At 47.4% G+C, this 57,671-nt stretch carries 53 protein-coding genes and 1 pseudogene (2 of these 54 running past the window's edge); 6 read left to right on the top strand and 48 right to left on the bottom strand.

The window, feature by feature from the left end:
- The 3 genes from EL268_RS07535 to EL268_RS07525 form a co-directional block, all read right to left on the bottom strand.
- A protein-coding gene (locus EL268_RS07535) for an RHS repeat domain-containing protein (protein WP_106655586.1) crosses the window boundary here: on the bottom strand, positions 1-528 show its 5' portion. Its footprint begins 4,968 nt before the window's first position; only the first 528 of its 5,496 coding nucleotides appear in the window; its start codon is at positions 526-528; its stop codon lies beyond the left edge, outside the window.
- A 21-nt stretch (positions 529-549) separates the two neighbouring features.
- Complete coding sequence (locus EL268_RS07530) at positions 550-2,457, bottom strand: hypothetical protein (RefSeq protein WP_106655585.1); 1,908 nt, start codon at positions 2,455-2,457, stop codon at positions 550-552.
- A gap of 1,041 nt (positions 2,458-3,498) precedes the next feature.
- Positions 3,499-4,092, bottom strand: a complete 594-nt coding sequence (locus EL268_RS07525) for a hypothetical protein (protein WP_106655584.1) — start codon at positions 4,090-4,092, stop codon at positions 3,499-3,501.
- Positions 4,093-4,119: 27 nt separating this feature from the next.
- Here EL268_RS07525 and EL268_RS07520 point away from each other — a divergent pair, with 27 nt between their 5' ends.
- Positions 4,120-4,656: a hypothetical protein gene (locus tag EL268_RS07520; RefSeq protein WP_106655583.1), complete on the top strand. Its 537-nt coding sequence runs from the start codon at positions 4,120-4,122 to the stop codon at positions 4,654-4,656.
- A 36-nt stretch (positions 4,657-4,692) separates the two neighbouring features.
- Here EL268_RS07520 and EL268_RS07515 read toward each other — a convergent pair whose 3' ends face one another.
- The 6 genes from EL268_RS07515 to EL268_RS07490 form a co-directional block, all read right to left on the bottom strand.
- The gene (locus tag EL268_RS07515; protein WP_106655582.1) at positions 4,693-5,202 is read right to left on the bottom strand and encodes a GNAT family N-acetyltransferase; all 510 of its coding nucleotides are present in this window, start codon (positions 5,200-5,202) and stop codon (positions 4,693-4,695) included.
- 42 nt (positions 5,203-5,244) lie between these two features.
- On the bottom strand, positions 5,245-6,102 hold the full coding sequence (locus EL268_RS07510; RefSeq protein ID WP_106655581.1) for a hypothetical protein: 858 nt from the start codon (positions 6,100-6,102) through the stop codon (positions 5,245-5,247).
- Positions 6,099-6,467, bottom strand: a complete 369-nt coding sequence (locus EL268_RS07505) for a GNAT family N-acetyltransferase (RefSeq protein ID WP_106655580.1) — start codon at positions 6,465-6,467, stop codon at positions 6,099-6,101. The genes EL268_RS07510 and EL268_RS07505 overlap by 4 nt, the downstream gene beginning before the upstream one ends.
- The gene (locus EL268_RS07500; RefSeq protein WP_106655579.1) at positions 6,455-6,703 is read right to left on the bottom strand and encodes a hypothetical protein; all 249 of its coding nucleotides are present in this window, start codon (positions 6,701-6,703) and stop codon (positions 6,455-6,457) included. Before EL268_RS07500 ends, EL268_RS07505 begins: the two co-directional genes overlap by 13 nt.
- A gap of 194 nt (positions 6,704-6,897) precedes the next feature.
- Entirely contained in the window at positions 6,898-7,986 is a 1,089-nt protein-coding gene (locus tag EL268_RS07495; RefSeq protein ID WP_126435405.1) for a DUF1835 domain-containing protein, read from the bottom strand.
- A 469-nt stretch (positions 7,987-8,455) separates the two neighbouring features.
- A complete protein-coding gene (locus EL268_RS07490) occupies positions 8,456-9,235 on the bottom strand; it encodes a hypothetical protein (protein WP_106655577.1) in 780 nt (259 codons plus the stop codon).
- A 343-nt stretch (positions 9,236-9,578) separates the two neighbouring features.
- On the opposite strand from EL268_RS07490, the gene EL268_RS07480 reads away from it, so the two are divergent.
- Positions 9,579-10,463: a hypothetical protein gene (locus EL268_RS07480; RefSeq protein WP_106655576.1), complete on the top strand. Its 885-nt coding sequence runs from the start codon at positions 9,579-9,581 to the stop codon at positions 10,461-10,463.
- The gene (locus EL268_RS07475) at positions 10,414-10,695 is read left to right on the top strand and encodes a hypothetical protein (RefSeq protein WP_126435403.1); all 282 of its coding nucleotides are present in this window, start codon (positions 10,414-10,416) and stop codon (positions 10,693-10,695) included. The genes EL268_RS07480 and EL268_RS07475 overlap by 50 nt, the downstream gene beginning before the upstream one ends.
- A gap of 47 nt (positions 10,696-10,742) precedes the next feature.
- Here the strand turns inward: EL268_RS07475 and EL268_RS07470 are convergent.
- From EL268_RS07470 to EL268_RS07405, 14 genes and pseudogenes are all read right to left on the bottom strand, one after another.
- Positions 10,743-10,934 (bottom strand): annotated as a pseudogene (locus tag EL268_RS07470) (IS66 family transposase); the annotation flags it as partial.
- A gap of 176 nt (positions 10,935-11,110) precedes the next feature.
- Positions 11,111-11,713 carry a DUF5710 domain-containing protein gene (locus EL268_RS07465; RefSeq protein ID WP_106655575.1) on the bottom strand — a complete coding sequence of 201 codons (603 nt, stop codon included), beginning with the start codon at positions 11,711-11,713 and terminating at the stop codon, positions 11,111-11,113.
- 281 nt (positions 11,714-11,994) lie between these two features.
- Positions 11,995-12,312, bottom strand: coding sequence for a hypothetical protein (locus EL268_RS07460; RefSeq protein WP_106655574.1), 318 nt, complete (start codon positions 12,310-12,312; stop codon positions 11,995-11,997).
- A gap of 47 nt (positions 12,313-12,359) precedes the next feature.
- Complete coding sequence (locus tag EL268_RS07455; RefSeq protein ID WP_106655573.1) at positions 12,360-13,148, bottom strand: DeoR/GlpR family DNA-binding transcription regulator; 789 nt, start codon at positions 13,146-13,148, stop codon at positions 12,360-12,362.
- 25 nt (positions 13,149-13,173) lie between these two features.
- Positions 13,174-14,337 (bottom strand): saccharopine dehydrogenase family protein, encoded by a 1,164-nt coding sequence (locus EL268_RS07450; RefSeq protein ID WP_106655572.1) that lies wholly within the window; start codon positions 14,335-14,337, stop codon positions 13,174-13,176.
- Between the two features lie 19 nt (positions 14,338-14,356).
- Positions 14,357-15,475, bottom strand: a complete 1,119-nt coding sequence (gene phnW, locus EL268_RS07445) for a 2-aminoethylphosphonate--pyruvate transaminase (protein ID WP_106655571.1) — start codon at positions 15,473-15,475, stop codon at positions 14,357-14,359.
- Positions 15,472-16,266, bottom strand: a complete 795-nt coding sequence (gene phnX / locus EL268_RS07440) for a phosphonoacetaldehyde hydrolase (RefSeq protein WP_106655570.1) — start codon at positions 16,264-16,266, stop codon at positions 15,472-15,474. Before phnX ends, phnW begins: the two co-directional genes overlap by 4 nt.
- A gap of 2 nt (positions 16,267-16,268) precedes the next feature.
- Complete coding sequence (locus EL268_RS07435; RefSeq protein WP_106655569.1) at positions 16,269-17,978, bottom strand: putative 2-aminoethylphosphonate ABC transporter permease subunit; 1,710 nt, start codon at positions 17,976-17,978, stop codon at positions 16,269-16,271.
- Positions 17,979-17,983: 5 nt separating this feature from the next.
- The gene (locus EL268_RS07430) at positions 17,984-19,033 is read right to left on the bottom strand and encodes a putative 2-aminoethylphosphonate ABC transporter ATP-binding protein (RefSeq protein WP_106655568.1); all 1,050 of its coding nucleotides are present in this window, start codon (positions 19,031-19,033) and stop codon (positions 17,984-17,986) included.
- A 17-nt stretch (positions 19,034-19,050) separates the two neighbouring features.
- A complete protein-coding gene (locus tag EL268_RS07425) occupies positions 19,051-20,127 on the bottom strand; it encodes a putative 2-aminoethylphosphonate ABC transporter substrate-binding protein (protein WP_106655567.1) in 1,077 nt (358 codons plus the stop codon).
- A gap of 207 nt (positions 20,128-20,334) precedes the next feature.
- Entirely contained in the window at positions 20,335-21,027 is a 693-nt protein-coding gene (locus tag EL268_RS07420) for an aspartate/glutamate racemase family protein (protein ID WP_106655566.1), read from the bottom strand.
- Between the two features lie 6 nt (positions 21,028-21,033).
- The gene (locus EL268_RS07415) at positions 21,034-21,921 is read right to left on the bottom strand and encodes a sugar nucleotide-binding protein (protein ID WP_106655565.1); all 888 of its coding nucleotides are present in this window, start codon (positions 21,919-21,921) and stop codon (positions 21,034-21,036) included.
- Positions 21,922-22,135: 214 nt separating this feature from the next.
- A complete protein-coding gene (locus tag EL268_RS07410) occupies positions 22,136-22,645 on the bottom strand; it encodes a hypothetical protein (RefSeq protein WP_106655564.1) in 510 nt (169 codons plus the stop codon).
- Between the two features lie 99 nt (positions 22,646-22,744).
- Entirely contained in the window at positions 22,745-23,407 is a 663-nt protein-coding gene (locus tag EL268_RS07405) for a nitroreductase family protein (RefSeq protein ID WP_106655563.1), read from the bottom strand.
- A gap of 195 nt (positions 23,408-23,602) precedes the next feature.
- Here EL268_RS07405 and EL268_RS07400 point away from each other — a divergent pair, with 195 nt between their 5' ends.
- Positions 23,603-24,193: a TetR/AcrR family transcriptional regulator gene (locus tag EL268_RS07400; RefSeq protein WP_106655562.1), complete on the top strand. Its 591-nt coding sequence runs from the start codon at positions 23,603-23,605 to the stop codon at positions 24,191-24,193.
- Positions 24,194-24,444: 251 nt separating this feature from the next.
- On the opposite strand, the gene EL268_RS07395 is transcribed toward EL268_RS07400, so the two are convergent.
- From EL268_RS07395 to EL268_RS07345, 11 genes are all read right to left on the bottom strand, one after another.
- Complete coding sequence (locus EL268_RS07395; RefSeq protein ID WP_106655561.1) at positions 24,445-25,305, bottom strand: MBL fold metallo-hydrolase; 861 nt, start codon at positions 25,303-25,305, stop codon at positions 24,445-24,447.
- A gap of 572 nt (positions 25,306-25,877) precedes the next feature.
- Entirely contained in the window at positions 25,878-26,363 is a 486-nt protein-coding gene (locus tag EL268_RS07390; protein ID WP_106655560.1) for a hypothetical protein, read from the bottom strand.
- A gap of 288 nt (positions 26,364-26,651) precedes the next feature.
- Entirely contained in the window at positions 26,652-27,218 is a 567-nt protein-coding gene (locus EL268_RS07385; protein WP_106655559.1) for an SLOG family protein, read from the bottom strand.
- A 142-nt stretch (positions 27,219-27,360) separates the two neighbouring features.
- Positions 27,361-28,812: a YcdB/YcdC domain-containing protein gene (locus EL268_RS07380; RefSeq protein ID WP_106655558.1), complete on the bottom strand. Its 1,452-nt coding sequence runs from the start codon at positions 28,810-28,812 to the stop codon at positions 27,361-27,363.
- Positions 28,813-29,021: 209 nt separating this feature from the next.
- Positions 29,022-29,474: a nucleoside deaminase gene (locus tag EL268_RS07375; protein WP_106655557.1), complete on the bottom strand. Its 453-nt coding sequence runs from the start codon at positions 29,472-29,474 to the stop codon at positions 29,022-29,024.
- Positions 29,475-29,501: 27 nt separating this feature from the next.
- A complete protein-coding gene (gene arcC / locus EL268_RS07370) occupies positions 29,502-30,452 on the bottom strand; it encodes a carbamate kinase (protein ID WP_106655556.1) in 951 nt (316 codons plus the stop codon).
- An 18-nt stretch (positions 30,453-30,470) separates the two neighbouring features.
- Positions 30,471-31,952 (bottom strand): cytosine permease, encoded by a 1,482-nt coding sequence (locus EL268_RS07365; RefSeq protein WP_106655615.1) that lies wholly within the window; start codon positions 31,950-31,952, stop codon positions 30,471-30,473.
- 81 nt (positions 31,953-32,033) lie between these two features.
- A complete protein-coding gene (locus tag EL268_RS07360; protein WP_106655555.1) occupies positions 32,034-33,458 on the bottom strand; it encodes a YlbE family protein in 1,425 nt (474 codons plus the stop codon).
- Positions 33,459-33,460: 2 nt separating this feature from the next.
- Positions 33,461-35,005 carry an acyl-CoA synthetase FdrA gene (gene fdrA / locus EL268_RS07355; RefSeq protein WP_106655554.1) on the bottom strand — a complete coding sequence of 515 codons (1,545 nt, stop codon included), beginning with the start codon at positions 35,003-35,005 and terminating at the stop codon, positions 33,461-33,463.
- Positions 34,987-35,898, bottom strand: a complete 912-nt coding sequence (locus EL268_RS07350) for an oxamate carbamoyltransferase subunit AllH family protein (protein WP_106655553.1) — start codon at positions 35,896-35,898, stop codon at positions 34,987-34,989. Before EL268_RS07350 ends, fdrA begins: the two co-directional genes overlap by 19 nt.
- Before the next feature lie 8 nt (positions 35,899-35,906).
- Positions 35,907-36,515 carry an ankyrin repeat domain-containing protein gene (locus tag EL268_RS07345; protein ID WP_106655552.1) on the bottom strand — a complete coding sequence of 203 codons (609 nt, stop codon included), beginning with the start codon at positions 36,513-36,515 and terminating at the stop codon, positions 35,907-35,909.
- A 215-nt stretch (positions 36,516-36,730) separates the two neighbouring features.
- Here EL268_RS07345 and EL268_RS07340 point away from each other — a divergent pair, with 215 nt between their 5' ends.
- A complete protein-coding gene (locus EL268_RS07340) occupies positions 36,731-38,425 on the top strand; it encodes a PucR family transcriptional regulator (RefSeq protein WP_106655551.1) in 1,695 nt (564 codons plus the stop codon).
- 250 nt (positions 38,426-38,675) lie between these two features.
- Here EL268_RS07340 and EL268_RS07330 read toward each other — a convergent pair whose 3' ends face one another.
- The 4 genes from EL268_RS07330 to EL268_RS07315 form a co-directional block, all read right to left on the bottom strand.
- Positions 38,676-39,290, bottom strand: coding sequence for a PH domain-containing protein (locus EL268_RS07330; RefSeq protein WP_007726579.1), 615 nt, complete (start codon positions 39,288-39,290; stop codon positions 38,676-38,678).
- Positions 39,291-39,368: 78 nt separating this feature from the next.
- A complete protein-coding gene (locus EL268_RS07325; RefSeq protein WP_106655549.1) occupies positions 39,369-39,716 on the bottom strand; it encodes a DUF1801 domain-containing protein in 348 nt (115 codons plus the stop codon).
- A gap of 98 nt (positions 39,717-39,814) precedes the next feature.
- A complete protein-coding gene (locus tag EL268_RS07320) occupies positions 39,815-40,372 on the bottom strand; it encodes a nitroreductase family protein (protein ID WP_106655548.1) in 558 nt (185 codons plus the stop codon).
- A gap of 82 nt (positions 40,373-40,454) precedes the next feature.
- Positions 40,455-40,712, bottom strand: coding sequence for a hypothetical protein (locus EL268_RS07315; protein ID WP_106655547.1), 258 nt, complete (start codon positions 40,710-40,712; stop codon positions 40,455-40,457).
- A gap of 69 nt (positions 40,713-40,781) precedes the next feature.
- On the opposite strand from EL268_RS07315, the gene EL268_RS07310 reads away from it, so the two are divergent.
- Complete coding sequence (locus EL268_RS07310; RefSeq protein ID WP_106655546.1) at positions 40,782-41,162, top strand: RidA family protein; 381 nt, start codon at positions 40,782-40,784, stop codon at positions 41,160-41,162.
- Between the two features lie 60 nt (positions 41,163-41,222).
- On the opposite strand, the gene EL268_RS07305 is transcribed toward EL268_RS07310, so the two are convergent.
- From EL268_RS07305 to EL268_RS07260, 10 genes are all read right to left on the bottom strand, one after another.
- Positions 41,223-43,748 carry an SEL1-like repeat protein gene (locus tag EL268_RS07305; protein ID WP_106655545.1) on the bottom strand — a complete coding sequence of 842 codons (2,526 nt, stop codon included), beginning with the start codon at positions 43,746-43,748 and terminating at the stop codon, positions 41,223-41,225.
- A 143-nt stretch (positions 43,749-43,891) separates the two neighbouring features.
- Complete coding sequence (locus tag EL268_RS07300; protein WP_106655544.1) at positions 43,892-44,629, bottom strand: PIG-L deacetylase family protein; 738 nt, start codon at positions 44,627-44,629, stop codon at positions 43,892-43,894.
- Between the two features lie 10 nt (positions 44,630-44,639).
- Positions 44,640-45,656, bottom strand: coding sequence for an N-acetylglucosamine kinase (locus tag EL268_RS07295; protein WP_106655543.1), 1,017 nt, complete (start codon positions 45,654-45,656; stop codon positions 44,640-44,642).
- Positions 45,656-47,164 (bottom strand): argininosuccinate lyase, encoded by a 1,509-nt coding sequence (gene argH, locus EL268_RS07290; protein ID WP_106655542.1) that lies wholly within the window; start codon positions 47,162-47,164, stop codon positions 45,656-45,658. Before argH ends, EL268_RS07295 begins: the two co-directional genes overlap by 1 nt.
- Positions 47,165-47,274: 110 nt before the next feature.
- A complete protein-coding gene (locus tag EL268_RS07285; RefSeq protein WP_106655541.1) occupies positions 47,275-49,806 on the bottom strand; it encodes an NEW3 domain-containing protein in 2,532 nt (843 codons plus the stop codon).
- A 119-nt stretch (positions 49,807-49,925) separates the two neighbouring features.
- Positions 49,926-52,445 (bottom strand): NEW3 domain-containing protein, encoded by a 2,520-nt coding sequence (locus tag EL268_RS07280; RefSeq protein WP_373863422.1) that lies wholly within the window; start codon positions 52,443-52,445, stop codon positions 49,926-49,928.
- Positions 52,446-52,498: 53 nt separating this feature from the next.
- Positions 52,499-54,226 (bottom strand): ABC transporter permease, encoded by a 1,728-nt coding sequence (locus EL268_RS07275; RefSeq protein ID WP_106655539.1) that lies wholly within the window; start codon positions 54,224-54,226, stop codon positions 52,499-52,501.
- 14 nt (positions 54,227-54,240) lie between these two features.
- On the bottom strand, positions 54,241-55,317 hold the full coding sequence (locus EL268_RS07270; RefSeq protein WP_106655538.1) for an ABC transporter ATP-binding protein: 1,077 nt from the start codon (positions 55,315-55,317) through the stop codon (positions 54,241-54,243).
- Between the two features lie 122 nt (positions 55,318-55,439).
- On the bottom strand, positions 55,440-56,564 hold the full coding sequence (locus EL268_RS07265) for an extracellular solute-binding protein (RefSeq protein WP_106655537.1): 1,125 nt from the start codon (positions 56,562-56,564) through the stop codon (positions 55,440-55,442).
- A gap of 24 nt (positions 56,565-56,588) precedes the next feature.
- Positions 56,589-57,671, bottom strand: partial view of an ROK family protein gene (locus EL268_RS07260; RefSeq protein ID WP_106655536.1) — the 3' portion only. 96 nt of this gene lie beyond the right edge of the window; only the last 1,083 of its 1,179 coding nucleotides appear in the window; its start codon lies beyond the right edge, outside the window; it ends in the stop codon at positions 56,589-56,591.

The following is a 57,671-nucleotide window of genomic DNA, read 5'->3' as shown; positions in this document are numbered from 1 at the left end:
TTGTAGAGTAGGTTTAGGCTGATCTTCCGACTTACTTTGTTCAAAAAAGATTTTTATCGCAGGCAAAAGTGCAGAAATCTGCTCGTACTTCGTTTTGGTAAGTTTGCTAATCTTTCCGATGACTATTTCATCTGTCCACTGGTATTTCTCTACTTGCTCGTTGTGTGACAAAAATTTATCAAATTGTGGGTAAAAATAGGAAGCAATCTGGAGCATTTCTCTTGTCGAATTGCGATAAGCTTGCCACACATCGTTTGGGTGAAGGGAATCCCAATTCTCCGCGAGTACTTTCTCCTTGGTGTAGCTTGGTTTGTCATCTGGTTTCTTCTCTTTTTTCTTGGATGCTTCGTCTTTTGCGTTCACATAAGTAGTGAGCCAATTTTTTGTCGTCCCATTTTGATCGGAGGCAGAAGCTGAATCTGTACCATTTGGAGATTCCTCCGTGTTTGCATATGCCATACCGGGCCATAGCAAGGAAGCTGCCAGTATGACATTTATACTTTTTGTTAACCATTGTTTGATTCGCATCGAGCTTTGTCTCCTCTTTCCTTAATAAACCGTTTTCTTGGTGAGATTTCCATTGCCATCATAGATAAACTCAGTCAAGATTTTGTCATTTTGTCTAATTTGGACCAGTTGTCCTTTTGCGTTGTACACATATTCGACTCCGATGTAACGAGCTGTAAGTCGTGCTTGAACAGAGCTATTATTTGCAACCGAGAGGACAACATAATAATCCTGACCTTTTTGTAAGGAAGGAGTTACCTTGGAGAAAGGAGATTCGCTCCCAGCATCAGTGGAGACGACTAAACGTGTTTGTCCATAATCCTCATAAATAGCGAGCTGTGTAGCATTGGTATCAGTAAAAACTTCAAAATTCCCAGAAACAGGAGGAGTAAATTTTACAATTTTTTTACTGTCAGGTTGTAAATTTATATCAATAGGTGTGGAAACCAATAAGGATTCTGTATCCGTGAAATTTATACCGAATGTATTGGTTACTACGTCCTTGTCCGTACCTGTGATCTTTGTATGCGGAATCGTCACATAGACATTTTGAACACTATGTTTCTTTTCATGATTACTTGCATTTCCCGTGAATTGGATGGTGAGCTGAGTTTCGCTGTTACGCGTCACAACTGGCTGTAAACCTTGAGGTAAATGATTTACTGTCACAGCAGATGCTACATCTGTATGAAAAGTGCCATTCGTTAAGTTGATTACTTGTTTCTCCGAAATACTACCATCATTAACTGTTGCTTCGTTGATCGTTGGTGAAGTTACAGCAGCACTTGTGTCTAGAACAACTGTCAGTCTCGTATGTAAAGCCTGGGATTGGTCGTAAGGAGGAACATATAGAAAGTATGTGGTTCCAGCTGTCATGTTTATCTTGATTTCGGAATAAAGAGAACCATCCGAGGCTTCATCATTAAAATCTACAAAGCCTTGCATTTGCTCTTCCTGATACATAAGAAGTAATGTGTCAAATGGCACTCCAAACCCTCCGTATGAACCTGTAAAGAATCGATATGTGCCTGTTACTGGAGCAGTAAAGCGATAGGCTGGTATTTCTCCTACTGGCAGACTAATATCAACCGGTTGAGCAAGAGCAAGTTCTGTTTTTACTTTACTTACATTCACACTGTAGGAATCTGTTTCACTGTAATCTCGATCCATACTAAATACAGCAATGTAATAGATCGTATTTGGTTGAACAGAAAATGTGACCGTCTCTTTTAGACCACGTTCGCTATTCATACTAGACCCAACTACTTTACTTGGATCTTGAAGGACAAGAAGGTCGTAGTTTTTGTCTTTTGGAACACTCAGTGTCACCGTTATTTCTCCAAAGAGGGACCCTGAATCCAAACGATACATATCGGTGTCATTTGCGGAGGAAAGCTTTGAGGTATAAAGATTTCCACTAATAATCGGATAGCTGGTATTTGTTTCGTCATTCGGTTCAAAGGGATCTACGATTGGAGTAGCTGAAGTTAACGGAACAGCAGCAGTGCGTAATGTGGCAGCGTTCGCCTGCTTTATTGGTGGTGTTTTTAGGGGAGAAAGCTCAGGCATAAGTTGTTCCCAGTATGCATTTACTTGTTGCTCCATTTGTTTTTGCAACTCTTGAATCTTGTTTTTTTGCTTTTCCAGATGCTTCTTAATTTTTTCTTGTTGTTTTAGCCGATTCGAATCCTTTGGTGCAGCGTGGAGCTTCGTGTTCTTTTGCGAAAACATGGATATTTGCTTCTCGATCTTTTTCGCTAATTTCTTATCTCCCTTTTTTTCAGCAACAGTCTGGAAGAAAGATAAGGTCTGCTGAAGCCCCAATATTTCTCGATCCATTTGAGATACTTCCGCTATAGGATTTTGTGTCGTTTTTGCTTCAGCCATAGGAAAACATGTGAGCAAAATCAGCATGCCTACAAACGTAAAACTCATCAAACGATTTACCATTTTACTCCACTACTTTCATAGAAATAATTATGAGTGACTCAAGTTACTTGACGGTAAATTTACAACTATTTGTATATCCCTAGGGACATCACCTCGTTATGTATCCTTCATCTATCAAAATCCCAGGTGTCAGTATATCAACTATGAGGTAAAAATGATTGTCAAAAAATATGGTGCTCTTGGTCTGTTTTCCCAACAACCTGTGGTGAAAATTTCAAAAATAAAATAAAAAAAGCCCTAATCTAAATGATTAGAGCTCTATTTGTTTTATTAATGCTGGCTTAACCTACAAGGCATGTATTACAAAGCCGGATGTTATAAATTTTTTTTGAAGTATTTACTTTCATTGGGAGTAAATAAATGGATCAAGTCACGGATACGGGCTACTTTAAATGGTAACAAAGCACCCACACCCACCAATGAAATCATACCCATTCCATTTGGATACCTTTGCTTTAACATCCATGTTGAAATCCCGAAGTAGATACGCTCGGATGGACATTTTACTTTTGGTTGTTCTATTAAGTCTTAATTCTTCTATACCACTTTTATTGACTCTCCTCTCTTTTTCTGAAACTGCACATGCTTTTGTTCGTTATAAAAATTCTACAAACGGAATGTCAACGATGACTAGAGCTGTTATGTCTTCCATCGCCTATCTGACTTGCTGGAATCACATTTTGTCCATTAATGACAACATTAATATTAACTTTAACACTTTCAACTACGTTAACTTTTTTATTAATATTCATGTAAGGTTTTAATCCCGTGTTCATCGCTTTTTTTAAAATCCGTTTAGTTGTACAAATCTTCCTAAATAGAAACTGCGGGAATAAAATAATCCTAGACTGCCACAATTTTATTATAGAGTCCTCGCAAATTTGAGGGTTTAGTAGCATCTATTAATTTTAAACGTTCAACAGTTAGATCATTTAAACGTGAGTGTAGATCCTAGTTATATCATAATTGATGTGCTGATTGCGCTTGCAACTCCTCAAGCCTATCAAATTGTAGCAAAGCTATATCAAAATTTATGAGTGGTTATTCTGGATCCTCAAAGCCTTGGTCAATATGAAAATATCTCTGATCAAGAAAATCTATCACAACTCGATAGTCAAGAACCCAAAATTGCCCTGCTTCAGGATCACCATTAGTCATGATTCCAATCCAACGGCATGTACTTCCTTTCAGGGTAACTTTAAAGACTGGGCTTCCACTCATTCCTGCAAACGACTCAACTTGTTGCACAGTCCCATCCTCACCTACTCCATTCGTATTTGCATCACATATGAAAAAGTCATTAGTATACTCTTTAATTTGAGTAAAGTAAGGAAGTGTAGTTAACCTTATCATTGTTGTTCCTTCTGATTTTATTTCTTCACGATCATAACCATTAAAATTTGTAGCATTTACCACAACTAACTCGTCAATGCTTTGCGTCGGCTCGACATTATCAAACAATTCGATTCGTAAATAATCTTTTTCATTTTGCGTATGAGATAAATCGACAAAGGAAATCTCGAATGCAGCTATATCTATACCCGGATCGAACTGATAATTTCTTAGATTAAATCCTTGAGTATCGCCGTTCGGTTTGAGAACTGGTGCAATTATTTCCTGTAGCGGATCACTCATTTACGAAAGAAAGGAAGAAAATACCTCATGAAGAGATTACTCTCCTTAATATTGGGTTCATGCCTCTTTTTGGCTTCTTGCAGCATAACATCATCGGAGCCTACGCATAATCAATTCCAAATTACTTTGACTGATGTATTCAAACATCAACATACCTCCTCGGTCTATCAGTTTGAACTTATTACGAAAGAACTCTCCAATGTAAAAGACAAAGAGAGGTTGGCATATCTATCAGGAATGATTGATAGCTATTTGATTTCTAATCCCCTTTTCCTCCCATCCATTATCTTTAACAATGGAGAAACAAAACAGATTATTGCCGATGAACAATTACAATCCGAAATCGTAACGTTGTACCAGAATAAAAAAGAATATCTTAAAAAGATACAGTCATTAGTAAATGAGAATAACCTATTGGAGATCCAAGGTAAACAAGATGAACTCAAGAAACTAAGTGAACTTATGGGAAAAATAAATGATGATAGGCTTTTCAGTAACGATAAGCCTAAATTGGATTCATTGAAGAAAGACCTTGAAAATGTGATTAAGGAATTCCCAAACTAAAACTGTCACAAGCGGCTCACCGTGGCCGACGGCTGATCAGCGGCCTCGGCGAGCCGTCGCACTGTCGGGCATGAGCTCAATCGGACGCGTGCCCGGGTACCATACGCCGAACCACTGTTCGGCGCCGTAGTCCTCGAACCGCTCCAACTCGGCGAACCAGTCGAGCGCCGCTGCGCACGCCTCGGTGGCGTACCCGCGTCCCCACGCCTGCGGCAGGAACATGTAGCCGAGCTCGGGCTCCCCGCCCTCTGGACGGATGTGACCCTTACGCTCCGGGCCGCGCCGATCGAGCGTGATCATGCCGATCGTTGTTCCGTTGAGATCGACCACGAAGAAGCCGAAGCGCTGCCCGGGCACCTCGGGCAGCGCTTGCTCGAGCTCGTCACGCGGTCGGGAGCCGCCGACGTAGGTGCCCACCTCTGGTGAGGCGAACAGGTCGATCAGCGCCACACGGTCCCGGGCCTCAGACTGGCGGAGCTCGAGCCGCTCGGTCTTGATTGGGGCAGGTGGCCAGGCGACGGGGTGCACTATAATCTCATCCGACATGTTGTAATCTCCCTTCTCTGTTTAATCCTGTTTGTCCATGTCTTAAAACATATGTAATGGCTTGCACTCTAATTCGTAGCTCTTACTATCGAGTAGGCGTACGAGGGACGGTCTATTTGATGATTTCGAGCTTATCGCCCAGCAGGATTTGCAACTTCGGAAGAACGTCATCTTTGAAAGCTCAGGCCACTTAGCGGACATGTATAGTACCATGCCGTCATGTTCATCTCCATGTTCTTCGGTATAGTCGAGTAAGTAGCAGTAATCTTCGACCCGCGCATTCCGATTCACGATCACGCAGGCAAACATCCAACTTGTTAGCTCGAATGACCGTAGGATTTCTTCTATCGTGTTAACGCGATACCATAATTGGTTTTTCAAATTGACTGGGCGTTCAAACGGGTACAGCCAGGTGGAACTAGTGGTTTCGACCAAACGGTTTTTTACAAAAGTTTGCGTTGCCTCATCACGATCCTCTAGCGTGTAGAACGAATTCATTTCGTGTACAGCGGTGCCAATCTTCCGTAGAAGTTCATCATCCAATTCATCTAATGGGACTTCTCTAAAACGGGCTAACATTTGATCCATCAAGGCCTCATTAGTTCTCAGATCACTCTCAGGCGCATAATGATGAAGCAGTATTTCCTTCACCCTTAGGCAAATAGTCTGATTAGGGTCATAGATCATATCTGCGTGGAAACAGTGCACGGAATCTTCAATTAGATTCTCCCTATGCGGATCGAATTCTCTGTCCCAGTTCGTATATGAGAAAAGAATATCCTGCCACGGTTCGCGAAAAGCCAGAATGACCTCTGCCATTGTATCAAACACGCTTGGACCAAATCCTAATTCGTAACCTTGCTCCAGTCGAAAAGGAGAAGTGTTCATCAGTAACTTCAAATTTTATACTCCCTAATGTAGTCCGCATTTTTCCAAATGATAGTGCCATGTTTAATTTCATGATTTATCTCACAACTAAATCCAAACTTCTTATAAAAATGCTCTAATCGTTCGATATGGTCCCAATCAACTTGGGAAATCCATCCGGTAATGCATTGTACATTCAATTCGTTACCGAGCTGCATAATGGCATTCATCATGATGGATCCATACCCTTTGTTAACCTGATCCTCCTCCATGCGGATGTCCGCAATCCGTAAATGCTTTTGTTCTGAATCAAACTCTAGAAAAATATTAGGATCAGGAACCATAACACCTTTTTTGGAGATCAGCTTCACCCTCAGTTTGATATCTACATCGTCCAAACCGTCACCAAAGAACAATCTATATGCATAACTCTCTCGCCAAATTTATTTTGAGCAATGTGAATTACCTTATGGCCATCTTTTTCAAGTTCAGTTTTTTGCCACTGGACTTCATATTCTACATTGTCTCTTTTCTGCAAAGGGAGAGGTTTATATTTTCTTTTTAAAATGGAGAATAGATCACCAATGTCAAAAAGGGATGCGAGCGTCTTCTCAATTTCTCTATTATTTTTCACTGTTTGCACTCCTCAAACAACAATTCATATTATCAACCTCGTTATAATCCTGAAATTTAGAAAGCAAATGATGATTATTGCATTTTTAAGCACGTGTAGGGGATACCGAAAAATAAATAAGCACAGCAGATTTTAGTAGCTATCCGTTGTGCTTGTTTTAACTAGCGAACCGGTTAGCGGAAGATCCTGATTAATCAACGCATTCTAATTCTGTAATGCCTCATTGATTTTGGTATACCTTTTAACTCTAGTACCCCGCTATATATTAAATGCCTAATCCTATACTCTAAGAAGAAATCACCAATAACCTCATTCATCTGTTTCAATATTTCTCCAATCACCCTTGCAGTCAACAAAAACTCTTTGTTTCCTTGTTCTTGATGTAACTTTTCAATTGTTTCTAGAATTAGTGTATCAAAATGATGTTCTGGTACTCCTTTTATTTCATCATTAATCCATAAACGAAGAACTTCTTTGGATTGTGATAGTGTTTCCCATTCTTTATTAAATTGTTTACGATCCCTATCAGATAACGGTTTGCCCTCAATACTTTTCTCAAATATAAGCTTCAAATTCTTTGCTTCAATTTGACCTGTACTAAAAACATACTGCTCTTCAACTTTAGAAGTTATATATCGTTGATAAAATTTTGTAGAATTAATAATAAATATGTCATTTTTCTTATCCCGCAACAAATAAAGAATAAACCGAAGACCGGTTTGTTCATCTGCATTATTACCACACCAGATATAAATAGGAACATGATCTGATATATCATCTATCTCACGCAATGTATTAGTAAATTTATTCAGATATACATAATCATCTTGCTCGAAGTTGATATTCTCATGTAACCATTCATTGCGCAATTTTTGTCCAATCTTTTCATCTAGATTCCTCAATGGTCCAATGGATAAGAAGTCTGGAAATCCGATCACGATCTTAGGACGTTCTAGCCCAACTCTTAAAGGTCCTGCGGCAAATTCTGGCGAAACGATATGCACCGCACTAACTGTGTTACTCCAATGTTTTTCGCCAGGAAATAATGTTTGAGGGCATTTTTGAATGTGTTTATTTATTTCTTCAACCATAATGTTCATATCATCCTGTGTAATAAAGTATCCTTTACCTACACGTGGTTTGTGTTCTTCGTGATTAAACGAATCAAAATCATCTCCACGATTGATTTCAAACGTTTTCCACTCGCCTTTTTCACTTAAATCGGATACAGTTAGATAGTTTTTGTTCTCAATTTTAAAAACAATAACTACGTTCGGTTCCATAAAAAAATATACATAAGGATGATTAATCTTAGTTTTAATTAGGTTCAGCTCCTTTTTATACACTTCTTATACAATCGCGCCCATTAAGAATCTATTTCCTCGGACATTACCGCAGCATCGCTTTCAATTTCATCTATATTAACCGGTATTCTAATAACGTTAGCCGCTGTCTCTCCCCAAGAAACCCCTAACTGTTTGGCATGAACATTTGGATCGTGCATAGAGTTGTTTTTAAGCAAGAATACATAACTTGAGCTATCTTTCCACAAAGATGTCCAATTGCTTTGCGCTTGCTCATTCCTCTGCCCTTTACAAGGCGATCGTAATAATTTTTAAATAAATTTGGTTTAGTGTTTGGTGGTGCAGAGCATTAGAAGAATCCCCCCACTTCTATTACTCTTTTTGTTTTCTCTACCTTATGCTATCGATAGAAGAGGTCAAAAGAAAAGCCTTCGTACTTTGTTATTCTTTAGCCTTCAGCAATTGATAGCTCAGCCTTTATTTGAATTTTTATTTTTTTCATTAAATCATCTATAGTTTTCTCGTTATTTTGAATTGACATTTCAGTTTTCTTCTTTTGGTCTCCATACCAATTACTAGTTGCTGTTCTCCAAAGAATGGCGTTACCCCAATTATTTATCTGCTTGCCATACAATTTAAACAGTTCACCAAGTAACCATTCAGCATCGTCTGATAAATAAAACCTTGATGATAAGAATATTGAATGGCCCTTTTGATATTCTTGCTTTATTACATCTAATTCATTCTTCTTAATCCAAAACTGAACATCGTTAATAAAGAAAGGGTTTTCTCTCTTCTGAAATAAGTCATCTATTCTGTCATCATCCACATTTCTATTCTTTAAATAGTTTTTGAATTCATTCTCCGGGAGAGTTTTAATAAATTGAACCCCCCATTCTTTCTTCAACTCTTCTATCTTTTGTGAAATAGTTACTGCATATTTATAAATTTCTAGATATATCTCGTGACTTTTTTGACGATTCAAACTGAAATCATGCATCTTTCTCTGAAGATCATACTTGGCAGTCTCAGTTAGTACATTTAATTGTTGTTTATGTGTTTCGAGCTGGTTACTTAGGATATTTTTATGGTCTTCCATTCTGATATTAAAATGCGAATCTATCTTCCTTGTTAGAATATGTTTTAGCAAAAAGCCACCTAAAGTAAACACTGCACTGCTTGACACAAGGGCAGGTAAAACGGCATCCCAACTCCAACCTAATTCCATCTTCCTTCTCCTATCACAGAATGACTGTAACTATGAACACTACTACGTATTTGTCCAAACAATAGTGCCATGCATTATTTCATGGTTTATCTCACAATTAGGGGTAGTACCAGTGTCGCTGGCACACCCACAAATTAACAGAAGATCTTGGAAACTGTTTGATAACCTCCTGATATTCAAACTACGCATCAGTAGTTCCAGCCTTGAATATACCTCAAGTGATTTACGACTTTCATGACCGGGAAGGGGATTGTTCCTTTCCCACAGACCTTTAAAGAGATGTTGGCCATGCACGCTGATTCAGTAGTAAAGACGCCAAAAAATTATGGAGGTGAAGGTGTGTATGACTAAATATAATCAGGATGCTGCGGAGGGTCAGCAGGAGCACATCGAGACGCTGCCGTTGTTCTCCACCACGGACACCGACGGACGGATGACTGTGCTCCGGCCGGGACGTCGCGTCGGACGCGCGGCTCCGCTGCTGCCATGGCTGCTCGCAGCCGCTGCACTGTGGGTGCTGACAGGCTGCGTGCCGTTCGGTGCTCTGCTCGGCCTGGCGCCGACACCGGCGATCAGCATGTTCCTCGGTCATCCGGTCACGGTGGGCGTCGCCGTGGTGCTGTTGTTTGTCGCGATCGGTGCGACCGGCGGATTGTACTCGCGAGCAGTCGAGCAGTTCGGACAGATCAGGGTCGCCGGCCTGTTCGCGTCACTCGCGGTCTCAGGAGGACTCGTCGCAGACGCAGGAGTCCTCCTGCTTTGGACGCTGACAAGCGATCCGTCGCGTCCCTTCGACCTCGAGGCCATCGCAACGTCGCCTACGATCCCGCCAGAGTTCGGCGCCGTCGTCGGAGCCAGCTTCGCCCTCTGGGCCGCCATAACGCTCCTACGGTTGCCCGGGTCGATCGCCCACGCCCGGCGGCGTCAGGCGAACATCGGTCGCCTCCGCGTGGAGGGCTCGTCATTCACCGGGACGCTGACCGCCGTAAGCTTCGCGAACCGCTGGCTCTTCGATCTCCCGATGTTCACGGTCGAGGTAGCTTACATTGTCGACGGTACTCCTCGTGTCGTCTCAGCGCACATGCGCACCAGCGCCGACCGCGTCCCCGTCGTCGGCTCGCGCATGCTCGTGCTGACCGACAATCGCGGAACCACCCACGTGGAGCTGGACTCGTCCAATGGAACGACATTCGAGCCGGACGGGAAGTACGCCGCTCCGGATGGCTGATGCTGCTGCCCTGACCGCTTCGACCGGTGCACTGATCGGGTGCAGCGAGCGTGGCGCAACAATACGTCCGGCACGAACCGACGGCTCTATGATCAGACTCCGTAACGATGACCGACATGCTCGTGCAGTCCGTCGACCGGGAGCAATAGGTGTCGGCACGAATCGGTGTGCTGGAGTTCGGTCGGATGGTGAAAGCCAATCGCTCGGTGTCTCCAGCACGCCGGGTACCTGATATCGGTATTCGACACCTCATCCGCATGGCAAGAGGCCACGATCGACCACGTACTTCTGGCTCATCACATACGCAATCATTGACGGCGACACCAGACTGCCTGGCACAACAGGAGCGGGTATCGGGGCGGTCACGCTCGGCGTAGAAATCGCTTCCTGCTCACTATGGCGGCAATCATGCACATAGCGCACATGCTCCACGACCTTCACTTCCGCCGGGACGACCTTGAGTTCCCGCCTCCCTTATGCTGAGAAAGCTAAGTAGCTATCCTCGTCAGAATGGGCTGATTGTGACACATTATATTATCATTAATATTTACCGTATCATTTTCAAGCTTATTAACTTTATTATTAATATCAATGTAAGGTTTAAATGCTTTAATATCAACGAATGAACGCTATTTCAAATAAAAAAATCAATCAAAGAATGTCCCTATTGAAAATGAAGTAGCATACGCTGAAAAAGGTAGATTGAATTGCTGCATTTTTATTTGGTCCATTTCTTCATCTGACATCGGGAAAAAGGCATTCCCGGGTTCACTATGCAAATAGAAATCACCTTGTTTTGAATTACAATGCTCACAATGGTTTAAGTAGTATGAATGAGAAGCCGTTTTGCTGAAGTTAACAACATATCGAGTGGTAATTCTCTGGATCACATCAAGAACCCTATCAGATAAAACAGTTATATTACTTGGCATAGTAGAGTAATCTTGGCGTACCCAACGTTCTACACTTTCTCCATGTTCTTCTAACAATTCAAAGCCCTCAGGTAAGCAAAATGAAAATACTCTTGTCTTCTTCTGACACTTCCAACACGTTTGAACGGATTCGGCAATTTCAAAGCTATTTGCACGAACATTAAAGCTCTCTACTTTAGTAGGGAACCATTTCTGAAATGGTTCGAGATCTATCTCGTCTGAGATATACCACACTTTTTTCTCAAGATCCCATTTAGCTCCCAGACTCTTTGCATAGTCTTTCTCCGAAAAAGGGACGCGCAAATCGTATCTATTCAAACCAATTCACCACCCAAGCTTTTGATTCTGATATCGAAAACTATGTGTTTAAGGAAAAAATCCCCATAAAGAAGGATAACAGGAAAAAAACAATGTTGTCGATATAAAAAAAGCCTACAAGGAATACCTTGCAGGCTACATGTCTTTGACCCATTTTACACCATCCCACTGATAGAATAACTCATCAGTGGGTGTGTCTTTTAGGTCAATATCCGTTGTTACACGTATCATTTTATCTTGTAAGTATCCCTCTAACGGTTTTATAAACGAAAGTTGTTCTGCTACAGTAGTCGGTTTTCTTCCTCGGTACTGTTTGCAGGTTCGTTTATTTGAAACGGGTCCTTTTGAAGAATAGCTTCAACCTTTTTCTTTCTCGCTTCTAGTTGACGTTTTTTCAGCCAAGGTATCGCCTGCTTTACAGTACACAAATCAAAAAGAGGTTTGGTTTCTTCAACCAACCTCTCTTTCCAACCTCTCGGTACAAATAATCCTTTGGGGAACCTCTTGTTCCTGATCTCAATAGCTTTTCGCAAAAAGATGAGGTATGGGATCACCTTCAAAAGTTTTCCAAACTCCACACTTGCCATTCTGTCAAACAAAAAAACCAGCTCCTCCCTCTTACGGGAATCGCTGGCCCTTCTTACTCCTACTCTTCTGCTACCATCCATACTACGTTTTTTGCTTGGAGTCCTTTATTCCATTCTGCTGGTGCTGCCGTATCGCTGATGATGATGTCGACCTCTCCTAAGTCCGCGATCTTGCACAATGTGCTGACCCCGATCTTGGAGTGATCGGCTAGCACAATGCTTTCATTGGCATTTTCGATGAAACAACGGGCGAGTTCCGTTCGGTCTGGCTCATAGCAGGTCAAGCCTTTATGGAGCAAGATGCCGTCAGCCGCGATAAACGCCTTGTCCACATAAAATTGTTTCATCATCTTCTCTGCATAGGTCCCGCTTACCCGATGATGTTTGGCGCTCACTTTTCCACCCAGGAAATAGATATCTGCCGCAAGCATTCCATTGTTTTGGTACTCGATTAATCGATTCAGCGCCGTGATCGAGCTAGTGAGGATCGTCAAATCTTTTTTCGTCACGAGAAAGCTGATCATTTGCAAAGGCGTTGTCCCTTCATCGATGACAATGGTATCGCTGTCTTGCACCAAGTCCGCCGCCAGCCGCCCAATTCGTTTCTTTTCTTCCGCTCGCAAGACTTCACGGGCAATATGAGAGGGCTCGGAGCGCTCCACTGTCAGCTTTACTGCCCCGCCATAAACGCGCTTCAGCTTTTTCTCCGCTTCCAGCTCTTCCAAATACCTGCGGATCGACTCAGACGATACTTGCAGCTTTTCGACCAGCTCATTGGTCCGCACCTTGCCATTGGAATTGATCAACTGCAAAATGATTTGCTTACGCTCTTCCCCGAACAACGACACGCCGCATGTCCCCCTATACCGTACTTTACGTCAGTTCGATCTTCTCTCCATGGATGTAAATTTGACGTTTTGCCAGCTCGTGAAAAATCACAGCCGGGTCAAATGCTTCTTCTGGTGTTATGACGCCAGTAGCTTTTACGTTTCCTTTTGCGATCTGCTCCGTCGCAATCGCCAGCGGGATTCCTACGTTGCGGGTATAAGCGCGCAGCCCAGCCCAGTCAGGCTCAGAGCCGTCAGATGTCGGATGTGTATGGTACAGGATGTGTCCTACTTTGCGGCCGTCCTTGGTACCTGTTACCTCGACATGAAGCGAATACCCGTATAATTCCGTCTCTTTTCCCTCCCTAGAATTGTAGAGGTATTGGGAGATACAATCAAGGATTCCCACCTTTGTTTCGCCTACCGTGATGGGATCGTTCCGCAAAAAGCCATAATCATAGAGGGCTTTGACCAGCTCCATGTTTTGCTTTGGCCATGTTCCTCGCACCTCGATCAGCTTTACTCCTTTTGGAGACAAAGCCTGTGCGAGCGTTTTTGTCTCTGCATGAGGAATGATGTACTGCACCGTTGTTCCATACGGCTCGGGAAGCTTTATTTCGCGAGGGCGAGCAAATGGCGGGACTTGAATAAATTCCCCATTTTCATAGACGACCCGCCCTGGCAGGTCTGGATCATACTCATAAGTCGTCGTCTCTGTGATCGATTTGGAAAAGGCAATCGGACGAAAAGAGCCGTGGCTGACGCGGACTTCGTCGACTTCATCGAGCTGGTTCGCTGCATACATCGCCATCATTTGGGTCAGCCCAGGCGTCATGCCAAAGCCTGGCAGGCAGGTCTTTCCATGAGCGCGGAAGATCGCATCCGATGCGTTTTCTTCCCCAAAACCGTTCAAATTGATACCATGGCAGCCAGCCTCCGCAATCGCAGCGGTTGACAGTCCGTTTAACGTTATCGTGGTACCGTCCATGACGATGTCGTAACCGCGCATTTTTTGGACCGTATCCGCATGATCGCGCACGTTTACCGGAACAAAATCTACGCGTGGATCGTTCAGCCACTCGACTACCTTGCGACCTTCCTCTTCATTAAAATCGCCGATCGTGATCTGCTCAAAATCCGAATGCATCACGAGATCGAGCACCGCTTCCCGACAAATATTCCCTGCTCCACCCAAGCAAAACACTTTCATCACGGTAGCCTCCTTTTCTTTACTCCAGCCAGAAACGATTGTTTTCCATTGCAGCGATTAATCTCTCGATATCCTCAGGGTAAACCTCTCCGATATTGCCAATCCGAAACGTGTCCGCTTGCGAGATTTTGCCCGGATAAATGACGAAGCCTGCCAGTTTCAAACGTTCATACAGCTGTGCGAAGGTAAATGCCTCGCTTTCGGGATAGTAAAAGGAAGTGATGAAGGGCGATTGCGATTCTTTTGGCAACAGGATGCGAAAACCGACGCGCTCCATGCCTTCTGCGAGCAGCTGCTGATTTCGCTGGTAACGCTCATATCGTTTCTCAACACCGCCCTCTGCCTCAAGCTCTATCAGTGCTTGATAAAACGCGCGAACGACATGAGTGGGAGAAGTATAGCGCCACTTTCCGTTTTGCTCCTCCATTGTCTTCCACTGGCTGTACAAATCGAGGGACAACGTACGGGCAATCCCCTCGCATTTGATGAGCGCAGACCTCTTGGCAATGACAAAGCCGAAACCAGGCACGCCTTGGATGCATTTGTTTGCGCTTGAGATCAGGAAGTCGATCGAGAGCTCTGCTGCATCCAACGGAATGCCACCGAAGCTGCTCATCGCGTCTACGATATAGACTTTTCCGTACTTCTTGGCGACTTCACCGATCTCTTTGATGGGATTGAGCATACCGGTAGTCGTTTCTGAATGCACGACAGCCACATGCGTGATCGTTGCATCCGCCGCTAGTCTCTGCTCCAATACCTCTGCATCGGCTTTTGTCACTTCACCAAAATCAATCACCTCTGTTACGATTCCATGGACTCGTGCCATTTCCACGATCCGATCCCCGTATGCGCCATTCGTCAGGACGAGCAGCTTGCCGTCTGCGGGAATCGCACTACTCACCACCGCTTCGACACAAAAGGTCCCGCTGCCTTGCATCAAAACACTCGTATACTCCTCTACCTGTGAGGTTGCCAATTGGACGAGCTTTTGGCGGATTGCCTGTACCAGTTCATTGTAATCACGATCCCAGGTGCACCAGTCCCGCAGCATTGCTTCGCGTACGGTTGAGGAAGTGGTCAATGGTCCGGGGGTGAGCAGCAAGTACGGATTGTCGGTTGGTCGTGTCTGATTCATGGTCTCTCTCCTTCTGTATGACGCTTCTCGATCTTTTCCAGCACTTCATCCAAACGCCCGATCTCCTCGATAACATAGTGGGCGCCTGCCGCAGTCAATCGCTCCGTTGCGATAGCCAGCCTTTTATCCAGCTCTTCCTGTGGCATGCTTGTCACTTCCTCCAAGGACAGACCGAGCTCGCTTCCGCCCTTCAGGACACCAACGGTCCACATCCCGGCGTTTCTTCCTTCTTTCATATCGCTTGTCGTATCACCGACTTTGACCATCTCGTTCATTGGATATACGTCTAGCAGGATCGCATTTTGATAGCACATCCATGGATATGGACGTCCAGCAGGCACTTCACTCGGGGTGACCAGTGCGTCCGGCTCGTAGCCCTGTTGTTTAGCCGATGCTGCTACAACATTCATCATTTCCCTTGTGTAGCCTGTGGTTGAGCCGATTTTGATACCTTGCTCGCGTAATCGCCCTACCAGCTCAAGCGCCCCAGGAACAGGAGTGGCGTACTCGTGCAGCGTCTCCATCAGCATCGGTTCGAAGTCGGCGTACAATTCGTCCACATCCGCTTCATTCGGAAGTCGACCGTAACGCTCTTGCCATAGCGCTGCTACCCGCTCCATTTTGCACAGCGCCTGGATATGATCGCGCTTGAGCATCCCCATTGGTTCGCGCGCTTCTTCTGCTGTCAGCTCGATTCCCCGTTTTTTGAACACCTGCAAAAACACAGCCAAAGGAGCAAAACAACCGTAATCTACCATTGTTCCTGCCCAATCAAATACTACTGCTTTCATGCTTATGCCACCTGACCTTTCTCTTGGTAGGACCCTGTTGTCCGCTTGCGAAGTTTGGATGCGATCCATTCTGCACCAGCACGTGCGATGATGTTGAGACCGACGATCAATACCGACATCGCTGCTGCCGGAGCCACATCCCCGGCGTCATCCATGTTGACGATGGAGACAGATGCCAGCTTGAAATCTGCTGCGTACAGAAAAACAACCGCTGAGATCGTCACCATCGAGTTGATGAAAAAGTACACCGTCATCTCGACAATCGCCGGCATACAGACGGGAATCGTGACGCGCCACAATAGCTTTGTCTGCGAGATCCCCATGGACTCTGCCGCTTGCTCGAACTCGGGATCGAGCTTTTTCAACGCGCTCGTTGCGGTAATGAAGCCGACTGCAAAAAAATGAATAACGTTCGCCAAAATCAAAATCCAGATCGTCCCGTACATGCCGTGAAATGGATTCGACGGATCGTTGAAGAAGAAAATGTACGCAAGCCCAATGACCATCCCCGGCAATGCCAGCGGTAGAATCGACAGGAAGTATCCAGCTTGGCGAAGCCCCTTCCACACTTGGGATTTTTCAATGGTGTAGGCCGTAATAAACGTGACCGCCGTCCCGATCACTGCCGTCAGCAAGGCGACGAGAATGCTGTTCCACAGCGGTTCTATCCCTTCTCCGGCAACGTTGGAAAAGTCGTAATGATCAAAGCCGAGCGTCAGATTGTACGGCCATACTTTGATGAAAGAAGCCAGCACCACCGCCGCCATGAGAAGCAGCAAAAATCCGCTGACGCTCACACAAAGGATGAAATAAAACAAGTCGCGCAAACGATTTTCCTTGATCCGATACGGTTTGGACTTGGCTGTTACAGCCGCGTGCTGCTTGCGCTCAACAATCCGGTCCACGACGAACGCCACGAGAGCGGGAATGATCAAAAGCAGCCCAACCGTTGCTCCCATCGTCATATTTTGCTGGCCGATGACTTGCTTGTAGACGTCTGTCGCCAGTACGGAAAACTGTCCGCCGACAACCTTTGGTGCTCCGAAGTCAGTAAACGAGAGAGTAAAGCAGACAAAGCAGGCGCTGACGATACCGTATTTCACGCTAGGAATCGTCACGACAAAAAACTTGCGCCAATGGTTCGCCCCGAGCGTATCCGCTGCTTCGTACAATTGATAGTCGGCAAAAGCAAGGGAAACTGCGAGAATCAAATACGCTTGCGGGAAAACATAGACGATCTCTGCCAAAATAATCCCCACTGGGCCGTACAGATCGATGTTCCATTGAAACGGGAGCAACCCGAAGATCCCCGTCGTCACCAGCCCTTGATTCCCAAAAAGGTAGGTCAGGGCGATTCCGTGCATCATCGTGGGCGCAAACAGCGGCAGCAGCGCGATCGCCCGAAAGACTCGTTTTCCACGAATCCCGCTGCGTGTCAAGGCATACGCGAACAGAAAAGCGAGTGTGACTGCAATCAGCGTCGTCATCGCAGAAATGTACAGGGTGTTATTCAGCGACCCTGCCAGTGCTGGGGTGGAAAAGTACGTAACGAAATTGTCCAGGCCGATGAACTGACCGTTCTTGTTATAGAATGCCTTGGAAAACAGCTGGCCAAGTGGCAACAGAACACTCGCTGACAATCCAAGAACGACGAGAGCGATGAGCCACTTTTGCATGGCTTTTCCATCGAAGATCGATGTCATTTCCTTCATGCTGCTCACTCCTGTTCCTCTCTGGTTGGCGCATGCTCAAAGGTCAGCAAATTCTCCAGCGGAAACTCCAGCCACACCTTTTTGCCTCGGGCAATCCCAAGTCTTTGTGCCTCGGCCGCTATCAAATCTATGGTAAGAAGCTCTTTTTTTATCTGACCTTCCTCTTGCCACTCCAGAAAGATTCGGTAAAAAGCACCGCGAAATTCTATCTCGGAAATAGTCGCAGGTATGGCGCATTCGGATTCTTGCTGCAAAATCCGCACATGCTCCGGTCTAATCGCAAGTAAGCGATTTGGATCAGTTGGCGCATTCTCAAAGCGACTGTACGCAAAAAAGTTGATCGCTCCGATAAAGTCAGCAACAAACGGAGTAGCTGGTTTGTTATAGATTTCCTCGGGTGTGCCTACCTGAACGACCTCGCCGTGATCCATTACGACGATCTTGTCTGCCATGGTCAATGCCTCATCTTGGTCATGTGTGACCATCACTGTTGTCATGCCGTACTGCTCATGCAAACGCCGAATCTCCCGGCGCAGCTTTTGTCTTACTTTTGCATCCAATGCGGATAGTGGTTCATCTAAAAGCAAGACATCCGGCGATAGTGCAATCGCTCGCGCCAAGGCAATTCGCTGCTGTTGACCGCCTGAGAGCTGGCTGGGATATTTGGCGGCAGCATGAGACAAATCAACCATGTCTAGCGCCTCTTCTACTTTGGCTGCGATCTCTTTTTTCCCCAGCTTCTTTTCTTGCAGGCCAAAGGCAATGTTTTCGGCAGCCGTCAAATTGGGAAACAATGCGTACGACTGGAACATCATCGCAATGTTTCGTTTCGCTGGTGGCAGGGAAGTAATCTCCCTGCCTCCCAGGATCATCTTGCCTGTCGTCGGCTGTTCCAATCCAGCCAGCATTCTCAGTAATGTCGTTTTACCGCAGCCACTGGGACCGAGCAGACAAACAAATTCATTCTTGTCAATTTCGATGGAAATGTGCTCCAATGCGGCAAACAAACCAAAGCGTTTACTGACCCCTTGAATGGATAGATAGGATTGTGTCATGCTGTTCTCCTCGCTGCTTACTTAGGTTCACTCTTGGTCGCGTATCGTTTTTCCCACTCCGCCAAGATGTTGTCGCGATTTTGTGCGGCTTGATTCAGGTCGAGCTTGATTAATTGCTTGATTGGATCTACTGCGTAGCCTTCCGGGAGTGTCGCGCCTTCTTGCTTGACACTGACGATGGCGAAGTTCTGGTTATAGGCTTTCATGACTTCATCCGAGATCGCCCAGTCCAAGAACAGCTTGGATTCTGGCTTGATCTCACTCTTTTTGATCAAAGCATTCGCCTCTACATCCCAACCCGAGCCTTCTGTTGGAAAGACGACTTCAACGGGTGCGCCTTTTTTCTTCTCGGTAATCGAACGGTAGCCAAAGGAAATGCCGATTGGATATTCACCCGATGCGGCCATTTTCGCTGGCTTCGAACCGGAATGCGTGTAGATCGCCATATTTTCATGCAGCTTTTCGAGGTACGCCCAGCCTTCTTTTTCCCCTTTCAGTTGCATGATTCCGTTGATAGTGAGAAGCCCAGTTCCTGACGACGCCGGATTTGGCATCACGATCAATCCTTTGTACTCCGGCTTGATCAGGTCTTCGTATGAGCGCGGGATGGGCAGATTGCGTTTTTCCAGCTCCTTGGTATTGACCGCGATCGCAGTCTCCCACGCATCGATTCCTACCCAGCTTGCAGGTTCCTTGGAATCCTTGAACTCCGGGGACACTCTCTCGATTCCTTTCGGCGAATACCCTTCGAGCATGCCTTGCTGTTCAAGTACAAGGAGGCTTGTCGCTGCTGTTCCCCATACAACGTCTGCTTGTGGATTGTCTTTTTCCGCCAGCAGCTTTGCTGTGATGATCCCAGTAGAATCGCGGACGATATTGACCTTTACATCTGGATATTTCGCTTTGAAGGATTCCAAATACGTTTTGATCTGGTCGTCCTCCAGCGCCGTATAAACAGTAATCTCTCCTGAGGCGGTTTTACTTTCCGTTGTGGAAGCTTGTGTGTTTGATTGCGATCCTGGTGATTGTCCACATCCTGCTAAAAACGCGATCGATAGAACGGAAGCAAGTAAAGGATAATGCCATTTCTTCATGAGAACCTCTCCTCTTTGCGGAATGTTCATTTCTTGGTTCCTACGAAACCAATCTTACGGGGAAAATGTTAAGCGGATGTGAACCTAGCGTTAATAGATTGTTTTTATGTGTTTTTAGTTGTGTTTTGTTGTTTTTATTTCAATCAAAAAAAAGACTCAGCCATCCCTGCAAACGGGATTAGCCAAGCCTTTGATTTCTTACGTATTCTACTGTAAAGCAGCCTCCACAGCTGCAACTGCATGTATCGCTGTCGTATCAAATACCGGAACGGTGCAATCTTGGGCTGTGATCAACAGACCGATTTCCGTGCAACCGAGGATGACTGCCTCTGCACCTTCCTTGACCAACCGCTCAATGATCGCCTGGTAGGTACGTTTGGATTCCTCGCGAATGATCCCAACGCATAGCTCGTGGTAAATGATCTCATGGACGAGTTTTCGCTCTTGTTCATCCGGCAGCAATACCTCTAATCCATGACCATCACGTAGACGTCCTGTATAGAAATCCTGCTCCATCGTAAATCGCGTCGCAAGCAGTGCCACTCGTTTATGCCCGTGGTTCGTGATCGCTTGCGCTGTCGCATCCGCGATATGAAGAAAAGGCAGGCTGGTCGCTTCCTCGATGGCATACGCCAGCTTGTGCATCGTATTTGTACAAAGAACAATCAGGTCTGCTCCTGCCGCTTCCAGACTTTTCGCCGCATTCGCCATCCGTTCACCTGCTTCTTCCCATCGCCCTTCTCGTTGCATTTCTTCGATCTCGGCAAAATCAACGGAATACAGGATGCTTTTTGCCGAATGCAAACCGCCCAGCCTCTCCTTGACGGTTTCATTGATCAAACGGTAGTAGACCAAGGAGGACTCCCAGCTCATGCCGCCAATTAATCCGATTGTTTTCATTGTTCTCTACTCTCCTTTGTCATTATCGTTGCCATGTGCGTTTCTCCATCCTGCCTGACGAAAACGGGTCTGTAGCAGTTCCCGCGCCTTTTTCGTACGCAACGAAGTATCCAACGGAATCCCTCGTTCTTGCGCTTCCGCTTCCGTTAACAAGGTTTCTTTTACACCTTCAGCAGTCAGCCCTAATGCTAGAGCTATCTTTTTGTAAAAAGAATAATAACTCTCTTTCTCTGCTGGACCGAGATGAAGCGTTCCGAGGTAAGAGCCGTGCAGCAATTCGTGGATGGCACTCCCCACGTCCTCCACATGGACAAAAGTCTTGTACAAATTACCTGACCCGCTTACTTCTCTGCCAGCTGCCAGGTCTGCACACATCGAAGCGACACGTTTATCCCATTGCCCAACCGCATTGCGACCATAGAGAGGGCCCACTCGCACGATGACATGATTGGGATGCCGCTTGCGAATTCGTGCTTCCCCTCGTATTTTGGCATTCGTATAAGCAGCTAACAGATTTCTCTCATCTAATGGCTCGGGCGGATCTTCTTCCCGATAAGAGCCTGTTCCTCTTCCGAAAATACCGTCTGTGGAGATGAAAATCAATTTGCTCTCTTCAGGCAAATGAGAAAGCAGAACTTCCAAGCCTTTCTCTATTAGCTCTCTTTCATCTGTAGCACTCATCAACGCCCAAATGACAACATGCGGTGAAAACTCTTGCAGGATCAGTGAAAAAGAAGGGATATCAGTCACATCGACCCGAAGAAATTGGTGGACAGCTTGTGCAGAAAAGCATGTACCCATCAGATCAATGGCATTATCCCGCAAAAGCTCCTGATAGATTTGACTTCCCAAGTAGCCGCTAGCCCCGAGCAACAATACGCGGCGTTTCTCCATGGCATGTCCCCCTTCCAACGCTTACCATTTCGATTATGATATCTAATATACCACTATCTCCCATCTAGAGCGACGCATAAATAGTCCAATCACCTTCATGAAAAGGAGTTGATTTCATAGGTCTTATTTATAGGAAAACCCCAATGAAGGAGTTACCATATTTTTTCATCTTTCTCTGCACCAACGTGTCAAGAGTTCGCTTCACCTTACGCTATTAAACTAATTTCACATGAAATCGGTTCTTTAATTCTGACCATGTGGCGTTAAGAAATTCAACCTTGTTCGCAAACCCAATATAATGCTCAAAATTTTCTTCAACAAAAGTTGCATAATATTCTTGTTGGAATATCACATTCGAGTATTTATAAAAGTCGTCGCCCTCCTTCACTACCACACATCGAAATAAACTGTCGATATCTATCGCTCTTATAATCTCGTCCTTTGTCTTTACTGAGAACCAAATAATATTTGGTGGTGTATGATTTGGTTGGTCCCAGTGAGGAATTGTCTCTGCCCACGGCAATACCCATTCGGAATTAGTAAACAAACGTCTTTCATTGATGAATTCTTGAATGTCATTATCAACTAATGGCAAATTTCTTTCATAGAAAGAAAAAAGCAATAAGGAGTCTTTTTTAATAAATAGACTAAGCAAGTGAGCAACATCCTTAGTTGACGCACTATGCTTTAATACTCCATATGGTTCTTTCAGATTAATTTGCATATAGTAATCTCCTAATCAAATCTATCCCTCCTGTTTGATCAGCTTTAGCCTATTTTACTATAACTAGAATCAATCGGGCGGTCCCCCTTTTACAGTTTGTTATTCCTTAGGCATTTCGTTAAAAAAAGCTACATCATCGACTGCCAGCCTCACCGTCGGATGACCGGGCTTCGCCGCCTTGCCGATGGCGATCAGTATAATCGGAATGTAGCGTTCTGATACGCGGAAAGCTTCCATGAACTTTTGTTTGTCGTAGCCGCCAATCGGTACCGTGTCGTATCCTTTAGCGCGGGCGACAAGCATGAGTTGCATCGATACTATCCCGCCGTCAGTATAAGCGATTTGGCGGATGGCCTCGGGCGGCATATTCAAATACATGCCGGTATAGTGTTCAACCATCGATTTTGCCGTATCCGCAGGCATGAAGCCTGCATCGACCGCTTGACCGTAAATCTTCTCGGCCATCCGGATGTTCTCAAGGTCTCCAAGAACGGCGACGACAGCCGAAGCTTCGACCACTTGCTGTTGATTGAATGCAATCGGAAGCAGCTTCTGCTTCAGCTCCGGCGTGTCGATAATGAGAAACCGCCACGGCTGCAGGTTAGCCGCTGAAGGAGCCAGCGTGGCTTGCCGCAGTATTTCGGCCAATTCCTCCCGCGAAATTTTGACCTCGGGATTATAACTACGAACCGACCGGCGTTCTTGAATAACATCGAAAAATGGTTGGTGCTCGATCGTTTGCGATGGTTGTGAAATGGACATGGTTCTCTCCTCCTTCTGGTTTGGAAAAGCTGCATGCAGTTTTTCGTTCAAATACAACAATGGTTATTTAAACAACACTTGTTGTATTTGTAGGTTATAATAACAACTGATTGATCCGCAATCATCAATAACCGTAAACCGTTGTATAGACAACACCGTTTCTATAATGTCGTTTTATTGGGGGAGATTTTAACCATGAGAATAAAAAAGAATGAAGCTGATCCTCGTGTGATACGTACACGGCGACTCCTTCAAGACGCTTTTGCTTCATTAATTCAAGAAAAAGACTTTGAATCGATAACCGTTAGAGATATTGCAGAGCGGGCTACTGTTAACAGAGCGACTTTTTATGCGCACTTTGTAGATAAATTCGAACTTCTTGAGGCCAAACTAACGGAATCATTTATGACGATCATAAATCATAGAATAAGCGGTCACGAAGTATTAAATGAAGAAACCATTCAGAGTATTTTTCTGGGTGTATGCGATTTTCACATGAGTCTAAGCACTATGTGCCAAAGAAGCTATAAATCGCTTGGACCTGTATTCGAAATTCAAATAAAGGAAAAAATTCAAGCGACACTTCTTTCCTTTATAGACAAAGACAAGATGCTCTCGAGTCCAAACGCGCAATTCTTAATAAATACAGCTTCTATCATGTTAAGTTGGGGGATGTATGGGGCGGCTTACGCTTGGAACAATGAGGGGCGGCTAATGAGTGCGGAAACATTCGTTAAACAGACAATGCCCTTAGTGATGAACGGAGCCAAAGAACTACTGGGATAGGCTATGTCGCTATTGCTCTATCCTGCCCGTTCAGATGCCATAAAAACCATGAAATTCTTCGTGTTTGTGCGGAGCCGCCTCCACCTGGATTGCCTAAATCGGTTGCGTTTGAAACCGTCAGGCCATTGCACGTATTCGGACATGCAAAAAACCGCAGCTTCACGGTGTCGATCTTCGCCGTGAAGTTGCGGTTGTAGGGGTTTTAGTAGGTAGCTATCACAAAATCATATGTACCAACTCGATGAATCGGATCATTGGTAGGCAGCCCCTACCATGAACCATTCGAGAGCTTCTGAAAATTCATGAGGAAGCTCTGACACCTGGAGGAAGGTACACATCTCGCTTACGATCCGCTCTCTGTTTTGCCCGTATTGCTCTGTGAGCAGAGCTAGCTGCTCCCAATCACTGAGCTCCTTTTGAAAGGCAGCTCGATCCAATGGACGGCCGTGCGATTCCACGAAAAGGATTGCTTCAGACTGGTACGCTTGCTTCAACACACGCAGAAAACGGGAGGCTGTATAACTGCGCGGCCCGCCATAGACAGAGGGACCCAGGGCATCTCCCAGGAACAGCGTTTGATCCTCTTTTACGTACACATAGCACGAATCTTCCGAGTGATCTCCTCCGACACGGTCCACCTGACATGTCACGCCACCAAGGTCGATCGTGATCGATTCATCGAATAGGATATCCGGCTCGACTATTCGGATCAAGTCCCGGTTCATTCCGTACTCTTTTCTGATGTTCGCCATCGTGCTGGCATTGATGATCTTCTCCTTACAGAGCTGTTCCATGACTTCATCCGACCATTCCAGCCCCATCAGTTTGCTCAATGCATGTGCGGTTTTTGCCTGCGCGATGGTAGGTAGATCCCATGCTGACATTCCGAATGTATGATCCCAGTGCCAATGAGTCAGCATGAGCAGATCTGGAAGACGAACGCCTAGCCTTTGCAACTCCTGACGAAACAACGCGGCATGCGCCGGTGAATTTCCAGCATCAATCAAGAGGGTTTTTCTTGCCCCCGTAATAGCTGCTAGGATGGGGCGATCCGTGTCATGACTTGCATGCATAATCAAGATATGCTCGGTAATCTGTTCGATCGTGGACATTTCCTTCTCCCCTTCCCAAATACGCCAATGTAATTTTCTCTCTACAGAATGACACAGCAATATTTTCCATGTTATCACACAACACTTTCCCCTCGCACAAACAAAAACGCCCGTGTTACCAGGCGTTTTTGTAGATACCCCGTGAATTACCCGTACATTAGTTGTCTCACGTTCATGCGAATCACGATTATATTCTTTCCTTCTATCGTTTCCACCCCTACTGATGCGCCGTTTTTTTGAAATGATATTCAGCCGAATCTTCGCCATCGTCAAAGCTCCCTTTGTTCGAACCTGCAATATGTAACGCTAATGGGTTAAAATTCAAGCATTTATTTGCGTACAGGCACATTAAAGGAACAACATACGGGGGTGATTAGGGTTAAGTTCATTCAGTACGTGCCGACCAATTTATTTTCGGCACTGGGGTCGTGTTCATTTTACTCAAAAAGAACCACCCTACGCCGGTTAAGGCGCAGAGTGGCGCTAAGTTAATAGATCCTAATGACAGTAGAAGGAGTTTTGAATTTGTTATTTCTGAAACAACCCAAAGAAAAGATTAGTTACCTGCAATGTTAAATTAATGATTCATATGAAACATTGTTATTTTTCATAACTTTTTCTATTTTCGGGAATACTTCAGATAAAAACCTACCTTTGGCCTGTTCAGAGATGTATAAGCATATACCTTCATCGGTCTCTTCTATCGTCATAGCAAAACTATAATTGTTAATATTTTTATTTCCAGATTCAGTGACAATGCATGCACAAAAAACCTTTATTTCGTTCAAGATTTCCATATTATTTTTTGGCCTAAACCAAAGAATTTCCCTTGCTAACTTTGGCCACCAAAACCATGTATCAATTGAACCAATTAATACCTTGCGCTCTTCTATAAATTTCATATACTTTCGATCAGTTGTTTTTACTGGGCCAGCAAATAACAAAAATTCGTCTTTATCTAGAAAGCAATTAAATATTTCGAAATATAATTCTGCTCGAAAAGGTAAAATAGAATCTTCAATTAGAAAATATGGTCTAGATTCCTTAAAGTATATCATTTGTCACCCCTCCATTAGTAGTAATGGTTATTATCGATACTATTTCCTTTCGGTTAGGTTTCTACTAGTTTGACATTCGAGAACAGCGCTTAACAAAATGGAGTCTACTGTCTACCCCGAATTGAGCAGCACTGACTAATGCCTAAAAACACAGGAATCACTATTGTTGTTAACCAAATATAATTGTTTGCCCCAGACAATGGACGATTAAAGCAATAGACCGATATTGGACAAACGGAAGCGACTGTCCAAAAATAAAAACCAGCTTCCCATAGCTGGTTTCTTTGTTTAGAAGTAGTCATTGTATAATTCTTGCTGCTGTTCCTCTGCAATGGTCTGTAAGTCATATGCGTTAATTCGAAATAACTGATAGTCGCCCATTTCCGTTTTTTGTGCGGCGAGCTTACTTAGAAATTTCGGAGACCCTTCGTTTTCTTCATCGTAAACTAACAAGAGACCATCTGAATTGGATAGCAAGAATTTGTCTTTCTCTCCAAGCTGCCAAACTCCCTGGTAAGGTGTTTGATAGACACTATTGATATAGTCAGCTTGCATCACAATATTTCGGTAGTAATCCTGGGTCTCTTCTTTCCACTTTTCCTCTTGATTCAAAAACGGAGTGATTACCGCCAGTTTTAGATGTGGATACTCCTTTTTCAATTCCAGAACAGTTTCGGCTGCCCACATTTCTACCCCGAGTTGACCTGATATGATGACCCATTCCAATTCTTCCTCAAGGAATCTTACGAGTTCCCGTTTCAGTGCTTTCTTTATAATGGTCAACCCCGGATTTTTTTCATTGAAAATGCCCAGCTCGTGAGCCTTGTATCCTGAAACAAATAAACGTTTTAACATGGTGCCACCTCTAGTTTAAAAGAAGCTCTAGCAGAAAATAGATTTCTTTTCACTCGCTGTTTATTCATTAGTATTGCGTCTCATATTTTTTTATCTTATCACAAATGATGTGTTCTAAATATCGTGGAAGGTTTTCATTCTACTACTCTTCGACCTTACCTGTCAGGGCATTGATATCGTTACCATCAATGGAATAAACAAGAACCGGTTTGGCCAACTTCTCTCCATTAATGAATGGATAGATGTATAGCAGTTCAGTGGGTTGCGCCAGCAAAGCCTGGGCTGCTGCATCCATGGAGACAGCCTTCCTCTTATCCGGGAGCTTGGCGGGCTTTTGGTCGAGCTTTTGATAGTACTCGGTGATTTTCCCTGTGAATCCATTCACACTCACAACAATGCATCGTCCGTATACCAGCGGTAGCCCCTCAACAGATGGCACAAACTCAACTACATACTGATTTGGATTCTCCTCATCAGTATTCAATATGTAGTAGAACTCCTTTTCTTCCTGTTTAAGATATGGTTGCATGAACTGAACGGCTTTCTCAAGAACCTGCTTTTCCGACAATGTTGCCTTCCCTCTTTGGGGTGGGACGTTCGAATAGCTTTTAAATCTGATCACATCACCATCCTTCGTAACTAATAACTCCTTTTCATCAGGGGAAAAATAGATACTCTCCATCTCGTTATGGAAGCCGTTGAAGATACTACCCTTCAAGCTCATACCAAACTCGCTTTCGTATATTCGCTTTGCCTCCTGCTCATTCGTGACCTTTACTACCTTTCCACCAGGCGTGAGGGAGATTGGTTTCCACCTCCACTTTCTATATTGCCGAATAGTGAACAGCTCAGCTCCTGTTACTGCGTCTATATAACCGGAGAATGCAGAGGAGTAGACGAGATTGGTCTGATTTTCACCATGGGTGTACATAAGTTGCAGGCGGGGTGGGATAAAGTGACTGAGCTGATCTTTCTTCATCGCTTGGGCTGGGGGGAGGAAGTCAGCTGGATTGATGTTTGTCAGCGTGTTTTCTCCTGCCGAAACGTTGGTTACCTGTCCCGCACTGTTTACTGACAACCGAAACTCATCGCCAACTACCTCGATGCCATTTACATAGCGGCTATAGATGACATCGCCTACAGGAGCCCGCGTTACCTTGTACAGGCTGCGCATTTCACCGATCAAGCCTTCCATGAAGGTATCGGCGCTCTTATAGGCCAGCTTGTCATCAGGATTTTCAAGATCCTTGTCATCCAATAAATACGTGAGCAACTTCCCGGTTTCTGCATGGATATAGGCTCTGGCAAAGAATTCATTATTTTTTTCATAACGGATTTCGTACACAGGCTGGTCTTTCGTTTCCAAGGTAATATGTCTAGATGTGTCATCGAGCGCTGGGACGATCATTTGCAGCTTTTGCTCCGTTCGTTTTGCCTTTTCGCTTAACTGATTTTCCTGAAGGTGAGCTGCTGCTTGGTGGTTCCCTGTCTGATTTGCCATGACTGTGCCCGAGGCTGGTGACAGGAGCAGCGTGACTGTTAGGAGTGTGCTCCTTGCCAGTACAGGATAACGCCTTTGAGAGGTCGAGGTCATACATGTATCCTCCATCTTTTCTTGACGTTGAAGCTCACACAATAAGACGATGTTTAGAAAAAATTGTCACCTCATCTTACGTGAGACAAGCCTACGCATCTTAATAGACAAGCAATCATGGCGGTAAGATACAGGGAAAATAACAAAGAGAAAAAGGGCCCTTATAAGGCCCTTACATCCGTGTTTCTTGTCCGCTATTCAATTACCTTCTACTCTTTGTTCAACTGAAGATAGTGCCTAAACAACTGATCGCAGTCCTCACGCTTCTCGACCTTGATCATGTTCAAAACGCTCTGATCCTTACCGGAAAAATAGTCGCGAAGATGCTTATCCGAAAAACCGTTCTCATGCGCATCCTCCGCAGTTGAGCAGTAATGAACGACCTTGATGCCAGACCAGATGATAGCACCCACGCACATCGGGCAAGGCTCGCATGTCGCGTAAATTTCGCAGCCTGTCAGGTCCATCGTGCCCAAGGTCTTGCACGCTTCGCGAATGGCTACCATCTCTGCGTGCTGGGACGGGTCCATATCTGCCATCATGCGATTGCTGCATACAGCGATGATTTCGTCCCCTTTGACGACAGCCGCCCCGAAAGGACCACCGAGCTTGTTGTTCATACCTTCCATCGTTTTTTCCACTGCCAGCTTCATGTAATCCATTGTCTTGCATCCTCCCTCAAGAGGCCATTATTTTACGATGTGTGTCCCTGCTTTGTTCGTAATCGCATCCTTTAAGCTCTCTGGGTTCGTAATGATCACACTTGACCCGTTTTTCTCCAAAAAGCTCAGGCTGGCCTCAATTTTTGGCAGCATGCTGCCTTTTGCGAAGTGCTCTTCACGAACGTATTGCTTCGTTTCCTCTACCGTGATGCGCTCCAGCGCCTTTTGATTCGGCTTGCCGAAGTTAATGCACACCTGCGGAACACCTGTCGTAATGATCAATGTCTGTGCATCGATCTGCTCTGCCAGCAAGCTGGTGGCAAAATCTTTGTCGATGACAGCATCAATCCCATCGTACGTATTTTCGCCCGTTTTCACAACCGGAATACCGCCGCCGCCAACAGCAACTACCACATATCCCGCTTCGATCAACGATTTGATTGCGTCTTTTTCCACGATGTCGATTGGCTTAGGGGAAGGCACCACTCTTCTGTAGCCGCGACCGGAATCCTCGATAAATACCCAGTCCGGATGCTCTTTGCGCATCTCTTCCGCCTGCTCCAGCGTGAAGAAGGAGCCGACTGGCTTCGTTGGATTTTCGAAGTTCGGATCATCCTTGCTGACTTCTACCTGTGTGATGACGCTCGCCACTTTTTTGTTGATTCCTCTTTTGGCAAATTCGTTGGTGAGTGCCTGCTGGATTTGGTAGCCGATTCCCCCCTGCGTATCCGCCACGCAATTGACCAGCGGGATCGTAGGCATCCCGGACACTTCATTCGCGATTTCGCATCTTTGCAAAGCAAATCCAACCTGCGGTCCGTTGCCGTGCGTAACGACAACGTTGTAACCTTCTTGCACCATATCTGCTATATTTGCTGCAGTTTCACATACGGCCTCATACTGGTCTTGAATCGTGTTGCGACCATTATCCTTAACCAATGAGTTGCCGCCGATTGCAACAATAACGAGTTTTTCCACTGGGCACTTCTCCCCTTGTTAAGATACTTTTGCAGCTCTTTCACTCTGCGTGATCGTGCTTGGTTTGTTCCATCTATAGCACAGCGCATATAAAACGCCGGAAATGATCGACCCGCTAAGGAATGCTGACTTGCTGATGTTTGCCAATAGTGGCACATTTGGCAAGAAAGAGCCGGATAGCGTAATCAAGAAGCTGACGATCAATACGCCGCATGCCACCCTATTAAAGCCGTTTTCGTATTCTCCGTTTTCACCTGGTTTTACGTAGATGGTTGATAGATCCAGCTTTCTTTTTCTTTCAATGAAAAAGCTGACCAGCATGATCCCCGTAATTGGACCGTACATGGAGCCGATAAAACTATAGAACATATACAGCGCGGCCGTACCGTCCACCAGCTTCCAAGGTAAAATGACAGTCCCCAATACAGCTGTCAAGATAGCCGCTGATTTCACAGTAAACATTTTCGGAAGAAGCGCTGTCATTTGCAGTCCAGATGGAAGCAAATTCCCAAACACAACATAGCTCGTCGAACCTATATTCAGTGCCAGCAACAAGATAATGACGGCAACAGGATTCCCAATTTGATCAATGGCAGCGACGACATTAAAGTCTGTGATGCCAAACGCAATTTGTGTTCCAACCAACAATCCTACACACGTAATTCCAAACAGGATGTAGGATGCAATCATCCCAAGCGGCAGACCAATCATCGGAGCTTTTGGGTGTTTTGCCCTTTGCGTAAGGTCTGCAATATTGACAATCGGGCCGCCCCAGTTCGATACCAATGCACTTACACATGCGATAAAGACAAGCCAATTCTCCATCGGTTTGGCAGGAGCATAAGCAAAGATCGGACCAAATCCGCCAGCAACGCTGATCGCCCAAATCGCTGCACCTACAATGAAAATATAGATGATCGGTGAAGACCATTTACTAAACAGACTGAGAATTTTCATTCCACCTAAAAACAATCCAACTGTAATGACCCAGAGGATCACATAAGAAAGCATGGTCGGGAAATCTAATCCGAGAAAATCAAAGCCTGGAACCATATTCATATAGCCAGGGAATATTTTCTCAAAAATGACATTAAAGGATTGTGCGCCAATAATTGTTTTGGTCCCAAAAAACACAACACCAGCGATAAGCCCGCGACATATAGCAGGAATGATCGAGCCTTTTACACCAAAGGAGCTGCGCAACAGCATCGAATAGCCAATTCCGTACTTCGTTCCCGCATAGCCATTCAATACATAGCCAGCCGAAACAATCAAGGCAGCAATCATGACTGCCCACAAGACTTGCGGAACGGATAATCCGAGGACAAAGAATCCGGCTACAGTCATGTACGACATGAGATTATGCACAGCGCCCATCCACACGGTCACGTAGTTAAAGGTGCCCCAATCTCGATTTTCGGAAGTCTTCGGCAAAATATCGTCCGCGTATCCATAGGACTTGAATTCTTCATATGATTCCTTTACATTTGCCTGTCCCATGTTCATTCACCTTCCTCATTCAACCCAGCTTTCGCAACCTTCTTTTGCCGCGAAAGCTGAGTCACCTAGGATGAAAAGCTGTTAGCTAATCGTTTCCGTCACTGCGAGCAATGCCTTTTCAAAAGCTTCCATCGGCGGATACGTAATACCCGCACCGATCATGCCGATACCTGCGTCTTTATGCGCAATGGCGGTGTTGATAATCGGCAGGATGCCTGTTTGGATCACCTGACGAATATCGATTCCTGTCGGTACTCCTCTAAAGTCCAAGAGTGGAATCGTGACGTTTGGATTTTCTGCTGTCGTGATTTCTTTCATCGTGGTGGAGAAGCCGATCGCTTCTTCAACCGTTCCGCCTACAAGTGCAACAATCGCTGGAGCTGCCGCCATTGCAAAGCCACCGATCCCATATGTTTCGGTGATCGCACTGTCCCCGATATCCAAGCCGGAATCCTCTGGCTTGTAGCCTGCAAACATCGGACCGATTACCTTTTGTGCTGGTCCAGTAAACCAGGTGTTGCCAGCCATACCGCTTACTCGGATACCGAACTCTACCCCATTGCGCGCCATTGTAGTGACAATCGTGCTGTTCTCGATTCCATGCGCTGCGTCCAGTGCGCATTTGCACATCGCCATCCATGTCGGGCCAGAGAAGTAATCGCTGCTTGCGACGAAATCGAATACTTCGCGTTTTTGTTCTTTTGTGAAATCTGTCTCCAAAATGTACGGAGTCAGCGCTTGAATCAACAAGCTCGTACCTGCGTTGTTGCGGTTGTGGCATTCGTCACCCATGTGCAGCGCTTGCGCCAGCATGAGACGAAGATCGATTTCGCCCGCAATTTTCATCGCATCACGCAGCATGGGTCCCAATACATCGCGCATCCAGTTCAGACGGGCGATGACGCTTTCATCGTTGGCGCCCATGCGCAAAATTTTAGCCATCTGCTCACTCAGGTTGGTGTAAGCGACGTTTCCGTACGTCTTGTTTTTCACCACATGCATGAACATCGAAGCGGATGTCACACCTGCCATGGAGCCTACGCAGTTGTGTTCGTGGCATGGGGAGAACGTGATTGCGCCGGAAGCAGCTACCTGTTCAGCTTCCTCGATGTCTTTTGCCAAGCCCTCGAATACGATTGCTCCAGTTACGGCACCTTTCATCGCGCCGCACATTTTGTCCCAAGTAATGGGCGGGCCTGCGTGCAGAATCGTGGTTTTTGTCATGCCTGGTACCACATTGATCGCTTGGTCGAAGCCAACAAGCATCGGCTGGGAGTTGATGATGCGCTCTACCGCCAGCTTGTTTGCCGCAGCGATTTTCTGAGCGACAGCAGCGTTTTCCAGTCTGTCGAGAGCGTTGATCAGCTCAGGCTTTCCGCCGCCTGGTGGCTTCCAATCCAGATGAGACGCATTCGCATTTTGCTTGATGATATCGTCTTTGAAAAACTCGATCCCTACGTTAATCGCATGAATTTTTCCGTTAAACAGCTCGTTGATTTTGCTCATGATTATTCCCCTTTCGCAACAAATTCTCTAGCCAGAAGACCTGCGTTCGTGCTGCTGCTTGCAATCGTTACACCCGCATCCATCAGCTTCTTCACTTGCTCATCAAAGTTCGGTGTATCGAGGTCGGTACCCAGCACGTAGCCCAGAATTTCCAGGTGTCTGCCTTCCTTGGCAGCTTGCGCTTTTGCTTCAATGATTGCTGGCAGCATCACGCCGACAGGATCTTCGTGGGAACCAAAGCCCAAGATGAAGTCCATCAGAATGACGCCGACGGAAGGATCTTTTGCTTCTTCCATAAATCTAGCGATGCGCAAGGACGGGTCGATCATTGGATGCGGCTTGCCGTTTGTAAAGTCGTCATCGCCCATGTCGAGGTAAGTGTGTGCCTTGCTCTCATGGATGTTTTTCAGCTTGTAGTCCGCTTTCTTTTGAATGTTGCTGTATACGTCTTCATACTTTTCCATCGCGAGGTACATCGCTTCGTCGCACAGGGTACCGCCGCAGAACAGTCCCCGAACGTATTTTTGTTCCGGTGTCAGCTTTGCCCGTACCTCTTCAATCAGCGGCCAGTTGAGAGCGCGCTTGTTGAGCTCGTCTTCGTTGGCGCCAGCCAGCACAACTGCTTTGATGGCTGCTTCCTTGCTCGTTTTTGCAAAATGTCCGCCTGCTTCCAGAACTGGCGTTTCTTCTCCACCAATGAAGTACACAACCACAGGCTTTTTGCAGTTTTTCACTTGTGCCAATACTTTTTCCTGAACGCTTGGTGCTGGTGGCTTGGAAATGAGCACGATGACCTTTGTCGCCTCATCCTCTTCCAGCGCTTTGATTCCGTCGAGCATCATGATGCCGCCGACTTGCTCGGACAGGTCGCGTCCGCCTGTACCGATCAGCTGCGTGATACCGCCACCGAAGTCGTGGATACGCACGCTCACCTCTTGGCTGCCTGTACCAGATGCGCCTACGATCCCGATGTTGCCTTTTCTCACGGCGTTTCCGAAGCACAGCGCCACATTGCCGATAATCGCCGTACCGCAGTCAGGTCCCATCATCAAAAGGCCTTTTTCATGCGCGAATTGCTTGAGGGCGATCTCTTCCTCGATGCTCACGTTGTCGCTGAACAGCATGACGTGCAGATCGTTTTCCAATGCTTTTCTCGCTTCTCTTGCCGCAAATGCACCGTTTACTGAGATGACAGCGAGGTTTGCCTCTGGAATGCTGGCTGCCGCTGAATCAATCGTGGAGTATTTGATCTCCGTTGCAGATTTGCTGCCGCCTTTTTTCTTGAACAGTTCTTCGATAGCGATGAGAGCGCTCTCGCACAGCTCGTCTGTCGCTGCCTTCACCACGATCATCAAGTCGCTCGTTTTCGCTGCTTCCAGCTCAGGTGTGAGCAAGCCCACATTTTTCAATACCTCTTTGTTCATGTCCGTGCCCATCGCGATCACCGCTTGTTCGACACCTTCAATTTGATTCGCTTTTGTAGACAGAGACATCAGGGATACCGAGTCAAAATACGTGCTTTGCTTGATTACGACTTTGGTAGACATACATTACCTCCAGCTTCTAGATTTCGTTCCAAACCACATAGGATGCCAAGCAGGATATCCGTACCCGACGACGAGCCGATCCCGATGATTTTGTCTAAAGCAGGGACAAGCTCTTCCATGGAGCCGGACACCATGCATGAAAGCAAGTCATTTAGCGACTCCCTTACTTGTCCATGGGCTGCTTTTTTCAGCGTGATCGCACTGATTTCGTTCGTTAATGCTTGGGACGAACGGACGATTTCATCGAAAAATGGGCATGACAAACAAGAGGAAATGTTTTGCATTTTGTATACACTGCACAATCCCACTAAAAAATCGTCACCCGATGGTGTTAACCCCGGCCCCAGACCGATTAGACTTATCGCATGCTGAGTAGCTGACTCTATGCGGTTGTTCGCCAGATCGTCGGAAAGCATGCCTGCACGCTGGATCAGCATACGGGACATCTCTTTCTCAAACGGACTGGCAGGTTGGGAGGACATTTTCATGCCCCCCGTCTTGCCGTATACGTCCACGTAGTTCTTCGTGAACGCCACATTTCTGCGCAATACTTCTACGCCTTCTATGTCACAAGGATAGGAAGGAAGCTCACCTTCCCACTTTGTTGCTTGCTGAGTCCAAATTCGTAAATCCGCTCCAATAACGAGCGTGTTCTCTTCCGTAATGACCGGAGCGTTAACGGATAGCCCCAGCCCCGAAAAGCCTTGTACATCAATGATGAGCGTGTTCGGTGCATTGTCTAGCTGATGGTTGCCAAGGGTGTACAATTCTCCGTTTTCGCTGCATGTCAGATTGATCGTTCGCTCAAAAATACTGTGTACGGTCCCGCTAAAGTTTGCTCGTGCCAAACGCTCAAGGAAACCGGTATCGCCAGACAACGCCTGGATGAACATGGGATGATTTACTTTGCTCCTGCTTCCAGCAAGATTTTTTCGATCTCGGTGTAGCCTTTTCTTCTCGCCAGTTCAAGCGGTGTTACGCCGTACTTATCTACCATGTGCACATTGCAGCCATGCTCAATCAACAGCTTGATGATCGTTTGCTGCTTCTCGCCGCCATCGCCTAAGATGATCGCTTCGATCAGTGGTGTCCAACCCACAAAGTTGGTATGGTTGACGTTAATGTCAGTCGTCGTTACGAGCTCACGAACGATGTCCACATGACCTTTTTCGCACGCTGGTGTAATCCCTACTCCACCAAAACGAGTCAACAGCTCCAGGTTTGTTCCTGCCTTGATCATCATTTTGACAAGCTCCAGCTTGCCGTTGATGCAACCGAACAAGAACGGGTTGAAGCATGTCTCATCCTGCAAATCTACATCTGCACCCGCTTCTACCAAAAACGATACCGCTTCCAATTTGTCGTTCATGGCAGCAGTCAGAATCGCTGTACGCTTTTGTCTGTTTCTTGCGTTAATATCTACGCCCTGCTCCAGATGCTTTCTCAGTGCTTCGATATTCCCCTCAGCCGCTGCCTCGAGAAATGCCTGTACTACGCTTTTGTCTGTCATAGTAAGCCCTCCATGATCTCGTGATTGAACAACCCGCCAAGATGGCTGAGCGCTTGCTCTTTTAAAAAACAATTAGACAAGCACCCCGTACTTACATCATTATTTTAGACAGGGAGAATGGAATCGTCATTGTGTATGGAAACTAAAAAAATTGAGGTTCACTTGTGCACATTGCACAATTACAGGGATTCTTTTGTGGCAAAGGAGTGAACAGGGTGCTGACCATCAAAGATTTGCTTACCATTCAATCGATAGACGGCATCAAAATCATCGCCGGAGAGCAAGGCATCAATAACGTCATCTCCATCGTCAATATCATGGAGAACCCGGATGCTTTTGACTGGCTGTCTTCCAATGAATTACTGCTCTCCACCGGATATATTTTCAAGGACAATCCCGAACTGCAAAATAAAATCATCAAGGAGCTGGCGGAAATCAACTGCTCCGGGCTCGTTATCAAGATGCACCGCTATTTTGATCAAATCCCGCAAAACATGATTGATCATGCCAACAAGTATGGACTGCCGCTCTTGGCCCTGCCTTTTGAATACACGCTGTCTAAAGTGATTGCCATTATTAACGAGAAAGCCTCCGGGCGCTATGATTTGTTGAACCGCAAAACACTGGACATGCATAATGCGCTGTTTCGCATTGCACTCGAAGGTGGCGGACTGGATCGCATCGCCTCCGAGCTGTCTGAGACCATCAACAACCCGATCCTTATTCTGGATCAGGACTGGCATCTGCTCCATTACACGGAAATCTGGCACAATCCGATTCCGCTTGACTCCTGTCTGACCTTGAGCAAAAACAGACCTGTTTTTACCCGTGACTTCACCGAGTCCGTCCCGAAAAATATTAGCCAGATCAAAAAGTCGATCAAGCGTATCTACCATGCGAAAGATGATGAGGTGAAATGCAGGATTCTACCCGTTGCCGTTGCCAACCACATCTACGGGTACATCGTCGTCTGGCAAACCGTGTGGGAGCTGACTGAATTTGACTACATCGTGCTGGAGCAGGCGTCCACCATCGTAGCACTGGAGCGGATCAAGGCGAGGGAAATCGAGGAAGTGAAGCTGAAGATCAGACAAGACTTTTTCGATGACTTGCTTACAGGGAAAATCACTTCGACTGACTCGCTGCAAACCTTATGTGACTTGCACGGGCTGCAATCGAGCTACATGTATTTTTGTATGGTCATTAATATCGAGCCGGTTGAGCTGGAAAATTTGGAGGATATAATCGATCGCAAGTACGAGCTGGATCGGATCGCAAAAAAATGCGTGGATCTCGTCTATGACTATTCGAGCAAAGCTCCTGGAGAAATCACCTGCTTTTATCGGAACAATCGGATCATCATCCTTATCGGACAAAATGAACATCGCCCTGTGGTGTCTGCAAGTGAAGCCAAGCAATTCGCCAATGAGCTGTACAGCGCTCTTGTGGATAAAATCAAGAAAACCTTGTTCTTTATTGGGGTAGGTCGTCAGTATAAAAACATCGCTTCGCTGCATAAAAGCTTTTCCGAAGCACATGAAGCGATCCGCCTGATGCAGAAGTTCAACAGCAAGGGCGACGTCTCTCATTTCGATGATTACTCCGTCTATCATTTCCTGGATTCCAACATTAAGGACATTGAACTGGAAGACTTCTTTTTGAAGCGTCTGGGGAAGCTGTACGAGCATGATCAAGAGTTCGGCACGAGCCTCATGGTGACCTTGGACAATTACTTTCTGTACAATCAAAATGTCAGTGAAGCGGCGAAAGCGATGTTCATTCACCGCAATACGTTTATTTACCGGATCGAGAAGATCAAAGAAATTTTGAACATGGATTTGAAAAACTCGGAGGAGCTGCTTCAAATCCAGCTGGCGCTCAAGATCGGCAAGCTTTTGCACAAGGAGTAAAGCTCGAAAGAGCGTTGTCTTCCTGCTGCTGCGGTCGGGAGAAAGGCGTGCCACATGTTTTCCAGTCGCCTGTATCCTCACTACGTTCGGGCGGTCTCCTTCCAAACATGTGACACACCTTCCCGTACAGCTGTTTGGGTTGCTCGTTTTGAACTACTCGTAAGAGTAGGAGCATGTCGAAGATTTCGCTTAAAATACAAAAAGAGCCTCTTTAAAGAGGCTCTTTTTTCTTCATTATTATTACTACTTTTTAGTTATGAATATATTTTTCAAAGACTTTCCCAAAGTCTTTGACGACATACTTGTATCGGATGTCTTCCAGCCAATCGAAGGTGTATTGGTTGATGGACTTGAATTGTGAAGCTACGTCTGCTTGCTGGCCTGTTACGCGGCCCAGTGTGCTTTGGGCGACGTGGAGGCTTTCTTTGGCATGCTGGAGTGCAAGTTCGTTATCGTGCATAATCGATGCGATCTTCACAAGGGCTTTGTAGAGGTCTTTTAGCTCCTCCAAATGCTTTTTGTTGACATCGATCGAGTAGTGCTCATTGCCCATGGTGAACTTGATTTCTACATCCAAATCGACAGTTCCAGCTGTTTCCAGATACACGTCAGAAATCGGGTGTGTATGGTAGGAATAGCGGCGCAGCATGCGTTTTTTGCTGGTGGCACTCGTTCCATCCAGATGAACCAGCCCCAGATTGGTGAAGCAGTACTCATCGGACTTGGATTTGATCAAAAAATAAATTTTCTCATGGTCCTCGTGCATGATGTAATCATCAGCGTCCACCTTGTCGTAATCCGCTGGTTTTACCACGATTCCCACATTGCTCAAGCCAAGTGCGTCTGCCGCAAGCTTTCCAAACATATTCAAACAGCTCCCCTCGATATGTACGGTTAAACCTTTACCATTTATACGTTCACGGGGAGAGTTAGTTGCAACAAACTACTGTGCTTCAGCCAATTTTTTGAGGAGGCCTGCAAGGACATCAAAATCAAATTCTTTTCCGTTCCGTATTTTGATGGTCTTCCGGTCAGCATGATCAGACTTCTCGAAAAAGCCAGCTGGAGCATCCAGATTCGCCGCTTGAAACAACGTCACGTTAATCCAGTCCTTTGCCGGAAAATACACACATGCCTGTTTGCCCTGAATGGAATAAAAAGCTTGCTTATACTTCACCTGCTCTTCTACATTCGGGATGTTTTCATGGATGAGCTGGCGAATCCGATTGCAAACTTCTACCTGAGATTCATTGGTTATGTTTTGGATATAATCCGTTACTTGCTGATTCAATCAATAGTCCTCCGCTTCCCAAAAGTGATGGTGCTTCTTGTCTTTATGATAATCGACAGATGCAATAGGAGGCTTCTTCTGGATTGCTATTCTATCGATTACAGCCAAGTCGTCTTTTCTTCCGCTGCTACCCGACTGGTCTCAGGAGCATCTGCCTCGGGATAGCCAATGAACAGGGTGCCCACGACCTTTTTATTTTCAGGTGATCCGAGGAATTGCAGCAAGCGCTCGTCGCGAACCAAGCCGATTCCTCTCGTGCGCCATACCATGCCAAGTCCCAGTTCCTTCGCTGCCAGCCACATGGAGTGAATCGCGCAGCACACCGCATATTCATTATCCTCTGAGGATGCTTCATCCCCTGGGATTACATCAGCGGTGGCGACAATGACGAGTGGTGTTTTTTCCAGGACGGCCAAGGAATCCTGCACGAGATTCGGCTTGGTCGGAAAACGTTCCAGCAAAAATTCCTTCGCGATTTCCTCAAACCTCAGCTTCGCTTCTCCTCTGATCACATAAAAATGCCACGGCTGACGCAAGCGGTCGTTCGGGGCTAACACTGCGCAATCCAGCAACGCTTTGATTTTCTCTGTTTCTACTTCTTTCGGAATATAGTTACGCACGGCTCTTCTGCTTTTGAGTGCCTCTAGTACGGACATGCTGGTTCCTCCTCGGTTGTACCATTTTCTTACTGATCCCAATCATTATATCGGAGGTTGTCAGGATACGTACAGGTATCCCTCACCGAGAATGTATCGCTACATGTGCTTGGTGTTCGTCTTCTCTTGCCACGTAGATGTCATACTGCGTACGATCTTCTGCTCGGGCCATCATCCCCATGTCTCCCCCTAAATGACGAAGCGTATGAGAGTGACTGCGTGTCCGAAAATGAATGCCATGAGCATTCAGCTTGTATGCCACGCGAGTGTATTCTTCATGACCAAACACGGTGTGGATCAAACACTTGTACTTGGAAAAAAGGGTGAGAAAAAAGTCCATAAACCATTCCACTCTCCTTCTTTTTTGTAGTATATTCCAATTATTGCGGAAAAGGAGGGCGCTTCTACTATGAATCGAAAGAAAATATTCACGGGTTCACCTTGGGAGCCTATCGTTGGCTATTGCCGTGCAATCCGAGTAGGAGACCGGATTGAAGTGGCTGGCACCACTGCCATGAAGGATGGAGAAGTCATTGGTGTGGGCGATGCCTATAAACAAACAAGGTTTATCCTGGAGACGATTGAGAAAGCATTGCGAGAATTAGATGCGGATTTGTCTCATGTGGTCAGAACGCGGATGTTTGTAACGGATATCAGCAAGTGGGAAGAGATCGGCAAAGCACACGGGGAGTTCTTCCGCGAGATTCAGCCTGTCGCTACGATGGTTGAGGTCAAGGCATTGATTGACCCGCGTCTGCTCGTTGAAATTGAAGTGGAAGCTATTGTTTAGCATGCTGGTTAGTTGGAAGCGGACCGACTACTTTTTCTGTCGATCCGCTTTTTGCTTTTTCTACGATTGTGTGAGCTCCTCAGGGATATCAAGACCTGCCTTTTCGGCTTCTTCAATGTGCTTTTTGGCCAGGAGCTCGTCCGCATATTGTGCTTCGTTCCGGTAAATCCTTGCCAGTTCAATATGGGCATGCGGGTAATCTCTTTCCAAAGCAGCATGAAAATAAGTGATGGCGGCGTCGATATTTTTGGCTGTACCATACCCATTACTATAGAAAATCCCCAAATTATAGGCACTGATATCGCTGCCTGCTTCGTAATCCTGCTGATAATAATGCAGCGCCTTTTCGTAATTCCCTTTTGAATCGTGCAAATAGCCAAGCCAGTCAAAAACCGGAGACCCTAATACCTCTCCCTGTTCATAATGCCAGAGGGCCTTGTCCAAATCTTGCGGCACCAGCTCCCCGTCATAATAGATGGCGCCAAGATTGTTGTGAGCCAGCGCATGACCGTGTTCTGCCGCTTTGCCCATCCAGTACATTGCCTGATCGGCATCAGGCTCCGTGCCTATCCCGTGTCGATAGCAACAGCCTAATCCATTCATAGCATGGTGGTTGCCTGCCGCAGCCCCTAATTCATACCAGTAAAAAGCTTTATCGGCATCCACGAAGCCTTCTAGATTGTAATACGTATGCGCAAGGTTGTTCATGGATGGGGGATAGCCCTTTTCAGCAGCAAGAGTATCGTACAGAATGGCTTTCTCATAATCACCTGCTTCATACGCTTCCATGCCCAGGTTGTACAACGTTTCTACCGGCGTGTACTGATCTATGCTGTCACCATCGGATTGCTCCCCTTGGGCATAGGCCAGCAGTCGCTTGCGAACCTCGGCATCAAAACAATTGGTGTAATAACGATCTTCGACATCCTCCAGCACGAGCGTTTTATCTGCCCTCGACAGCCCGTACTCGCTTACTACATAAACGTCGTGGCCCTTGAAGGCATAAGCAAAACCCTCGACCAGATCCTTTTTCACCACCATATCGAATTCGAAATCGCTCCATCGCTTTTCCGGCGATAAGGCAATGCTCCATAGTCCATTTCTCTTCAAAGCATACGCATCCTGATGCAGCCAAAAAATGTTCTCATAATCCTCCAAGGGGAATAGCCATGCTGGCTGATCGGCATCACCATAAAAAACGCCTAGCTTTCCATCTTTTTTCGCCAGCACCTGATCGCCCTGCCCTGCTTCTGTATAAACCTGCAAATCAATCAGTTCATCGTATTCGTACGGCAACAGAAGGCTCTCCTGCTGCTTGCCGTAAGCGGCGTACTTCTTCCCCTTGCGCAGGACGAGCAGATTCGGAAAATAGGTTTGCCGATTCAGTTTATCGAAGCCGGATGCGCCGACAGTGCCGTCTTTTTTGTACAAGGTGCTGTGACTTGCATCCTTGTGCGGTTTGACGAGAAGGAGCCCTTCGCCAATATGTTCCAGCGCCGTCAAGGGGAAGTCTCCGACGTATTGCCAATATTCATTAAAGATTTTCCGATTTTTCCTGCCTATGACCGCTGTATGGTAAAATCCGTCCCCGAACTTGAAGGCTTCTTCATGCTCAAAATCTATCGTTACAGAACCAGCTTGGTCCAGCACGCCCCACTTTCCGTCTTTCTTTGCCGTATAAAATCCTTGGTAATCAAGCAGTTCTAACTCTTCATAGTGGGTAGGGACAATCGTTTGGCCTTCGAGATTAATCAGACCATATCGACCGTTTCGTTTGACAATGGCACAAGCAGAGCCGTATTCAAAATCGTAGGCATCCTCCCACTCCAATGAAATAAGAATTTTCCCGGATTTATGTACATAGCCGTATTTGCCATCTCGGGCGACCACTGCGAGATCTTCGGAAGCGAAATCGTAAAAGGCATCGAACTGAGGGGCAAGCAATACGTTTCCCTCTGCGTCTTTGAGACCTAGCAAGCCGGCTTCCTCAAAAATCTCCACGTCGGGCTGTTCTTCATAAGGCTGCCAGATGTGTCCCCAGCCGTATTGATAGTCCTCATAGTTGAGCAGCTCGGCAAATGAACGAAAGCCCGGGTTCACGTCCATCAATTCGGAGTAGTCCAGCACCGAGATGTCATCGCTGTCCATTGCCTTTGTCATGATCTCGTTGTTATGGGCAATAGTGGCGCGCAATGTTTCCGCCTGCTCTTCATGTGGGATGTCATCCATATTGAATACGTCCCAGGCATCGATGTGAAAATACGGAAGCTTTCGTTTCTCCAGATAGCTGAAAAGCTGATTTCTCGCTTCCAAAAACGCTTCTTTGTTACGAATTAACCCTTCCTGTCTCTCCAGGAAATCGTAGAATCGCTTCCCATTTTCGATGCCTGCCGACGCGTCGTAATAGAGTCCGGAATTGTCCGGTTCGGTATGGTTGTTGTAATTGTTTCCGGCGATCAAACCACCTTCTATGAAAAGCGGCTGCAAAAGTAGGGGGACCTCATAGCCCCATTCCACCATCATCGTGTCGTTGTCTTGCGCTTGAGAAGGTTCACTGACGTTATATACATAGACTCTGTGTGACATAACTTCTCTCCCTTTGATTTCCAATTGCACTTTATCACATTGTAAGCAAATCTAGCAGGGCAAAACAATCCGACCGATGGGCTATCCAATGAAAAAGGCTGACAAGCAAGAATCATGCTGGTCAGCCCTTTCTATTCGAAATACTACAGCTCAATGACAGGAATACTGCCACCCACACCAACTGGCTCGATCGCCTTGCCCGCTGACCGTACCAAGGTAAAGTACTCATAGCAGCCAATAACGCCAAAGTCCCCATCGATAACTCCCGGATAAGCGCGGTTCACGGAATACTCCTGACTGAGGTGAGCCTTCAGCGCCTCTCCTTTTTGTGTCCGATAGCCCGAAATATCGACCTTGCCTGTAATCGGAACCGCTGGCTTTGGACCATGATCCGGGCAATGATCGTAGTAGTGCGGGATCGAAACATAGTACAGATCAGGATATTCTGCCGGAGTCATGCTCGCTTCCGCTTGTTCGACCGCTCGCGTCGTCGCCTCGCACGTGACGATATGGTCGGGATGACCCGTTACCCCGTCCGGCGGAAACGTGACGACGACATTAGGCTTCCATTCTTCTATCGCTTGCCGAATCTTGCTCACCAGCTCATCCAGATCGGCATTTTGCAAGGAACCATCCGGGTACCGGAACAAGTCGAGACGACTGATTCCGAGCACTTCCGCCGCTGTTTTCAGCTCTAGCTCTCGATGTTTTGCCAGCTTTTCTCTGCAATCGATATCGAATGGACCGCTGCGTCCTTTGCAACCGGAGGTAATGCACAAATAACATGTTTCATGTCCGGCGTCCTTACACTTTGCCAACGTTCCCCCGCAGGCAAAAGACTCATCGTCTGGATGGGGAAAGACGACCATTACTTTTTTCATTTCTGGCACCTCACTTACCGCCCGATTGGCGTTCTAGATAAGCCAATCCTTTTGCTATGACACCGTAAATCGGATCGTTTTGCGCATTTTCAATGACAACCTGCGAAGCGTACTCTCGGACGCGCTCTACAACGATCTCTCGTACCCGATCATCGTTTTGCAAAACGCCTCCCTGCATGATCATCTGAAACGGCTTGGCTCTCATTTGCAACGTATCGATGACAGCCCGAGCAGCGTCGAAAAGCTCTTCGCCTGCGACCTGCAAGATAGCTGCTGCCACCTTATCTCCGGCGAGTGCCGCTTGGCTGACCAACGGCGACAGCTCTCCTACCTTCTCTACGGAATAATGCTCACTGTACGTCCAGTTAAACAATTCATCTACGCGTCCAAGTCCTACGTGCGGGAGGAGCAGCTCCTTCAATACAGTCGGCTCGCCGCGGCCATCCGCTGCTTTTAATACAGCCATAATCGCTTGCTTGCCGATCCAGTAGCCGCTGCCCTCGTCACCAACCCGGTGCCCCCAGCCTCCTGCTCGCGCCGTTTCCTGTTCATCGTTTACACCAAAAGCAATCGAGCCGGTGCCTGCAATGACCAGAATGCCGGGTTTGCCTCCAGTTGCACCGAGCAATGCCGCAAACCCGTCGTTTTCCACAATCAACTGCTGGACGCGAACACCGAGCTGATGCAGTACCTTGCTCACCATCCGCGAAATCACCTGTCGATCATACTCCGTGTCCAGACCAGCGATCCCGAACACGGCGCACTCGATTTCCCATTCGATTGGTCCATCCTGTGTCGGTGTGCCGCTCATAAAGGGGGCAATGCTTTGACGAGCGATCGCATCGTCTATAGCTTGGCTGATCGCCGCAACCAACTCACGAGCTGCCGCTTCTTCCCCGATTCCTTGATAATTGCATGAACCGGAGCGTCCTGCACCGACTTCATTTCTGGAGCGGTCCACCAGTACCGCCAGACATTTGGTGCCCCCTCCGTCCACTGCCAGAAGAGGTATTCGCACCACTGCCATTACCCCACACTCCATTCAGCTGTCATCTGATCAAGCCCTTTCATCACATTCGCAATCGCCTGCTTTTTCTGTGCCAGCCATTCTGTTTCCTGCTGGAGAACCGCTTGACGAACGGCGATCATGCGCTTCATTTCCTCTGGATTTGGTCCACCAGGAAGCTTGCGGATCATTACGAAATGAACGGGGTCAAGCGCCAATCTGAGCTCTTCTGCTGTGAGCGACAGCTCCCTCCCGATTACTTCCACGGCTGCACGGTTTACCAGCTCCAAGCTGATTTGGTTCGCAGCGAGTTGCTCGCTCATCGCTTCTTTTACCACACGACTCACGATGTGATGAGATTTGCGGAACGAAAGCTGATCCGTACGCACCAATGTATCCGCCAGCTCTGTGACGGTCGCAAAGCTGCCCTTTGCCCGCTCCAAGAGGACATCCTTGTTCACTTCCATCGTACCCACAACGCTCGCCATCAAGCGATACATCTGCTCGAGTACTCCCATGCTCCGCCACGCGTACGGCTGCATGTCATCCTCGGTATCCACGATATCGCCAAAAGGCGTATTGTGCATCATCGTAAGCACTGTCGTCGCATTGCCTGCTGCACTGGACAACAGAGAGCGCATATGTTCAAAAGAAACCGGATTGCGCTTTTGCGGCATGATGGAGCTGATCTGCACGTATGGACTCGCGACTTTTAACCCCGCGAATTCTTGTGTGCACCACAGCAGCATATCTTGAACCGTACGCCCCAAATTAATCGCTGCCAATTGAACGGCTGTCGCTACTTCCCCCAAATAATCCGCGCCGCAGACTGCATCATAGGAATTTTCGACCAACTCATCAAATCCGAGCAATTCGCGCATCCGCTCCCGGCTGATCGCAAAGCCAGAAGTCGTCAAGGCCGCTGCCCCCATCGGTGAGCGATTGACTGTGTGATAAGCTTGGATCAGTCGCTTGATATCACGGCTGAGCATGTCAGTAGCCGCCATGATGTAATGCGCCATTGTCGTCGGCTGTGCCTGCTGCGTGTGCGTGTAGCCAATCATAATCGTATCCACATGCTCATTTGCAAAGAGGAGCAAATGCTCTTTCAGATAGAGGGCAGAAGCCAAGGTCACCAATAATTTTTCACGCAGCACCATGCGGTATATGGTAATCCCCATGTCGTTGCGGCTGCGAGCCAGATGCAGATTTCCTGCCACATCAGGAGCCAGTTCCAGCAAACGGCTCTCTACCTGAAAGAACAAATCTTCAAACTGCCCGGTGTAATGCGATTGGCGCAGCTCTTCCATTTCGATCCCACACAGTGCACCAGCAATTCTTTTGGCCTCATCGTCTGTGAGCAATTCTTGTTCACGAAGCATGATCAAATGTGCCTTGTTGATCGCCATCATCGGATGCAGCAGATGGTGCTTCGCTTCATTGAATGCAGGCTCCAAAACCGCCTCCACGTATGTCTTGCCAGGGAAACTGGCTCCCTCCTGTTGAAAAATTCGCTCTCTGTAATTCATCTTATCTTGCATCTCCTTCCCTACCCATTCGTAAGCTGCTTCTATTTTTGCGTCTGATCTTTTTTAGGAGGGAAGCGACCGTCGAACGATCGCCTTCCCTTCTACTATGATTACTGCTGTGGGCTGATCATGTTGACAAACAATCGGATCGCACCCGGTACGAGTGACGGAATTTCGCGATACCATACGAGCGAGCTGTAGGTATACGTTCCTTTTCCATACTTGGCAGTGAGGTACGTCCCCGTAAATTCCTTCTCTCCTTCGTCTCCATTGGAGATTAGCTCTGTGTATTCCTTGCCCCACTCAGATGGATTGTAAGCGGAACGATCCTGAATCCAGTTGTCCCAATCTTCCTCCGTGATTTTGTTTGGTGAATGGAACAAGGCATGATCAGGCGCTAATACTGTCACTTTGGAGTTTTCGTCTGTGACACGCCATTGAATCAGCGGAGCACCGATTTTGATCGGATAAGGAGCCAGTTCCGGCTTCCATTTATCCTCTGGCTTGTGGTATTGCACGACCAGATTTCCGCCGTTTTCCACGTATTTCAGCAAGCGCGCATTCGAAGGAATCAGCTCAGGTCGGAAACCATAAGCGCGAATGCCCAGCACGATTGTATCGTATTGATCCAGATCGCCAGACTCGATGTCTTTTGCCGACAAATTGGTCACATCGACTCCCAATTGGGACAAATACTGATCGATATTGTCAAAGCCACTGGATACGTAACCGACCTTCAATCCTTCCGGCACCTTCAGGTCAAACGCCTGGATCGCAAGCGTCGCTGGTTGGACGAAATAAGTCGTGCCGATATGCGGGTAACGGATGACTTGGGCTCCGTGTCGGCTCTCTTTTCCACTGCCCGACGCTACTGCTGTCACCGTATACTTATCCGGTTGGACCGAAGCGTCTGCTTTGACCGTAAAGGCAACCGACTTCGTTTCTCCCTTGGCTTCAAAGGCAAGCGGTGCTGCTTGTGGTTCTACGCTCCAGCCTTTTGGTACATCGAGAGAGATGGTTGTTTTCGCTGCACCTGGATTGTAGTTTTTCACCGTAACCTTGACCGGGATTGGCTCCTCTGGCTTCTGCGTATTCAAAACCGTCGCATTTGGACTCAGCACCATAGAAAAAGATGGAAGAACTGCAATGGCATCTGCTGGTGTCACATGACTATTCGCCGTCGAGCCTGCGAAGCTGTAGCTGACATCTGCCGTAATGGCTGGAGCGGCATACGGTTGGAACAGAGCGGCATCAGAAGGAACTGTGACATCAAATGTCGTTTTCACCGTCTGATTGTAGCCGAGCGATGAGAAGCTGGTGGTCGATTGCGGCTTAGCTTGCCAGCCTTTTGGCACATTCAGCGCAAGGTTGATCTTCCCGACTTTTGCTTGGCCGCCGTTGTAAGCCGTGACCGTTACTTTTGTTGTTTGGCCTGCTACCAGCTCGGTTGTCTCAGGCTTTACTTTGGTTACAAGTGAGAGCGCTTCGGCACTAGCCTTGTTCAGCTGGGATTTCTTCACGCCCAAACGGTGGCGCAAGTCTGTTTTCGTGTCAGTTGGCAAGGAGGACGCTTCGACTGCTGCCGTCGCTTTTTCCACATCCGCCAGCATCTCATGCGCTTCCTTGGCTACGGAGGCAAAGCTTGGGTACGCAGCAATGACCTCTGCGGCATCCTTTTGCAGCTTTTTCAGTTCGCCTGCGACTTTTTCCCCGCCAGATTGGCTGGCAACTTCCTTGGCTAAATCGTCAAACGAATAGGCAATTCCCTCAAAAAAGTCTGCTTCCTTGTCTTTTGTCTCTACGATGGCTTGATCGAGCTTGTAATAATTGAAGCTTGGCCCTTCCTCATAGTGACGTCCCATGCCCTGGCTCTTGTGCATGAAACGGGATTCTTCGCCGAGTTGGACGTAAGAGGCGCCATAAATTTCGTCATAGTCGCCAACAGGCACCTTGACCGAGTAATCCTTTTCCTTCGCAGGCAGATACAGCTTCTTCACCTGCCAAGGAGCCAAGCCTTCCTTTGCATGCTGTGGAAAAATGTTTGGATCTGCGGCATCCTTGAAAGCCCGTACCGTAATGACATTAATCGCGCGATGATGACCGTGAGTCGAAGGTTCGTTCAAAAATGCGGGAATCACGACATCGGGCCTCAGTGTACGGATATGGCGGATGAGCTTTTCGTACGCGACATCCTCGCCCCATTTTTGCAGGGTTTCATCCGGACTTTTGGAAAAGCCGAAGTCAAAAATAGGGTCATCGATTTTTTCACTGAGGTTCTCCAGATGGATGTTCGTGATTTTGGAAGCTTCCTGCAATTCGCGGGTTCGAATGATCCCCAGCGCATTACCCAGCTCGCTGCCTATCTCGTTCTGTCCTCCCTCGCCTCGGTTCGCAATGACACTGGATGTGTCCACCCCTTTGCCAAGCGACAAATACGCGAGCATCGAACTGTGCTCATCGTCCGGATGTGCTCCGGTGTTCATCGCACTGGCAATCGTGGTGAGCGGCTTGATGGCTTTCCACAGGTCGACAACCCCGCGGTCTGCATGGGCGGTCTCGGGTGCTGCCGGCATAATCAGACTCGTGGCCAGCACCGTCGAGATCCCAATCGTGTACAGCTTGGCAAGTTTCCCCTTACTCAATGAACAACTCCTCCATTCCATTCAGATTGATGTCTATATCAATCATGGCGGTCTGTACGTTTGCATTTCATTGATGTAGCCATGGATCGACCCACGGTTGGCCCGGAGTGGATGGGGCATTACTGCTTCTGACTGATCATGTTGACGAACAAGCGAAAAGCGCCAGGGACAAGCTGTGGAATCTCGCGGAACCAGGCAAGCGAGCTGTAAGTGTACGTCCCTTTTCCATAGTGCGCCGTGAGAAAAATGCCGCGGAACTCCGGTTCTCCCGGATCACTTGTCGCAATCAGCTCGGTATACTCGCTTCCCCAGCGAGAAGGATTGTAGATGGAGCGCTCCTGCACCCATCCATCCCAGTCTGCTTGGGTAATCACATTTGGCTCCTGGAACATCGGATGGTCAGGGGCCAGCATGCGGACGTCTGATTGCTCATTGGTCACGCGCCAATCGATCAGCGATTCGCCGATAAAAATGGGATATGGTGCCAAGTGCGGCTTCCATTTGTCCTCCGGCTTGTGATATTGAACGACGAGATTTCCGCCGTTTTCTACATAGTGCAAAAGACGCTGGTTGCTCTCGATTAATTCACGGCGAAATCCGTATGCGCGAATACCCAGGACAATCGTGTCGTAGCGGGACAAATCGCCCGATTGTATTTCGTTTGCGTCGAGATTGAGGCAATTCACCCCGACCGCGCGCAAGTATTTATCCATATTGTCAAAGCCGCTGGATACGTAGCCAATCCGTTGATTTTTGGGGATGGCCAGGTCAAAGGCTTGAACAGTCAGCGTAGCGGGACGGATGAAATACGTGCGGCCGACATGCGGGTATTCAATGACCTGCACATCTTGCGCGATCTCTGTCACACCGTCTGTTCCTGCTACCGTAGCGCTGATCTGATATTTGCCATTCGTCACCTGGGGCGCAGTATGAACAGTAAAAGCGATCGTTTTCGTCTCACTGCGGAAAGAAAACGGAACATCGACAAAGGCTGGCTCCGCCCTCCAGCCTGCCGGGACAACGAGAGCGACCTTGGCAGTAGAGCTTCCCGGACGGTACTGTTTCAGTGTTACCTTAACCGGGATTGTCTCATCCGTATGCAGCGTGTTTCGCACCACATCTGACGGTGTCAGCGTCACGGCATACGGCGGAAGCACAGCTACACGGCTATCCGGCTCCACGCGAATCGTACTGGCTGTCTCGAAGGCGAAATAGAGCACCTCGACATCAAGCACGGGACGCTTGTAAGGATGGAACAGCTCTGTCTGTGCAGGAATCGATACCTCAAATACCGTGCACACCGTCTGATTGTAAGCAAGTCGTGGAAAAGCCGTTGGCGTGAGCGGTTTCGCCGTCCATCCAGCAGGGACACGCATACGCAGCTGCACATGTTCAACCTCAAGCGAGCCGCCGTTGTAAGCCGTTACGGTAACCGTTGTCGTCTGGCCTGCCACCCACTCCCCTGTCTCCGGCTTGATTTTCACGACCAACGACAGAGCCTCGGCACTGGCACGGTTTAGCTGCGCTTCCTTGAGTCCTAGTCGATACATCAAATCAATCTTTGTTTCTTCATCGAGTGAAGCCTTGCGTACTTCTTGTTGGGCAGTCGCAAGCAAAGCCTTCATGCGGTGAACCCTTTGTGCCACCTCAGCAAAACGCGGGTAGGCATTCAATACATCTGTAGCCGCATCGTGCATACGGTGAAGCACTTTGGCGAGTTCTTGCCCGCCTTTTGCAGCGATGCTCTGCGCCAGATCAGCAAAACTGACGGGCAGTCCGGAAAAAAAGTCGCGCTCTTTTTCCGGTGCCGGGGAAACAGATGCATCCAAGCGGTAGTAATTGTAGGTCGGGCCTTCGTCGTAATGGACACCCATGCCCTGTGTCTTATGCATAAACCTCGATCGCTCACCAAGCTGCACATAGGATGAGCCGTAGATTTGGTCGTATTCCCCCACGGGTACAGCGACGTGATAATCATCGTTGTCCATGATAGGCAAATACAGCTTTTTCATTTGCCATGGCAAAAGTCCAGCCTGTCTATGCGCAGGAAAGATCTGTGGATCGGCTGCCTCGTGGAAAGCTCGCTGTGTCAGTAACGTAATCGCCCGGTGATGTCCGTGTGTCGTCGGTTCATTTTCAAAGCAAGCGATGACGACATCGGGGCGCAGCTCCCTGATTTTTCGAATCAATCGCTCGTACACGACCTCTTCGCCCCATTTGCGGAAGGTTTCTTCGGCGCATTTGGAGAACCCGAAATCATGGATGGGATCATCCAGCTCTTCGCTTAAGATGCCAAGCGTCACATTGCTGAGAGATGAGGCTTCTTCCAGCTCGCGCGTACGGATAATCCCCAGCGCTGTGCCTTGCTCGCAGCCGATTTCGTTTTGGCCGCCTTCCCCTCTTGTCGCGATCACACTCGTGGTATACACGCCTCTCCCCAGCGCCAAGTAAGCAAGCATGGCACTATGCTCAACGTCCGGATGGGCACCTGTGTTCATGGCACTGGCAATGGTAGCGAGTGGCTTAATTACTTTCCACAGATCGAGCAGTCCGTGCTCCCCCTGCATGGTGCGAACAGATGCGGGAATTGGCGGGCAGGGCAGTTTGGTCGGCTCCACCATCGGTGATTTCTTGTCCATCGATTCACTGACATCCACGAGAAGCTCCTCCTTTTTCACGAAGGCATCCAGCTTTACACGGCAGTCCCCGCTTTATCTCCGGTCAGTTTTCTGGAGATGAACAACACGATGATGATGACCACGATTTGCAAGACTCCATAGGCGCAAGCGGTGCCGAACTCATTACTGTACATGCGTTGGAATACCGCGACAGACAATGGCGTTGTCTTCGGTGTAAAGATCAGAATCGAAGCCACGAACTCCCCGATACACTGAACGAATGCCAAAAGCGTACCTGCAAGAATTCCCCCCCAAGCCATCGGAAACACGACACGTCTGAAGCTGTACCACCAGGAAGCCCCCAGATTCCGCGCAGCCTCCTCGACAGATGGGTCCATCTGCATCAAAGTCGCATTGGTAGAGCGAAACACAAGTGGCAGATGTCGGACAAAATACGCCAACGGGATAATCCAGAATGTTCCGATCAAAACCTGCCCAAAGCTGAATGCATTCGGTTCGCTGAACGCTGCAATCAGGTTGATCGCAACAACTGTCCCTGGCAATGCCCATGGCAGCATGATCAACACATCAAGAAGCGTTTTCCCACGAAACTTGAGGCGAACCATGGCATAAGCCGCAGCTACACCGAAAATGACGATCCCGATTACCGCGATAGCAGACAACTGCAAGCTGTTGAGAATCGGACGCCACGTCTTGCTATCCGTGAACAGATCCATGTAATGCGACAAGGTATACTCCGGAGGTAATATTTGCACCGTCCAGGTACCATCCACCGAGAAGGAGATGAGTACCAATACGAGAATTGGCAGCATCAGAATGACTGTACCGATAAAAGACAGCACAATCGTGGTGTAGCGTCCCGCCTTGCTCTTGATCTCGGTACGGTGCACGCTGACCCCTTTGCTCAAGTTCTGGTAGTTGCGCGCGCCTTGATACCAACGCATGATCAAAAGAAAGGCAACAGAAACAATCGAAAGAATCGTAGACTGTGTCGCAGCCATGTCCAAATCTCCATTGGTGCGAGACAGATAGATTTGCATCGTCATCGTCCGGTCAATTCCGAAAATGAGTGGTGCCGTATAAGAAGCCATCGAAATCATGAAAACCAACAGAGAAGACGCGACCATCGCTGGCGTGAGCATCGGCAAAATAATGCGCCGCCAAACAGTAAAGCGATTCGCTCCGAGACTGGCTGCCGCCTCTTCCAAGGACGGGTCGAGTCCCTTGATTGCTGCTGTAGCTGTCATGAAGAAGTAAGTGTACATCGTAAATGTATGAACGACGACCACACCCCAAATTCCTTTTAACGAGAAAGGAACCTGGGCAAGCCCGAACAGCTCTTTGATCGCTCGTGGAATGATTCCGCTCTCCCCGTACAAAAAGGTAAACGAGAGAACGCCAATAAGTGGAGGCAACGCCATCGGAACCAAAGCCAGCACAGAAAGGATTTTTCGCCCTGGAAACTCATAGCGCTCCAATAAAAACGCCATCGCAACCCCGACAATTCCGCATGTAATGACACTCAGAACCGATATGTAGATACTGTTCCACAACGCTTCCAGATTGGCGGTATGCTCGAGGCTGAAGAAGCGAATGTAGTTTTTCCACGTGATTTCTTCATCGATTTTGATACTCGCAACGAACGTTTCGAACAATGGATAAATGACATAAGCCAACAATATTAAAAAGAGTGGCGATACCAGCACGTAGACGAAGGCGGGTGAAGCGGTGATGGACTTTCGTCTGGCTGCTGTCGGCGCTTGCTGCAACTCTGCTCTCAAAAGCTTCTTCCCCCTTATCCGGCAAAATAAATGCTCTCTTTCGGAATATGTAGGCCGATGGCATCGCCGCGTTGTTTAATCGGTCGTCCCAGGTTGATGGACATGCTGCGCAGGCTCTCCGTTCCTACTTCCGTGACGTAATTGACACACGCCCCTGTAAATTCAGACATGACAACAGAGCCTGTCACTACATTTTGTCCTTCGCTGCTTGTGCTCTCCAAAACGGATTCAGGACGAATGGACATTGTCACTTTCTCCCCGACTGACAGCTGTGCACGCGGCGAAGCATTTTGCTTAAATCCGCTGAGCATTTGTCCAGAAGCCGTGCGAACCAGCACTTCATCGCCGTCAAACCCTGTAACTGTCCCTTCCCACAGATTCGTCTCGCCGATAAAAGAAGCGACAAAACGGTTTACAGGACGATGGTAAATCTCATGAGGTGTACCGATCTGCTGCACTTCTCCGCTCTGCATGACCATAATCCGGTCTGACATCGACATCGCTTCCGCCTGATCGTGTGTAACGTAAATCGTCGTAATCCCCAGCTCCAGCTGGAGTCTCTTGATCTCGAAACGCGTCTCTTCACGAAGCTTCGCATCCAGATTGGACAGCGGCTCATCCAACAGCAGAATCTGCGGCTCGATGACCAGCGCCCGTGCCAGTGCTACCCGTTGCTGTTGTCCCCCAGAAAGCTGATCTATGCGGCGTTCGCCATAGCCTTCCAGACGCACCAGCTTCATGATCCGTTCTACGCGCTCTTTTGCATCTGTTTTGTTCACTTTCCGAACCTGCAAGCCAAACGCGATATTTTCAAAAACAGTCATGTGCGGGAACAACGCGTAGTTTTGGAATACCATCCCGGTATTGCGCTTATGGGGAGGAAGAGATGTAACCTCCTGTGATCCAAAGCGGATATGGCCTTCCGTTGGATAATAAAAGCCGGCAATCATGCGCAGGGTAGTCGTTTTGCCGCAGCCACTCGGACCGAGAAAAGTAAAAAACTCTCCTGATTCGATATGAATGTGAACATCTTCGACCCCTTTTGCTTGGCCAAACCTTTTGTGAACGTGATCAAGTGTTACGCTGCTCATCGGGTTGTGTTTCCTCCTTCATCGCAAGTCATTTCAAGCTGCGTCCGTATAAAAACAACTTCTATAAGTGACTAGACGGAAAGGACAACGCCTTCCCGCCTAGCTGCTTCGAAAACCCTTCCTTACTTCTTGCCTTTCCCCTTGATGTTTTCATCCCAATGCTGCATCCACTCTTTTTCTTTTTCAGCCATGACAGCCCAATCGAGTTCCATTGGCTTCAGCTCGAGATTTTTCATGAAGTCTGGCAGTTCGTCCTTGCTGATGTCTGTACGAGATGGGAATTGGAAGCGCTCCTTCGCCAATTGGGCAGCCATTTCAGGACTCATCAAGAATTCCATGAACTTTTTCGCTGCATCCAGGTTTTTCGCGCCTTTTACCAAAGCCACGCCGTCTACGAGAATCGGTGCTCCGCTCTTCGGATAAATGAAGTCATACGGATGGTTGTTCTTTTTGCTTTGGATCAGAACGTCTTGGAGGTTCCACAAGGAGATGACGCCCTCTTGACGATCCATCTTCAAATACAGGTTTGTCGGGTCTTGTGTGTACTCTTTTGTATTGGCATCGAGCTTGGTCAGCCATTCATAACCTTTTTCAGGAGTATCCGCCCCTTGACGGAAGATCATTGCGGAATAAATGGTACGCATTGTGCCGGACGGCAGTACGTTTCGGATCACGATCTTGTCTTTGAATTTCGGATCGATCAATTCGTCCCAATCTTGCGGTGCTTCTTCCGGCTTCAGCACCTGCGAGTTGTACATGATGACCTCTGGCAAAAGCATTTCGCCGTACCAGCGATCTTGCGGATCTTTGTACAAATCCGGAACCTTGTCAGCAAACGTCGGCTTGTAAGGCTCCAGCAGATCTTCATTGGCTGCTGTCGCTAGAGCAGATTGTGTACCGCCCCACCAGAAGTCAGCTTGCGGGTTCGCCTTCTCTGCACGAACGCGCTCCAAAATTTGTTGGGCACCCATCTCGAGTGTTTCCACTTCAATGTTCGGGTACTTTTCATTGAATTTTGGCAACACGATTTCAAAAATGTTTTTGTCCCGTCCGGTGTAAATCACCAGTCTTTGCGGGTCACCCGATGAATCAGCAGGTTGAGCAGCCGTGCCTGATTGACCGCCTGCGCTGTTGTCGGCAGGCTTTGCTTCCTGTCCTCCACTGCCGCACGCAGCCACAGTCAGAGCCAAGGAGCTGACAAAAACGCCCTTCATCCATGTTTTCAGCTTGCTAGTTGTCTTCTTCAAAACGAACTCCCCCTCTTGTTCTTCTCACTCTTTGTCAAGCAGTCTTGTGAAAGGAAACGCTTCCAAAACACTATGGACAGCGCCAATCAAACCAGCTCGCTCCCCCAGACTCGCTTTTTCAAGATTAGGCACCTCAGGCACCCATTCTCTCAGCCATTCGTGAATTTGCTTCACCCCTTCACCATCGACGTGGACCATCTCCCCGCTCAGGATCAATATTTCCGGGTTCAAAATACTGATGATGTTCGCCATTCCGTACGCCCAATGTCGATACACATCTGCAAGAAGCTCCTTTGCTTCTGGATTATGTTTGGCGTGCCGGATCAGCTCTTCTATGACACTCGACCCTTCCTGAAGGTCAGAGAGAAATCCCTTAGCCTGCTCTTGGATGCCCGGAATCGAATAATGCGTCTCAAACACCCCTGACGCGCCATTCGGGCGATTATGTACCGGGCCGATCATCATGAAGCCGATTTCTCCTGCTGCCTCACGACTCCCCCGATAAAACTGTCCATCCAAAATGATCCCGGCCCCAATCCCCGTTCCTACGTACATGTAGACGACGTTGGTATGGCCGACCCCTGCTCCACGGACGTACTCGCCCAGTGTCATCATATTCACGTCATTGTCGATAATGACGGGCAGTCCGAGTCGCACTTCGATGGTCTGCTGAATCGGTGAACCCATCCACCCCGTGCTGGGTGAAAAGCTGACGGTTCCACTGCCACGCTGTGTGACCCCCTGCAAGCCGACGCCCATGCCGAGCAGGCGCTCTCGCGGGATGCCACTTTCACGCAGCAAGCGATCCAGTCCAGCTGCCAAATCTTCGATGACGGTTTCGCCATTCGCTGGTTGTGCCAGCCGTTTTCGACAGCGAGCCAAGAACTCGCCTTTCATATCCGCGATGGCCATATCCAGGGTAGATCCTTCAAAAATTGCTCCGGCAATGGCGTACGCCTGATAGTTGTACTCCAACAAAATCGGCTTGCGGCCGCCTTTGGAATCGCCCATTCCTACTTCTTGCAGGAGTCCTTCCTGGATCATTTCATCTACGAGAGCGGAAACACATGGTCGGCTGAGCTGTGTCTGTTTGGAGATATCCGCGCG

This window comes from Brevibacillus brevis, from assembly GCF_900637055.1.
GTDB lineage: Bacteria > Bacillota > Bacilli > Brevibacillales > Brevibacillaceae > Brevibacillus > Brevibacillus brevis.
Note: the sequence above shows the minus strand (reverse complement) of the source record. Positions and strands in the feature narration are given on the sequence as shown.

What these genes read in the sequence shown, in the direction of transcription:
- EL268_RS07390 (WP_106655560.1), bottom strand. Translation starts at nt 26,363, where the DNA reads ATGATATACTTTAAGGAATCTAGACCATATTTTCTAATTGAAGATTCT.
- EL268_RS07300 (WP_106655544.1), bottom strand. Translation starts at nt 44,629, where the DNA reads ATGAAAAAAGTAATGGTCGTCTTTCCCCATCCAGACGATGAGTCTTTT.
- EL268_RS07395 (WP_106655561.1), bottom strand. Translation starts at nt 25,305, where the DNA reads ATGTCCACGATCGAACAGATTACCGAGCATATCTTGATTATGCATGCA.
- EL268_RS07330 (WP_007726579.1), bottom strand. Translation starts at nt 39,290, where the DNA reads ATGTTTGGAAAGCTTGCGGCAGACGCACTTGGCTTGAGCAATGTGGGA.
- fdrA (WP_106655554.1), bottom strand. Translation starts at nt 35,005, where the DNA reads ATGTCTACCAAAGTCGTAATCAAGCAAAGCACGTATTTTGACTCGGTA.
- EL268_RS07405 (WP_106655563.1), bottom strand. Translation starts at nt 23,407, where the DNA reads ATGTCCATTTCACAACCATCGCAAACGATCGAGCACCAACCATTTTTC.
- EL268_RS07515 (WP_106655582.1), bottom strand. Translation starts at nt 5,202, where the DNA reads ATGTCGGATGAGATTATAGTGCACCCCGTCGCCTGGCCACCTGCCCCA.
- EL268_RS07420 (WP_106655566.1), bottom strand. Translation starts at nt 21,027, where the DNA reads ATGAAAACAATCGGATTAATTGGCGGCATGAGCTGGGAGTCCTCCTTG.
- EL268_RS07360 (WP_106655555.1), bottom strand. Translation starts at nt 33,458, where the DNA reads ATGAGCAAAATCAACGAGCTGTTTAACGGAAAAATTCATGCGATTAAC.
- EL268_RS07525 (WP_106655584.1), bottom strand. Translation starts at nt 4,092, where the DNA reads ATGAGTGATCCGCTACAGGAAATAATTGCACCAGTTCTCAAACCGAAC.
- EL268_RS07375 (WP_106655557.1), bottom strand. Translation starts at nt 29,474, where the DNA reads ATGGATTACATGAAGCTGGCAGTGGAAAAAACGATGGAAGGTATGAAC.
- phnW (WP_106655571.1), bottom strand. Translation starts at nt 15,475, where the DNA reads ATGAATCAGACACGACCAACCGACAATCCGTACTTGCTGCTCACCCCC.
- EL268_RS07490 (WP_106655577.1), bottom strand. Translation starts at nt 9,235, where the DNA reads ATGGAATTAGGTTGGAGTTGGGATGCCGTTTTACCTGCCCTTGTGTCA.
- EL268_RS07410 (WP_106655564.1), bottom strand. Translation starts at nt 22,645, where the DNA reads ATGCAAATTAATCTGAAAGAACCATATGGAGTATTAAAGCATAGTGCG.
- EL268_RS07520 (WP_106655583.1), top strand. Translation starts at nt 4,120, where the DNA reads ATGAAGAGATTACTCTCCTTAATATTGGGTTCATGCCTCTTTTTGGCT.
- EL268_RS07280 (WP_373863422.1), bottom strand. Translation starts at nt 52,445, where the DNA reads ATGGACAAGAAATCACCGATGGTGGAGCCGACCAAACTGCCCTGCCCG.
- EL268_RS07495 (WP_126435405.1), bottom strand. Translation starts at nt 7,986, where the DNA reads ATGGAACCGAACGTAGTTATTGTTTTTAAAATTGAGAACAAAAACTAT.
- EL268_RS07530 (WP_106655585.1), bottom strand. Translation starts at nt 2,457, where the DNA reads ATGGTAAATCGTTTGATGAGTTTTACGTTTGTAGGCATGCTGATTTTG.
- EL268_RS07425 (WP_106655567.1), bottom strand. Translation starts at nt 20,127, where the DNA reads ATGAAGAAATGGCATTATCCTTTACTTGCTTCCGTTCTATCGATCGCG.
- EL268_RS07450 (WP_106655572.1), bottom strand. Translation starts at nt 14,337, where the DNA reads ATGAAAGTGTTTTGCTTGGGTGGAGCAGGGAATATTTGTCGGGAAGCG.
- EL268_RS07320 (WP_106655548.1), bottom strand. Translation starts at nt 40,372, where the DNA reads ATGTCCGTACTAGAGGCACTCAAAAGCAGAAGAGCCGTGCGTAACTAT.
- EL268_RS07415 (WP_106655565.1), bottom strand. Translation starts at nt 21,921, where the DNA reads ATGGAGAAACGCCGCGTATTGTTGCTCGGGGCTAGCGGCTACTTGGGA.
- EL268_RS07310 (WP_106655546.1), top strand. Translation starts at nt 40,782, where the DNA reads ATGAATCGAAAGAAAATATTCACGGGTTCACCTTGGGAGCCTATCGTT.
- phnX (WP_106655570.1), bottom strand. Translation starts at nt 16,266, where the DNA reads ATGAAAGCAGTAGTATTTGATTGGGCAGGAACAATGGTAGATTACGGT.
- EL268_RS07270 (WP_106655538.1), bottom strand. Translation starts at nt 55,317, where the DNA reads ATGAGCAGCGTAACACTTGATCACGTTCACAAAAGGTTTGGCCAAGCA.
- EL268_RS07365 (WP_106655615.1), bottom strand. Translation starts at nt 31,952, where the DNA reads ATGGGACAGGCAAATGTAAAGGAATCATATGAAGAATTCAAGTCCTAT.
- EL268_RS07480 (WP_106655576.1), top strand. Translation starts at nt 9,579, where the DNA reads ATGACTAAATATAATCAGGATGCTGCGGAGGGTCAGCAGGAGCACATC.
- EL268_RS07400 (WP_106655562.1), top strand. Translation starts at nt 23,603, where the DNA reads ATGAGAATAAAAAAGAATGAAGCTGATCCTCGTGTGATACGTACACGG.
- EL268_RS07350 (WP_106655553.1), bottom strand. Translation starts at nt 35,898, where the DNA reads ATGTTCATCCAGGCGTTGTCTGGCGATACCGGTTTCCTTGAGCGTTTG.
- EL268_RS07475 (WP_126435403.1), top strand. Translation starts at nt 10,414, where the DNA reads ATGGAACGACATTCGAGCCGGACGGGAAGTACGCCGCTCCGGATGGCT.
- EL268_RS07380 (WP_106655558.1), bottom strand. Translation starts at nt 28,812, where the DNA reads ATGACCTCGACCTCTCAAAGGCGTTATCCTGTACTGGCAAGGAGCACA.
- EL268_RS07305 (WP_106655545.1), bottom strand. Translation starts at nt 43,748, where the DNA reads ATGTCACACAGAGTCTATGTATATAACGTCAGTGAACCTTCTCAAGCG.
- EL268_RS07435 (WP_106655569.1), bottom strand. Translation starts at nt 17,978, where the DNA reads ATGAAGGAAATGACATCGATCTTCGATGGAAAAGCCATGCAAAAGTGG.
- EL268_RS07430 (WP_106655568.1), bottom strand. Translation starts at nt 19,033, where the DNA reads ATGACACAATCCTATCTATCCATTCAAGGGGTCAGTAAACGCTTTGGT.
- EL268_RS07315 (WP_106655547.1), bottom strand. Translation starts at nt 40,712, where the DNA reads ATGGACTTTTTTCTCACCCTTTTTTCCAAGTACAAGTGTTTGATCCAC.
- EL268_RS07385 (WP_106655559.1), bottom strand. Translation starts at nt 27,218, where the DNA reads ATGTTAAAACGTTTATTTGTTTCAGGATACAAGGCTCACGAGCTGGGC.
- EL268_RS07295 (WP_106655543.1), bottom strand. Translation starts at nt 45,656, where the DNA reads ATGGCAGTGGTGCGAATACCTCTTCTGGCAGTGGACGGAGGGGGCACC.
- argH (WP_106655542.1), bottom strand. Translation starts at nt 47,164, where the DNA reads ATGAATTACAGAGAGCGAATTTTTCAACAGGAGGGAGCCAGTTTCCCT.
- EL268_RS07345 (WP_106655552.1), bottom strand. Translation starts at nt 36,515, where the DNA reads ATGACAGACAAAAGCGTAGTACAGGCATTTCTCGAGGCAGCGGCTGAG.